Source organism: Salipiger marinus (assembly GCF_035481585.1).
Taxonomy (GTDB): Bacteria; Pseudomonadota; Alphaproteobacteria; order Rhodobacterales; family Rhodobacteraceae; genus Salipiger; species Salipiger marinus.
Genome location: NZ_JAYKSL010000016.1, coordinates 27,758 through 81,666, shown reverse-complemented (window position 1 = coordinate 81,666; position 53,909 = coordinate 27,758). Strand labels below are relative to the sequence as shown.

Sequence of the window (53,909 nt, the reverse complement as noted above, 5' to 3'; positions counted from 1 at the left end):
GCCCCGGCGGTTCGGGCTGCACGACGATGTCGAGCCGCCCGCCGGATTGCTGCGCGGCCAGCGGCGCCGCAAGCGCTGCGGCGATGAGGAATGTGATTGTCTTGAGATATGTCATGGAACGTCCCTGTTGTTTTTGTCTGCTTTGCTTTGAAAGTCAGGTGCGCGCCGCCCCCATGGGGGCGGGCACGGCGTCAGGCCCGGAAGTCGGGGGCGTGGCGTTCAAGGCGGCGCAGATGCGCGGCCCATTCCGGATCCGGCTTGCCGCGCAGTTCGATGCCGTCATAAGCGGACTGATACTGGCGCGCGGTGTGTTCGGCGACATCGGCGGGAATTTCCAGCGGCGTCAGCCCCATGCCAAGTGCTGCCACCTGCGCCTTGCACGACCGTTCAAGGTTCAGCGCCAGTTTCACCGCCTCGGCCACCGACCGGCCCAGCAGCAGCGTGCCGTGGTTGCGCAGCAGCATGACCTGCCGGTCACCCAGATCGGCGACGATGCGTTCCCGTTCCGCCAGATCCAGCGCGATGCCTTCGTAATCGTGAAAGGCGATGCGGTCATGGAACTGCGCCGACCACTGGTTGAGGCTGAGCAGGCCCTCGCGCACCGAGGACACCGCCACCCCGGCCACGGTATGGGTGTGCAGCACGCAGGCGGCATCGTGCCGGGCCATGTGCACGGCGGAATGGATGGTGAAGCCCGCCGCATTCACCCCCGCGCCATAGGGATCGTCGATCACCGCGCCGGAGCCGTCGATGGTCACGAGGTTGGAGGCGGTGACCTCGTCGAAACGCAGGCCATAGGGGTTCAGCAGGAACCGCTTTTCGCCGCCCGGACCGTCAGGCAGGCGGGCGGAGACATGGGTGTAGATGCCGTCATCCATCCCTTCGAGCGCAATCAGGCGATAGGCGGCAGCCAGATCGCGGCGGATGTCGTGAACAGCGGAGGAAGAGGCTCCGTCGGCCATGGCGGTCTCCTTGATCGGTGTCCGCGGCGGCCCGGAACGGTCGCCGGCGGGATCCTGTAAACCGAAGTAAGGCCGCGTGCGCCGCATCGGTCAAGCAAATTGTCGACAAAACTGCAATCCGCCGATAGGCTGGGGAAAATCGAGGCAGCCGTTTTCCCCATGATCCCCATTCCATCTTCTTCCGGTTTTCAGCCGCTTGACCGCGAAGGGCTGGTGCAGCGCGTCGCGCGTCTGCTGGGCAAGGCCATCATCACCGGCCAGCTGGCGCCGGGGGCGCGGCTGTCCGAATCGGTGGTGGCGCGCGATCTTGGCGTCAGCCGCGCGCCGGTGCGCGAGGCGGCGCGGCTCTTGGAAAATTCGGGGCTGGTGACCTATCACGCCAATCGCGGATTCTTTGTGCGCAAGATCTCGGCGGAAGAGCTGGATCATCTGTATGAACTGCGCATCGTCATCGAACTGGCCGCCGCGCGGCGGATGATCGACCAAGGCCAGCCGGAGCCGGTGGCGGCGCTGGCCGCACAGCTGCAGGCGCTGCACCGGGTCGCGGCGCCGGGGGTCGACATGCTGACGCAGGTGGAGGCGGACATGCAGTTTCACCGCCTGCTCTGTTCGGGCAGCGGCAATCCGAAGTTTCTGGCGGTGTTCGACCAGATCGCGGCGGAAACCGAGTTTTCCATCATGGTGATCGGGCAGCTTTACGACGATCCGCTGAAGATGGCCGAGACTCACGAGCCGATCCTGGACGCGCTTCAGGCCGGGGATGCCCCCCGCGCCGAGGCGGCGATCCGCTATCACATCGGTGTGGCGCGGGAGATGGTGACCCGGCAGTTCCGCGATCTGGAGACGGGCGCGGGATAGACCGGGGCAGGGGGCCTTGTCAGACTCTCAATTGAGATACATATTCCTCCGGTCAGGAAAGGAGTCCTCCGATGCCCGCGCAGACCTCGATGATCCATGTCCGTGTCGATGACCGGCTCAAGGCGCAGGCGACGGATGCGCTGGCCGGGGTCGGGCTGACCCTGTCCGACGCGGTGCGCATCCTGCTGACCCGTGTGGCCGCCGAAGGGGGGATGCCCGCCGGGCTGACTGCGGATCCGGATGTGTATGACGCATGGTTCCGGGCCAAGGTGCAGCAGGCGCTGGCCGATCCCGCCCCGTCCACGCCCCATGCGCAGGTGATGGACGCGGCGCGCGCCCTGATCGACGCCAAGCGCCGTGCCTGAACTTGCATGGAAGGCGCCGGCGGTGGCCGACCTTCTGGCCATTGTCGATTATATCTCTGACGACAATCCCGATGCGGCGCTGGCGCTGATGGCAGAAATCCATGCCAAGGTCGCGCGGCTGCCCGACCACCCCAAGCGCTGCCGCCCCGGTCGGGTCGAGGGCACGCGCGAACTGGTCATCCGCCCGAATTACCTTGTGGTCTATGCCGAAACACCGGAGGCGGTGACCATCCTGCGCGTGCTTCATGCCGCGCAGATGTGGCCCTGATCCGCCGCTCAGCCGCGGCAGGCTGACCAGATGAGGTCGCGCAGCCAGCGGTGCATGGCGGAGGCATTGGTATGCGCGGCCCAGACCAGAGAGACGTCGAACCGGCCCCGGAACGGGCTGGGGGCCAGCGTCAGGGTTTCGGCGTCGCGCGCGCCAAGGCGGCGCGGGATGGTGGCGACAAGGTCCGATCCGGCGATCAGCGTGCCAAGCCCCGCCGGGCTGGGCACGACGATGGTGGGGGTCAGCCGGTGGCCCGCCGCTTCCAGCTCGCGCAGGAAGGCGGACTGCCAGCCCGCGCCGTAATCGATCAGCACGTGGTTCAGCGACAGGTAGCGGTCGGCTTCCAGCGGGGTGCGGGCCAGCGGATGGCCCGGATCCATCAGGCAGGCATATTCCTCGCCATAAAGCCGCCGGGAATGAAAGCCGGATTCCGCCCGTTCGAACGGGCCGATCAGCACGTCCGCCTCGCGCCGCAGCAGCCGCAGATGCCCGTCGCTGAGCGAGCTGATGACCTTGACCGTCATCTTGGGCGCCACCTGCCGGATCGCCGCGACGATGCCGGGGATCAGCAGGACACGTTCGTAATAATTGCAGGCAATCGTGACGTTCTGCGTGGCCTGTCCCGGCGCAAAGGCATCGGGCTGCAGCATCTCGTCCAGCATGCCGAGCATCTGCAGGGATTTGGCGAGGATCTCTTCGCAGCGGTCGGTGGCCACCTGCCGCCCGCCTTCGCGCACGAAGAGCGGATCCTGAAAACAGGCGCGCAGCTTGCCGATGGTGTAGCTGACGGCGGACTGGTTGACGTTCAGCTTTTCGGCGGCGGCGGTGAAAGATCCCAGTTCATGCACCACGCGCAGCATGTCGAGCGCGGCAAAATCGATGCTGGCCGGGTTGGGCGGGCTGGCGGGCATCCTGTCTGGTCTCCGGGCGCCATCAGATTTTCTGATGGGATATAACCATTCCATCGTATTGATGCGCAAGCCCTGCATCTTTTAAGCCGGACCCGGAGGAGACTTTGGGAGGAGTTCATGGCGCTTGCACCGCTGGACACGGAGATTACGCTCGATCAGCTCAGTTCGGATCCCTATCCGATCTACCGGCGGCTGCGCGCCGAAAGCCCGGTGCTGCGGGTGGCGGCGACGGGACGCACCCTGCTGACCAAGGCGGCGCTGACCAAGGCGGTGAAGGACAACCCGGATCTGTTCAGCAGCGACGATCCGCAGACGCCGATGCGGCCCGCCTTCCGCGCCCATACGCTGATGCGCAAGGACGGTGCCGCGCATTTTGTGGAGCGCAAGGCGATCTCCAAGGCGCTGACGCCGAAGATGATCAAGTCGGACTGGGCGCCGCTATATGAAAAGCTGGCCGAAGAGTATGTCGGGCGGCTGCCGCGCGGCGAGACGGTGGATCTGTTCTCAGCCCTGTGCGGGCCGCTGGCGGCGCGGATCCTCGCGCATATCCTTGGCATTCCCGAGGCGAGCGATGCGCAGATGCAGCGCTGGTCGCAGGTGCTGATCGACGGCGCCGGGAATTTTGGCTGGAAGCCCGAGCTTTTTGCAATCTCGGATGCCGCGAACGACGAGATGGACGCGCTGTTTTCGGAACTGGAGGAGCGGCGCCGGACCGAGCCGGACGGGTCGGCCTATTCGGCGATGCTGACTGCCCCTGATCCGATCCCGATGAGCCAGATCCATGCCAATATCAAGATCGCCATCGGCGGCGGCATCAACGAGCCGCGCGACGCGCTGGCCACCATCGTCTATGGCCTGCTGACCAATCCCGACCAGCTGGCCGAGGTGCGGGCGCAGGAGGCATGGGACCGCGCCTTCGAGGAGGGCATCCGCTGGGTCGCGCCGATTCAGGTCAGCTCGCGGCGGGTGACCGAGGACACCGAACTGGGCGGTTTCGAGATCCCCAAGGGCGACACGGTGATGACGGTGCAGGCCTCTGCCAACCGTGACGAGGAACTTTACGAGGATGGCGAGTCGTTTTTCGTCTTCCGTGACAAGAACCCGCATCAGGCCTTTGGCAACGGGCCGCATCACTGCGCGGGCGCCCATGTGGCGCGGCGCACCGTGGGCAAGATCATCCTGCCGCTGCTGTTCGACCGCTTCCCCGACATGCGCCTGCCCGATCCGCAGGCGGTGATCTGGAAAGGCTTCGGCTTTCGCGGCCCGATCACGCTGCCGGTGGTGCTGGCCTGACCCGGCGCCCAAGATTTGAGGAGGAAAACAGATGATCAAGGTGACCTATGTCGCCCCGGACGGAACCGCGACCACCCTTGAGGCGGAGCCGGGCAGCAGCGTGATGCAGACCGCCGTGGCGAATGATCTGGACGGGATCGTGGGCGAATGCGGCGGCGCGATGATGTGCGCGACCTGCCATTGTTACGTGGATCCGGCGTGGCAGGACCGCACCGGCGCCCGTTCCTCCGACGAGGAGGAGATGCTGGAGGGCGCCGCCACCGAGGTGACCGCGGCTTCGCGCCTGTCCTGCCAGATCCGGCTGGACCCCGCGCTGGACGGGCTGGTGGTGCATCTGCCCGAGGAACAGCATTGAACGGGCAGTCGGTTGTCATCATCGGCGCGGGGCAGGGCGGGCTGCAGGCGGCGGTGAGCCTGCGCCAGAACGGCTATCAGGGCGCGGTGACGCTGGTGGGGGGCGAACCGGGCCTGCCCTATCAGCGCCCGCCGCTGTCCAAGGCCTATCTGCTGGACGGCAGGGCCGAGGCGCTGGTGCTGCGGCCCGAAAGTTTCTTTGCGTCAAAGCAGGTGACCTATCTGCCCGGGACATGGGCGGAGCAGATCGACCGTGCGGCCCGGCGCGTCCGGGTCAGGGGGCCGGAGGGGGCGCAGGAACTGCCCTATGACGACCTGATCCTTGCCACCGGCACGCGCAACCTGCGCCCGCCGATCGACGGGCTGGAACGGGCGCATGACCTGCGGACGCTGGCCGATGCGGCGGCCCTGTCTGCGGCACTGGTCCGACCACGGCAGATTGCGGTGATCGGCGGCGGCTTCATCGGGCTGGAATTTGCCGCCGTGGCCCGCAAGCTGGGTCATGCGGTCAGCGTGATCGAGGCGGCACCCCGGCTGATGTCCCGCGCCGTCTCTGCCGCCATGTCGCGGCATTTCGAGGAGTATCACCGGGCTCTTGGCGTGGTGCTGCATCTGGGCGTGCCTGCGGTTCATGTCGGGGCGCAGGCGCTGGGGCTGGCCGATGGCCGCGAGGTTGCGGCGGAGTTTGTGCTGCTGGCGGCGGGCGTGCGCCCGAATGTGGAACTGGCCGAGGCGGCGGGGCTTGCCACCGGCAATGGCGTGATCGTGGATGCGGCGCTGCGCTGTTCTGATCCGGCCATTTCCGCGCTTGGCGACTGCGCCTCATTCCCCGATCCGCGCAGCGGGCGCCTGCTGCGGCTGGAAAGCGTGCAGGCGGCCACCGACCATGCCCGGCTGATTGCCGCGCGGATCGCGCAGGGGGCTGGGGCGGAGTATGCCGCGCTGCCATGGTTCTGGTCCGATCAGGGCGACCAGAAGCTGCAGATCGCGGGCTATGCCGGACCGGAGGCGGAGGAGGAGACCGTCGCCGAAGGGATCGTGGCACGCTTTGACAGCCACGGGCTTGCGGCGGTGGAAACCGTCAACAACGCGCGGATCCACATGAAGGCGCGGCGGCTGCTGGCCTCGGGCGCACCCGTGGATCTGGCGGATCTGGGAGAGGTCATCGCCGCCTGAGCGCGGCAGGACCACGTGCGTCCGCAGGGCGGCGCGGTCCGAAGACAGAGGTTCAAACGGGAGGAGAACCATGAACATCACATCCGTCACCCTTGGGGCGGCCTTTGCCGTCACCCTGGCAGCCAGCGCGCAGGCGCAGGAGCTGAAATACGCCAACTGGGCGCCGCCCTTTCACACCATCACCGCCGCGCAGATCGAACCGCTGGCCGAGGCGCTTGACAGCGGCACCTCGGGGGCGGTGACGCTGCGTGCCTTTCACGGCGGCGAGCTGGGGGCGGGGCCTGCCGACCAGTTCGTGCGCATCGTGCAGGGCACGGCGGATCTGGGCTGGGGCCTGCCCGGCTATACCTCGTCGCAGTTTCCCAAGAGCCTGATCCTTGAACTGCCCGGCGCGCTGCCGCTGGACCAGCCCGGCTATGCGGCGCTGTGGCGCGCCTTTGGCGGCGAGCTGAAGGCGGAGTTTCCGATGACCGAGGTCATCGCGCTGTGGGGGGCCGAGCCCAACATCCTGATGATGAAGGATCGCGAGGTGCGCAGCCCCGAGGATCTGCGCGGGCTGAAGATCCGCGTGGCCGGATCCATCGCCGCCGAGGCCATGGAGGCGCTTGGCGCAACCCCGGTGCAGATCCCGATGACGCAGGTCTATAACGGCCTGCAGACCGGGCTGATCGACGGTCTGGTCAGCGGCGCCTCCGTGCTGTCGGATTTCAAGCTGAACGAGGTGGTGGGCAGCGTGACCACCGGGCCGAACCTTGGGCGGCTGACCTTCTTCACCGTGATGAACAAGGGGGTGTTCGACGGGCTGTCGGACGAGGCCAAGGCCGCGCTTGACACCATCCGCGGCGAGCCGGTGTCGCAGATGACCGAAGAGGCATGGGTCGCCACCGCCGCCGAGGCGCTGGATGCCGCGCGCGCCTCTGACAGCATCACGGTCAACGATCTGGACGCCGCAGAGAGCAAGGTGTTTGACGACGCGCTGACCGAAGTGACCGATGCCTATGTGGCGCAGGTCGGCGGTGAGGCGGCGCTGGCCGCGATCCGGGGCGAGTGATGCGCGCCATGCTGCACAAGACCGCGGACAGGCTCATCAGCCTGTCCGCGTTTCTGGGAACGCTGGGCCTGCTGCTGGTGGTGGGCGTGATCGTGGCCGATGTGGCGGGGCGCAATTTCGGCATGCCGCTTTACGGCGCGCAGGACATCGTGATCATGACCATGGTCATCATCGTCTTTGGCGGCATGGCGCTGTGTGGCCGCGACAATGGCCATATCGTCGTCGATATTTTCGAGCCGCATTTCTCGCCGCGGCTGAACCGGCTGATCGACGTAGCGGCGGCGCTGCTGGGGGTGACGGTGTTCGTGCTGATCGCCTATGCGGTGTTCCAGAGCGCGCAGCTGAGCCGGATGCTGAACCTTGCCACCAACCTGCTGCGGCTGCCGACGGCGTGGTTCCAGCTGGCGCTTTGCGCGCTGTCGCTGGTGGCGGCGCTGGCCATGCTGCTGCGCGCCGTGACCGCAGCGCTTGGTCCTCATTCCCCAGCCCCCATAGATCAGGATCCGTCATGAGCCCCCTTCTGGTTGGCAGCACCGGCTTCGTGCTGCTTCTGGCGCTGCTGCTGCTGCGCATCCCGGTGGCCTTTGCCATGTTCACCGTGGGCTTTCTGGGGATCTGGATCCTCAACGGGCTGCAGGCGGCCATTGGCCTGCTGTCTTCGGAAACCTTCGCGCTTGCCTCGAATTCCGAACTGATCGTGGTGCCGCTGTTCATCCTCATGGGCAATGTCGCCAGCGTCACCGGCATGAGCCGCAGGCTGTACGATGCGGCCTATGCCACCATCGGGCAGGTGCGCGGCGGGCTGGCGGCGGCCACGGTGATCGGCTGCGGCGGGTTTGCGGCGCTGTCGGGATCCTCTGTCGCCTCGGCGCTGACCATGGGGCGCACGGCGCTGGCCGAAATGGACCGGTTCAACTACGACCCCAGACTGTCGACCGGGGTGGTGGCCGCAGGGGGCACGCTGGGCATCCTGATCCCGCCCTCCACCGGGTTCGTGATCTATGCCATCCTGACCGAGCAGAGCATCGGGCGGCTGTTCATGGCGGGCATCCTGCCCGGCCTGCTGCTGCTGGGGCTGTTCCTGCTGACCGTGATGCTGCTTTGCACGCTTTATCCGAAGATGGGGCCAAAGGGTCCGGCCACCAGCACCGCCGAAAAGGGCCGCGCCTTTGTCGGGGCCATCCCGATCCTTGTGGTGATCCTGCTGACCATCGGCGGCATCTATACCGGGCTCTTTTCCCCGACCGAAGCGGCGGGGGTCGGCGCGGCGCTGGTCATCGGCATCGGCGCCGTCAGCGGCAGCCTGACCCTGCACAGCTTCTGGCAGGCGGCGCAAAGCAGCGTGGTCACCACCGCCTCGGTCATGCTGATCCTGATCGCGGCGCATCTGATCAACCCGTTCATCGCGCTGAGCCACCTTCCGGCAGAGGTAAGCCGCCTGCTGGTCACCTTCGATCTGGGCGCCTATGGCACGCTGATCGTGATCCTTGCGATCTATCTGGTGCTGGGCTGCTTTCTGGAAGGGCTCGCCATGCTGGTGCTGACCCTGCCGATCTTCATGCCGGTGATCCTGTCGCTGGGCATCGATCCGATCTGGTTCGGCGTGCTGGTGGTGCTGACGCTGGAAATGGGGCTGATCTCGCCGCCGGTGGGGATCAACGTCTTCATCGTCAAATCGGTGGCCAAGGACGTGCCGCTGGTGGACATCTTCTGGGGCGTGGTGCCGTTCTGGATCGCCATGCTGGTGACGCTGGCGCTGCTGGTGGCGGTGCCGCAGATCTCGCTCTGGCTGCCCGGCATGATGTAGGCAGCGCGGGGGTCTGCGGGTGATGCCGCAGACCCCCGGCGCCTGATCAGTCCTTGTCCACCTCGTCGTGCGGGGGGGTGCGCCACAGCGGCACGCGGGTGGTGACCGCCGCGCGCCCGATCATATGCGCGGCGATGGGGGCGGTCAGCAGCAGCAGCACCACGATGGCCACCGCGCGGATCCACACCTCGGCCGTGCCGAAATGTACCGCCGCCGCCACGGTGATCAGGCTGGAGGCCAGCGTGCCGATCTTGGTGGAGGCGTGCATCCGCATCAGCACGTCGGGCAGGCGCAGCAGTCCCAGCCCGCCTATCGCCGCGAAGAGCGCGCCGACAGCGATCAGAAGCGCGGTGATCATCTCAGTCATTGTTATCCTCCCCGGCAACATTGCGTTCGGCAAACCGGGCCAGCGCCACGGTGGCCAGAAAGGCCACCAGCGCCAGCACCAGCGACACGTCCAGCACCTGCGGCGTGTCGAAGCGGATCGCCGCCAGACCGCCAAAGGCCACCATCGCCATCGTCATCATGTCCAGCGCCACCACCCGGTCGGGCAGGCTGGGTCCGCGCCAGAGCCGGACAAAGGCCATGGCCAGCGCCAGCACGACCAGCGCAAGGCCGCCCGTCACCACAGCGTCAAGAAAGGCGGTCATGTAAAATCCTCCACGGCGTCGATGACCCAGCGTTCGATGCCCGATTTCAGGCTGGCGATCAGCGCCTCGGGATCCGAGGCGAACATCGCGTGGATCGTCAGGGTCTTGCGGTCCTCCGAGACATCAAGGCTGAGCGTTCCCGGGGTCAGCGAGATCAGGTTGGTCACCAGCAGGATACCCTCGTCGCTGCGCACGGTCAGCGGCATTTCGAGGATCGCGGGATGGGCATGGCTGCGCGGGCGCAGGATGTCCCGCGCCACCTCGATGGAGGAGATGAGCAGCTCCCACAGGAAGAGCGGCAGCAGCCGTCCCCATGCCAGCGCCCGCGCCGGGTAGCGGCTGGGGCCAAGCATCGGCTGGATCACGCAGATCACCACATAGCCCAGCAGGGCGCCGATCACGAAATTCGCCAGTGTCACGGTGCCCGTCAGCGCAATCCACGCGATGGCAAGAAGCACGTTCAGTCCAAAGCTGGTCATTGTTCCTCCCCCAGAACGGCGGACACATAGGCGGCCGGGTCCAGCAGGTCGGCGGCGGCGGCTTCGGCAAAGCGGGCGAAGGGATCGGGCGCCATGCCGATCACCATGGTGATGACGGCCAGACCCGCGATCGGCAGCAGCAGCCCGCGCCGGTCAGAGGCCGACAGCTGCGACAGGCTGGTGTCGCGCCCCTCGGGATGGGGGGACCAGAAGGCGGCGGCCCAGATCTTGGTCATCGAATAGATGGTCAGCAGACCCACGACCAGCGCCACGCCCGCGATCACCCAGCCTTCGACGCCGATGGCGGCCTTGACCAGCAGGAATTTCGCCCAGAAGCCCGAGAGCGGCGGAAAGCCCGCCAGCGAAAAGGCCGGGATGATGAACAGCAGCGCCAGCAGCGGGGCGGATTTGTAAAGCCCGCCGATGCGCGACAGTTCGGTGGATCCCGCCAGCCGCTGCACCGCGCCCGCGATCAGGAACAGGTTCGCCTTCACCACGATATGGTGCACGAGGTAGAAGACCGTGCCCACCAGCGCCAGCGGCGTCATCAGCGCAAGCCCCATCACCATGTAGCCGATCTGGCTGACGATGTGGAACGACAGGATCTTGCGGATGTCGCTTTGCGCGGCGGCCCCCAGAACCCCGGTGATCATGGTCAGCCCCGCCACCCACAGCAGGATCTGGTGGGTGTAGCCGATGTCATGATCGAAGATCAGGGTGAAGCAGCGGATCAGCGCATAGACCCCCACCTTGGTCAGCAGCCCCGCAAACACGGCAGAGACCGAAAAGGCCGGGGTGTGATAGGCGGCGGGCAGCCAGAAGAACAGCGGAAAGACCGCCGCCTTCATCCCGAAAGCCAGCAGGAACATCATCGCGATGACGCTGAGCAGGCCCGGATCCACGCCTTCGACCGCGCGCGACAGGTCGGCCATGTTGAGCGTGCCGGTGGCGCCGTAAAGCAGACCGACCCCGGCAAGGAACAGCACCGTGGCGATCAGGTTCAGCGCCACATATTTGACGCCGCCGTCGATCTGTTCGGGGCTGCCGCCCAGCACCAGCAGGCCGAAGGAGGCGATCAGCATCACCTCGAACCAGACATAAAGGTTGAAGAGGTCGCCGGTGACGAAGGCGCCGATGACGCCCGCGATCAGCACGTTGAAGATCGCGTGATAGCCCAGCTGTTCCAGCCGCGTGTCGATGTCAGCGAGCGCATAGACCGACACCGCCAGCGCGATGATCGCGGTGATCAGCACCATCACCGCCGACAGCCGGTCGGCCACCAGCGTGATCCCGAAAGGCGCGCCCCATCCGCCCATCTGGCCGGCGACCACGCCCTGCGCGTTCACCTCGACCAGCAGCAGGGTGGCCGCGACCAGCAGCAGGGCCGATCCCGCAATGGAAATCCAGCGCCCGGCGGCCCGCCCCTTGGCCAGATAGGCCGCGATGGCGGTCGCAAAGGGCAGCATCAGCGGCGCAACAAGAAGCCAGCTCATTTGGTAACCTTCGGTTCAGCCACCCGCATGTCGTCGCCCTCCAGCGTGCCCAGGGTGGTCCAGGCACGGAAGGTCAGCACCAGCGCAAAGGCAAATAGCCCGAAGCCGATCACGATGGCGGTCAGCACCAGCGCCTGCGGCAGCGCGTTGGCCACGGTGCCCGCCGGGGCATAGGCGCCTTCGGGGATCAGCGGCGGCGCACCGGGGGTCAGGCGGCCCGACACGAAGATCGCAAGGTTCGCGGCATTGGACAGCAGCACGAGCCCGAAGATGTAGCGCAGCAGTTCGCCGCTCAGCATCAGGTAGACCGCTGCCGCCGCAAGGCCGCCCACGGCAATCGCAAAGAAGGGTTCCATCAGATGTGCTCCTCCATCTCGAAGACGAGGGTCAGCACCGCGCCGAAAACGACGAGGTAGACGCCGATGTCGAACACCAGCACCGAGGACAGCGGCAGACCCTTGCCGCCGTCTTCTGCACCCAGAAACAGCCACTGCCCGGTCAGGAAGGCATCGCCGGTCAGCGCGGACATCAGCCCCGCCAGCAGCGCAGCACCCAGCCCGAGCATGGCCAGCACTTCCGGCGGCAGGCGCAGGGCCTCGCGCGCGCGGTCCGTGCCATTGGCCATGGCCTGCAGGATGAACCCGGTCGCCCCGGTCAGCCCGCCGATGAAGCCGCCGCCGGGTTCGTTATGCCCGCGCAGAAGCAGATAGATCGAGAAGACCAGAAGCAGCCCGGTCAGGTAGCGTGTCGCCACGCTGAGAATAAGGGAATTCAACGGGTCCGTCCTTTCGTACCGCGCAGAAGCGCGAGCGCCGAGAGTGCGGCGATGGCGACCACGGCGATCTCGCCGAAGGTGTCAATCGCGCGGAAGTCGACGAGGATGACATTGACGATGTTGCGGCCATGGGCGTCAGGATAGCTTGCGGCCTCGAAATAGCTGGTCAGGGACAGGTCCAGCGGCTGGCCCAGCACCGAAAGCAGCATCAGGCTGATGCTGGCGCCCACGGCGACCGAGATCACCGCCGCCCCGGGCCGGAAGCGCGGCGCGGGCAGGCGCGGCAGTTTCAGCAGCGCGACCGCCACCAGCACCACCACCAGCGTTTCCACCAGAAGCTGGGTGATCGCGACATCGGGCGCGCCATAGATCAGGAACACGAGCGAGATCGCGATGCCCGAGGTGCCCAGCCCGGCAATGGCGGTGATGCGCGAGCGGGTCAGCAGCACCAGCACGCCCCCCGCCAGCATCAGCGCCGCAACCGCCGCCGGGGCCCAGGAAAAGCCGTCAAGCGTGAAGGCGGGCAGCGGCAGGCCGCGCACCAGCATGGTCACCAGCAGGGCGCCCGCCACGGTGCCGAAGGTTGCCGCCAGATAGAAGCTGAGCCGTCCGGACTGGATCCGGGCCGCCTGCCATTCGGCAAAACCCTTCAGCCCGTCAAGGAAACGGTCCCAGCCCCGGTCAAGATCGGGCAGCATCCCCAGCGTGTGGGCGAGCCCGGCGCGCAGCGGCCTGTGCCCGGCATAAAGCGCAAGACCCAGCGCGAAGGTGGCAAGGCTGAGCAGCAGCGGCAGGTTGACCCCGTGCCACAGCGTCAGCTCCGCCGCATTGGCGGCATCGCCGGTCAGCGCGGCCACGGTGGGGGTGACCAGTGCCTGCTGCAGCGGCCCGGGGAAGATCCCGAAAAGCGTGCCCGCCACGCCCAGCACCACCGGGCCCGCCAGCATCCGCCACGACCGTTCCTTCGGTGCGCGGGGCAGGTCCGCGGCGCTGCCCAGCCAGAACGGGCGCAGCGCCACCACGCCTGCCACGGCGAACATCAGCGCATTGGCCAGCACCAGCGCGCCCGCTACCAGCACCGGCGCGTCGGCGGCCAGTGCACCGGCGTATTTCAGCTCCTTGCCGATGAAGCCAAGGAAGGGCGGCGCGCCTGCCATCGACAGCGCGGCCAGCGCCGCTGCACCTGCGGTCAGCGTCATGCTGCGCCCCAGCCCGCCAAGCTGCGCCACCTCGCGCGTGCCGGTGGCCGCGTCGATATTGCCCACCACCAGAAACAGCGCCGCCTTGTAAAGCGAATGCACGATCAGGAAGGTGGCGAAGGCGGTCATGGCATAGCCCGAGTCCTGCCCCAGAAGCAGGGTCAGCGTGCCAAGCGCCATCAGCGTGGTATAGGCCAGCGCCTGTTTCAGGTCGGTCTGCCGCAGCGACTGCAGGCTGGCAAAGACGGCGGTGGCGGCGCCAAGGATCGTCAGCGTCCAGATCCAGCCGGGCGTGCCGGACAGCGCCGGATGCATCCGGGCCAGCAGGTAGATCCCCGCCTTGACCATGGTGGCCGAGTGCAGGAAGGCCGAGACCGGGGTGGGCGCGGCCATGGCATTGGGCAGCCAGAAATGCACCGGCACCTGCGCCGATTTGGTCAGCGCCCCGGCAAAGACCAGCACCAGAATGCCCGTATAGGCGGCATGGTCGCGCAGTTCGTCCGCGGCAATGATCTCGGAAATGGAGGTGCTGCCCGCCGCGAAGCCCATCAGGATCAGCCCGGCCAGAAAGGCCAGACCGCCCGCGCCAGTGACAAACAGCGCCTGCAGCGCGTTGCGGCGGCTTTTCTCGGCCTCGTGCGAGAACCCGATCAGCAGGTAAGAGGTAAGCGTGGTCAGTTCCCAGAACACGAAGAGCAGGATCAGGTCATCGGCCAGCACCAGACCCAGCATCGCCAGCAGGAAAGAGGTGAGGAACAGCGCGAACCGGGCATATTGCGGATGCCCGGCAAGGTAGCTGTCGGAGTAAAGCAGCACCAAGGTGCCGATGCCGGAGATCAGCAGCGCAAAGGTCAGCGACAGCCCGTCCAGCAGGAAGGCCAGTTCGATCCCCTGCGAGGGGAACCATGGCATCGACCAGCGCAGCACCTCGCCCGCCGCGATGGCAGGGATCTGCGCCGCGAAGAACGCAAAAAGGGCTGCAGCCAGCAGGACCGGCAGAATGCCGATGAGGCCGTTATTCGTCTTGTCGGATACTGGTGCCATTACTGCGCCCGCATTTCAGGGGAGCCGGTCAGCGATACCGGCGGAACGAAGCCCTCGGGCTTCACGGTCAGAACGGAGCAGGCCACGCGCTTGAGGATGCTTTCGGCGGTGTTGCCGACCAGCAGGCCCGCAATGCCGGTGCGGCCCATTGTGCCCATCACCACGGTGTCGATGCCATCGGTTTCCACATGGTCAAGGATCACATCCGTGGGCGTGCCCTTGAGGTGCAGGACGCGCATCATTTCGCAGCTTCCGGCGAAATCTGCGGTCAGGCGCTGCAGCCGCCAGTCGCTCTGGCGCTGCGCATTGGCGACAAGCCGGTCGACCTCGGCCTCCGGCACGCGGGCGCGGCCATAGCGCAGCGCCGATTCCTCGGGCAGGCGCCACGCGTTGACCACATCAAGCCACGCCCCGTCCCGTCGGGCCAGAGCGGTGGCGAATTCGAGGATCTGCCAGTTCAGACGGTCGCGCCGTTCATCCTCGGGGTCGGGATCGACCGCGGCAAGGATGCGGCGGGCGCGGGGTTCGGCGGCGACGTTCAGCACCCAGACCGGGCAGCCGCATTTGCGCAGCAGCTGGATGTCGGGATCCGACAGCATCGGACGCGCCCGCGACCGCTGCGCGCCCTTGATGACCAGATCATGCCCGTCGCGCATCACCTGCCGGATGATCTGCACAAAAGGCGTGCCCAGCAGGACCAGCGTGGTCACCTGTATCTGCTGCTCGCGCAGCGGCTCGGCCAGATCCTCCAGCCGGGCGCGGTGCAGGGCAACGATGTCTTCCTCGATCTGGTGGGCACCGTCGGATCCGGCCCAGGCCCGGAACAGCCGCGACAGATCGCCGGGCGCGCTTTCGATCACGTCCACCAGCGTCACGCGCGCGGCATGCGACTGCGCCAGCCAGCACAGCCGTTCGAAGGCATGTTCGTAGGCACTGTCCTCGTCGCACACGACAAGGATATTGCGAAAGTCGCGCATCACCCGCTCCCTGTTTTGGCTTTTGTTAGAGCTAGAGCGGTAGGGCTTATTGATCCAATCGAATGAAGGCCCATTTTTGATAGAAACTATCTATAAGAGGCCCACATGCCCACGCTCAGACAGCTGCAATACCTCGTCGCGGTGGCAGATCATCTGCATTTCCGCCGCGCCGCCGAACAGTGCCACGTCACCCAGCCCACGCTTAGCGCGCAGCTGCGCGAACTCGAAGAACGGCTGGGCGCGCAGCTGGTGGAACGCACCCGCGCGCGCGTCGCGCTGACCCCGTCCGGTGCCGCCATCGTGGAGCGGGCGCGGCGGGTTCTGGGCGAGGTCGAGGAGATGCGGGTGATCGGGCGCACCGGGCAGGGGGTGCTGGCCTCCACGATCCGCGTCGGTGTGGTGCAGTCGACCGGATCCTACCTGCTGCCGCTGATCGTGCCGCAGCTGCATGCCGACTATCCGCAGCTTCGCTTCTACATCCGCGAGGGTCTGCCCGCGACCGTGCTGCGCGAGCTGGAGGACGGATCGCTTGACCTGCTGTTCTTTCCGCTGCCCGTGCGCCGCGCCGATTTCGAGACGCTGTCGCTGTTCCGCGAGCCGATCCATGTGGTGGCGCCGCATGACCACCGGCTTGCCGCCGAAAACGCCGTCGATCCGGCGATGCTGAAGGGAGAGACGATCCTCGCGCTGGAAGCCGCGCATAACCTTTATGACAAGGTACGCGACATCGGTCGGGATTATGGCGCCGAGATCTCGCATGATTACGAAGGCACCAGTCTGGACACGCTGCGGCAGATGGTGGCCATGGGCATGGGCATCTCGCTGATGCCCGCGCTTTACGTCCGATCCGAGGTGGAGCCGCAGGACATCGTGGTGGCGCGCCCCTTCCGCGGCACGGCGCCCGCGCGCACCATCGGCATGGTCTGGCGCCGCGGCTCGGCCCGGCACAAGGAATATCTGCTGCTGTCGCAGCTGATCTGCCGGATCCTGAAACAGCGGGTGGCCGAGATCACGGTGCTGGGCTGACCTGTCTGGCTAACGGTCACACGGCGGGCTGGCCCGGTCAGACCCTTGGGTCAAGCCGCCCCTCACCGGGCGCGCGGGCGGAGGTCGGGAGCCTGGTTTTTGAAGGTTGCCCGGAATCATGGAAGGATCGCTGGCCCTTGGTCTGGTGAAATCCGGACAGGGCGCTCTGCGGGACTGGCGCCCTGACTCGCATCAGCAGGATCTGGCGGTCCTCCAGCGGCACCGGAAACTCGCCACTTGGGCCTACCAGTGCCACCATATTGCTCGGGCAGTGCCACCACATCTTGAGCAGGCTCTTGCGAGAGGTCTGGTTTTCCGAAACCGGTGCGCGCGGCCTCAGCCGCGGTACGGGTGTGAAGAGGCTGCCCACATGCTGCCTGATACCTTCCGGCGACAGGAAAATGCCCGCCCCTTCCTCCGGACGCGCACAGACCGGGTGACCGGTCGAGACGGAGGCCGACCCCCTCACCACATGTCAGGCTTGTCTCATGGTCAGGCGCCGCGCCATGGCCATGACCGGCACATGGCCCCATGGGAACAGCCGCCGGATCAGAACATGGTTCGCCAAAGGCTTTTGCCAGAGCCATGCGGCGGATAGGTCTTGGCCACGGCGGCAGGCTTTGATGCGTGTGGTGTGACACTCTGAGGGCTCCGCCGGTTATTGCGCCTGCACCGCCTTGTTCAGATCGTCGATCATGCTCACCATATGGCCCGACACTTTTTCCTGAGAGGCGGCACAGCTGGAAATCGTCTGGATGGAATTTGCGGTACGGGCCATGGACGCCACGATATCCTCGAAGCTGCGCAGCGCTGATTGAGTTCTTTCGGTCCCCTGACCGACCCTTTCACCAGACACGATGATCAGCTTGCCGATTTCATGCGCGGCTTTCGAACTCCGCTCGGCAAGCTTGCGCACCTCGTCGGCCACGACCGAAAAACCGACGCCATGTTCCCCCGCGCGCGCCGCTTCAATCGCGGCATTGAAGGCCAGCAGGTTGGTCTGGTTGGCGATTTCGCTGATCACCCGGGTGATCTCCGAAATATCCGTCGAGGATTTCTCGATCAGTTTGATGGCCTCGATCGCGGCGCTGAGGAAGTCCAGCCCCTGACTGGCGGTCTGGGTGGTATTGTCAGAAGCACTCAGCGAAGCCTGAGTCGCTTCCCCGATCTGGGCAATCGATTTGGAGAGGGCTTCCACAACCTCATCCATCCGTTGCGCCTGCCGTTTGATTTCATGCTCCAGATGAACCTGCTGGGTTATGTCATAGGCATATTTCACCACGCCGATCGGCTGGTTCTGGCTGTCCAGCAACGGCGAGTAGGTCGCCTGCACCCAGACTTCCCGACCGAATTTGCCCATGCGCTTATAGCGGCCGGTCATGAATTTTCCTTCGCGCAGATCCGCCCAAAGGTCGCGATACTGTTCCGAGCGGATCATGTCCTGATCGCAGAACATGGAATGATGCTGGTTCTTGACCTCCCGCAGCGAGTATCCCATCACCCGCAGGAAATTGTCATTGGCCATCTGCACATAGCCTTCCATATCGAACTGAACCATGGCCTGACTGCGGTCGATGGCGCGCAGCTTGTTATGAAGGTCCATGTCGGCGCGTTTGCGTTCGGTGACATCCGTGGCATATTTGACCACTTTCACCGGGGTCCCGGATAGATCAAAAATCGGATTGTAGGTGGCCTGGATCCAGACTTCTCGTCCACTTTTGGTCAGGCGTTTGTATTCGCCCTGCATAAATTCGCCATTTCTCAAGGATTTCCAAAAATCCTCATATTCAGGGCTTTTGACATAGTCAGGCGCGCAGAAAATCCGATGCCGCTTTCCCTTGATTTCTGCTTCGCTATACCCCAGAAGATCAAGGAAATTCTGATTTGCCGCAAGGATTGTGCTGTCAACGGAAAATTCGATTACGGCTTGGCTGCGTTCGATCGCTGCCAGCTTGTTTTTGACTTCCGTCGATTCAATCAGATGGACGGTGATATCTTCGCCTATCATGATGATTTTGTAAACTTTGCCTTCACTGTCGAGCACCGGCACGTATCGCGTGCGCAGCCAGACTTCGCTGCCGTCCCGGCACACGATCGCGTAGACGCCAGAGATGGGCTCTCCCTTCCGCAGTTTCGGCCAGAAATCGCGATAGTCGAGGCTTTGGGTCACGGAGTCCGGACAGATGTCGCGGTGTTTCAGGCCAAGCAAGCTGTCCATGTCATAGCCGCTAAGCGCAAGAAAGGCATCGTTGGTGGCGGTGATCGCGCCTGAGGGGTCGAATTGAAGAAAGGGATTCCCGCGATGCAGCGCATCCTCCAGGGCCCGAAGTTCCGCGCATTGCAGGGTCATTTCGGTGACATCCTGAACGATGCTCAGCACCCGGTCGATTTCTCCGGCCTTGTCTCGGAGCGGCAGAAAAGACGCTGTCACCCAAAGCAGGGCGCCTGATTTGGTGCGACGCTTATAAGTGCCGGTGGCCATCAGTTTTGTGCCAAGCGCCCCCCAGAATTCGGACGCCGCTCCGGCCTTGACGTCTGTCGGCACCCACAGGACACTTTGATCCTCGCCGACCAGCTCGTCGGCGGCAAAGCCCGTGATGTCGCGATAGGTGCCGTTCACCGACAGAATCTTGCCATCTCCGGCATATTCAACCACCGCCATGGTGTGATCCACCATATCGGCCAGACAGCTGTCGCGGTCAGCCTGCAGCGACTGCTCGGTGCGGTCCAGCAGGTGCAGGATCACGCGGGTTTCGCCCGACGCCTCGTGGCAATGAAGAACGCTGACCACCGCTCCCAGTGCTTTGCCATTGCCCTTGCGCAGGTCCAGATTCAGGGTCACGCTTTCACCTGCCAGCGCTGTGCGCAGCTGCGTGGCATGAGCTTCGTCGAGGCAGAAGGTGTCGATCCGCGAGCCGGTCAACGCGGCGCTTTCCATGCCAAGCATTGCCAGAGCCGTGGCGTTCACACCGGTGACCTCGCCGATCTGGGTCACTTCGATCACGCCGTAATGTGCGTTGATGGCATCCAGGCAAGGCAGCGGTGCGACAATGGGAGATGGGGCCGACACCCGCTCGCCCACGAGCAGAAGTTCAAGCGGTTCAGTCTGCGGAATGGGCAGGCTGCGGCCCTGAAACATCCCACCTGAGCGGAGGCCAAGATGGAGGTCAACCGTGGCCTTGGGGTCTGGGTTCAGCGCGGCAGGAAGGTCAAAAATATCGGCCAGTGCGCAGGGCAGCTGGGGGTCGACCCCCAGTGCCGCCCGGGCCGCACTGGACAAGGCAAGCGCCGTACCATCCGATGGACGCAGCCGTATCGCAAATCCCGAGTCGAGGATGGCTTTGCCGAACTCCGTCAGAGGCAGGTCTTTGGTGAGGTCGCTCATGATCCGCGATGTCCTATGGTGATCCGGCCTGCGCCCTTTGGGCCATCGGCGCCGGGGAAGTTTTTCGTCTTGGCGATCCGCTGCGGCGTCCTGCGGGATCATGCTCAGGGCGGGCCTGACGCTGCCATGGCCGGCTTAGGCGCCGGATCGGATGAAAGGCGGGCTGCCCGCGCGGCCCGTCTTCCGGATCGCATTGCAGGGCCGGGTCAGGTGGCCTGCGGGTCGACGGTGAGGCCGATGGCCTCCGCATATTTCAGCCAGGTCTCGACCGAGGCCACAACGGCGCGGACCTCGATCGAAAGCAATTCGATCCCCACCAGAGAGACCCGCACAAAAGCATCCACAACGATGCCCTTGTCCAGGATGCGGTCCACCACCTCTGTCAGGCTGGTGGAGGCCAAAGTCTTTTCAACTGCCATGAAGTGTCCCTTTCCTCGTTACATTTGGTCCGCTTGGACCGGGGAATTCCCCCGACGAGTCATCGCCTCGAATTCATAATCCTGAGTGAATTTCCTAGGGCACCGAAGTTAAGATCATCTATGTATTTTAAGCAGAAGTGCGCAGCTGGGCCGCCTGCTGGCGTTCCTGGCGCGCAATCATCTCGGCCAGCACCATCGTCATGTCGCGCAGGGCCTCGGGCACCCCGTCCGCAGAGGTCTTCTGCAGATCGCCGAGTCGCTGTTCGATGCGGGCCAGCCGCGTTTCCAGCCCGTGCACCGGCTCCTGCGCTTCGAGTCGCCGCGCTGCGGCATCAAGCCTGTTGAAGATGCTGCCTAACCCGGTCAGAAAGCCTCCCAACGCCTGCCGCTCCGCCTCAAGCCGATGTGACTGTGCCCCGATCTGCGCGGAGATCCGGTCCACGCTGCGTCCGATCTCAACGCGCAGCGGGGTCAGGTCGGGAGAAGTCGGAGACGAGGCAAGCGCGTCAATCTGAACCTGAATCTGGTCGAGACGGGTGCAGATATCCTGCACCGGTCCGTCCTGCGGAAAAGTGGTCGAGTCCGGCGGGCGCGCGGCCAATTGATCCTGCAGCACGGTGACCGCCGCTTCCAGCCGCTGGACCGTAGCGCCAAGCGCCCGCTGCAGGGCGAACATGCCCTGTCGCTCTGCATCCCTCCGGTGGTCCAGACTGCCAAGAAGCGCCGCGATCCGGTCCACGCCATGGGCAAGTTCGTAACGTAGCGGGGTCAGATCCAGCGCCGGTTCTCCGGCGGGCGGGGGCGCCTCGGTCAGGATCTCCAGCCGGATGCGCATGTCCTCCAGCACCTCCGCCAGATGCGGGCTCTGGTCGGCCTCGGGCGGGGCCGCTGCTGCAAGCTGCGCAATCACCGTCTCGGTGGCGCGCTGCGCGTCGGTCTGCTGTGCCCGCAATGCGGCAAGACCCTCTGCGAGCCGGTCGAGCCCCAGGCTGACCGCATCTTCGGAGTCGCAAACCCGTGCAAGGATGTCGGGCAGGCTGCGGCCCATCGCGCCGAGGCCCTCATCAATCCGTCCGAGGATCCGTTCTGCCCGGGCGGGAAAATGTGTGTCTTCCCCCATGTCCTCCGGTGGCAGTGTCAGCAGATGCGCCACCTCCATTGTCGCAAGCTCCATGTCGTCAAGACGGCGACACAGCTCGCTTTCGCTGTCCGAGATCATCCGCATCAGCGTTGCCATCGCCCCATGCGGGGGCACAACGGGGCGGTAGGTCGGCTGGGGCAACTCGTCAGTTGGATCGGATGGCACGCAGAAAGCTCCTTTGTCAGAAGAAACCGCCGGAGACCGGCAGTTCCCGCGCCAGATCGAAATGCTGGATAAACTCGCCAGTGTCCGGTTTGCGCAGCATCTTTTCGGCCTCGCGACCGATGGGCTGACAGCGCGTCACCTCCTCCAGCTGCTCCACGGCGGCACCAAAAAGCTGTTCGCCCAGCCGGAACAGCAGCACGCAGGCCTTGTTCTCCTCGTAAAAGGCAAACTCTCCCAGAACGCTGGCGACCGAAAAAATCGGCACGACCCGGGCGCGATGGCTGAGCACGCCCATGTATCCGTCATGGCGTGTTTCGGCGTACAGCAGGCTTTCGGGCAGCCGCAGGATCTCGACAATGTCAATCAGCCGGCAGGCCATGCGCTGCTGTGCCGAACGGGACACGAGGTAGAGTTCCGCCGGCCCCAGCGCCTCCACAGCTCCCGGGTCGGACATGTCTTTTGCGGTGGTGGCGGCGAGTTGTTCCAAGGCCTGGTCCCGCAACACGCGTCCGCTGTCCATCACGAGGTAATGGCTGCCATCGGGCCGCATGTGGATGCCGCAAAAAAGGTTCTTCCGGGTTGAGATCACCGACGGCACATCCAGAAGTTCGTCGTTGCGAATATGCACGATGTCAAAAAACCGGTCGATTTCAAAGGCGACATACCCGCCCGCAGGCACCCGCATCGCCACCGAAGCCGAGCGTTCGGGCCTGCAGAAATTGGCGCCAAGGCCGAGAACCTGCAGACTGTCGAGAATTGGAATATCCGCGCCGTGAAGCTGGATCACCCCGTCACAGGGTCCATGTGCAATGGGGCTGTCACGCAGCGTGTGCATCGGAATCGTGGCGTGGATGTCCTCCACCGGGAAGGCGATGCCATGGCCGTTATAGCTGCACAGCAGGCAGGCGGAACGACCGCCCTGAGCCGCCTGCCGTCCGCCGACGGGTCGGGCGCGCTGGTGGGCGAAAGGCAGTTGCGGCTGGTCAAACAGGATACGCGGATCGAGAATCCCCACGACCAAGCCATCATGTACGAAGCTGCGCCCCCCGGCGAGGAGGGCGGCGCTTCCGACAACCCCCATCTCGGCCAGATGCTGGTCATCAAGGGAGGTCATGCCTTGCAGCGAGTCGACCACAAGGCCGATCATGCGCTGCTGGCTATCGTCCATCAGGATGATGACCACCCGTTCGGACAGGGGCTGTTCAGAGTAAAGGCCCAGAATGGCACCGATATCGGTCAGCGGGATGGTGTCCTGTCGCAGCACCATCGCCCCGAGCAGACCGGGCAGGTCCATCGCCAAGGGGCTGACGTTTCCGGGAAAAGGCACAGCTTCACGGATATGCAGAACCTCGATGGCCACCAATGTGCCGGCAATTCCCACAAGCCCATAGGTTTCAGCGTGAGCAGTGGTGCGGCGGCCGGACGCAGCACCTGCTGCAGTCGGGTCGTCGGCATGAACGGCCTCTGCCTCTGCAGCCGAGGCGACGGTACCGGGGGATTCGTCAAGCGACACTGGTGACAGGCTCCGATCAGGTTTCTATGCATCCTAGAAGTGGCAGCCTAACGTCGGATTAAGGGGACTCAGACGCTGCGTCCCAACGGCCCGAGATCAAGCGACAGATCGCCGGGCTGCAGCCCGAACTGCGCAGCCAGCCGGTGCAATGCCTCCTCCGCCCGCATCAGGGTAAGGCCAAGCCGCTCTTCTTCTTCGGGGGTCAGGCTGCCCGCGTCCATTCTGCGCACCGCCTGCAGTTCCATCAGTTTGCGCAGGAATTCCATCAATCCGAGCACGAGGCGGGCCATGTCCTGTTCCACCCGCTCCGGGTCGATCTCCAGGCGGGAAATTTCCGCCAGCGGCGAGGGCCAGTCTTGGGTCGGGTCGGGCGCGGTCACGTCGGCTCCGTCAGGCGGGCGGTGAGGGCTGCGGCGTAGCCAAAGGCGGGCCATGGTCCCGAGACCCGGCAGTCGACGCCCTCGGGGCAGGCGGCATGCAGCGTTCTGGCATGGGAGTGCATGAGAACCGGCGGCAGCAGCACCGTCGCCTCCACCGGAGCGCCCGGAGAGGTGGGCAGCAGATGTGCGCCGGGCAGGAGATCCCGCAGGCAGTCCTGCATCGCGCGCAGGCGGGCATGCTGCAGCGTCCGTTCCCGCAGCCAGTCCCGTCCCGAACTGGACGGCGGACCCGACCCGGTGGTGTCAGGCTGCAGGGTCACCAGCATTTCCCCCTGACCGGCGAGGTCGTCAAGCGCCGCACCTAAGGCTGCGATGCGGGGCCTGATCCAGTCGCAGGCTGCGGCCAGTTTTGGCGCCTGCCGCGGTGAGAAGGGAAGAAAGGCGCCGAGCTGCTCCTGTGCGGCAAGACAGCGATCCAGCCGGTCCGTGTCGGTTCCGTCCGGCTGCCAGAGCAGGGCCAGCGGGCCCGTCTGAACGTGATCGAACTCGCCCGCCTCTTCCGCCCGGCAGAGACCTACGGCAATCATGCCTCGCCCCGGAGCAGACGGTCCGGCGTGGTGAGCACTGCCTTGAGGCCCAGATAGACCAGATCGATCCCCGCGACGGTGAGCCAGAGCTCGCCTTCGATCACGCAGCCCCGGTCCAGCACGCGATCCACAAGATCGACCAGCGTCCGGTCGCTGCCGGACAGGGCATGGCGGGGAGATAAAAGCTGAGGGTCAGGCATCCGTCATATCCTCCATGGGCAGGTTCGCAAAGCTGTACGGCGGGAAAGGACCGGTCAGGCGCGCGCTCATTCTCGATGCGGCAGACCAGTCCGGGAGCGAGGTCTGCAGCAGCGTCGCCGCCACCGGGTCCATCAGCAGCGACAGCGACAGAAGCCGTGGGGCCATGACCGGACGCAGGTCGCAGTCTTTCGCCACGGCACTGGCATGGCTGCGCAGATGCCGCAGGTCTGTGGCGCGCGCCTCTGCCTCAAAGCTGCGGGTGTCGCGCAACTGCTTGCGGGCGCGCAGGAAATCCCGCCCGTTCGCAGGCTGCGGCAGGGGCTGGACCGGGGTCAGAGGCGCCTCCTCGACCACGAGCGCATACTCGGCCAGTCCCGACATCTTGCGCAGCTTCAGTTCCAGATTGGGGAGTTGCGGCGTGATCGCCGCCTGCAGTGCTGCGCCGTCAGAAAAGCATGTGCCCAGCCGAACCGGCAGGACCGGCCCGGTCATGAGGTAAAGCCCAAGCAACAAATCATGGGCCAACACGGCATGCAGCCCGTCCGGTTCCCCGGGCGGAGTGGTCAGGTCGGACACCAGTGCAGATACCGGACCCAGGGGCACCTGTCGGTGCGGTGGTGCCTCTGCTGGGGTGTCGGCAGGGAAAATCACGCCATGCAGGCAAAGCGGGGTCATGCTGGCCTCGCCCATGGCAGAATCGGGGGCGGCAGGCTTGACGGGTGCACCGGTGTCGCGCATCCGTCGCGCCGAACCTCCAGCAGATGAAGCGGTGGCAGCGGCCCTTCGGCGAGGTCCAGCGCCGCGATCCGTGACAGCAGCGCCACGGCGTCAGGGTCTGCGCCCCGCATCAGGGCCGTCCGCCGCGCGGTGGAAAGCGCGCGCAGGGCGGAAAGGGTGGGCACTGAGCCAGGCGACATCCCCAAAGCCTGCGCCGCCAGCTGGAGTTCGGACCACGGCAACGCGCGCAGGGTCGCGAGCGCAAAAGACATCGCCGGGCTGGGCCCCACCAGTTTTAGCCGCAGTCCCTCCGGCCACATGGCGTCAATCCGGGCCAGCGCCAGATCCAGCTGGCTTTCCGAGGCCCCGTCGATAAGGAGCACCCGGTTCAGCAGCATCTCGGGTCCGCTGACCGGGAGGATGATCCTGTCCAGCACCAGCGGGTCCAGCGCTGCCTCAATCTCGGCAACCAGTGTCTGTGACAGCAGTTCGGGGGGCAGGTCTGGCGCGGTCGCTCGGCGTTCCGCAAAATATGCGCTCAGCCCGGATTGGTCCGCGCAGATGGTCAGCTGAAACTGCACCCTCCCCTCAAGACGGTCGAGCCATGCCGTCAGTTCCCGCTCCCACGGGGCCAGATCGGCGGGACGCAGGCGGATCCCGGGCGGGACCACCAGCACCGGACCGTATGGCATCATAGCCTCGATCAGGGCCTGTCGTTCTGCGGCGCGGCGCAGGACGGCGCGGCGCCGATGCCGCAAGGCAAAGCCTGTCAGCACCGGGGCAGGGCCTTCCACGAGAGCCAGCGCACCGAAGGGTTTTTCCACAAAGCCTTCGGGAAGGGGCATGCGTGGGCGGCGCAGCAGAGCGAGAGGCTCGGTCATTTTATAAGCTCCGCCGCCTGGGCCAGCCGCTGCAGGAGAACATGCTCCGCCGCGTCATATTCTGCCTCGTCGATCAGGCCCTGATCGACCGCCTGCTCCAGATCATCCAGGGCTCGACGGAGGCGCGCCGGATCGTAATGTTCGGCCTCTGCGGCGATTGCCACCTGCTTTGTCACCCAGATTGCCCCGGCGAGCGGTGCCGTGACAGGGGCCGTGATCAGCTTGCGCAGCAGGCCCATCACACGACCTCCCTGTCCATGTCGGCATCGGCCAGTGAAAAGGACACGAAGTTGAACGGCGGGGTCGGGTGAACCAGCCGGATCTCTGGGGCGGCATCGGCAAAGCCACAGCAGGACGCCGCCTCCTCGACCGCGCGGGTAAAGGCGGCCACCTCCGTCTCCGGCACCAGAAACGCGGCACGCAGAACCTGAACATCGTCTTCAGGCGCCTGCAGGACATGATCGCGGGCGAGGGGTCGCAGGGTTTTCAGAAGCGCCTTCTGCGCCAGGCCGCGGCGCAGATCCAGCGTTTCCGCCACGCGACGGCCAAACGCGATCTGGTCCAGCTGGGAGCCTCCGGCGTGGCTGACAAGCCGGTCGCGCTGCTGACGCAGGCCGTCATCTTGGGCCAGCGTGCTGGCCAGCGCCGCCTCGCGCGGAAAGGCGACGCGCAAACCAATCTCGGCATGGCCTTCGAGTCTCTCGAAGGTTGCAGAGATTTCGTCTGCGGCGGCGGTGATGAGGTGATCGATCCGGGCGGCGTCGTGACTGACATGACCAAAGCGAAACGGCAGCAGCGGACCATGAGCCATCAAATCTTCCAGAACACGGGCATGGTCTTTGAGAAAACGGCGACGCTGCGGCATGGGTGTCCCGTCGCTCGGCCCATATGCGAGAGACCACTCCCCGATTCTCCGCGCCTCGACGGATCCGGACAGAGCGTCAACCGGCTGTCCGGCGAGCGCCGCGTCAAGATCAGGGCGGCGAAGCAGGCCATAAAGGTAAACCGAGGTCATGCTTCTTCTCCCGTCCGCGGCGCCCGCAGGGTGAGCGTCTCGGCACGGAAGGTCATTTCCATCTGCTCCCGCGCGAGATCCTCCGGCAGCTGGATCGACAGGCGGTGGCGAGGCGTGTCAACGGTCAGCTGTCCGGGGTGGCTGTCGATGCGAATGCTGGCAAGACTTGCGCCGGGAAGGTGAGCTGTCAGGGTCCAGTCGGCTGTGGTCTGGCGCACCTCATGCTCCGGTGCCGGGCGCGACTTGGCGCTGGCGGCCTCCTGAAACTCCGCGAGGCCGCCGACACGGATGTGATGATCCACATGAACCGTGTCGGCGGCCAGATCCGCAATCGGGCGCAGCCTGTCCGCAATCTCGCGGACTCCGTCAGATAGGCTGCTCAGCAGCCCCCCAAGCCGAAGATCGATCTCGGTCAGCCGAGCCTGGGCGCCTGCCTCGGGATCGGGCGGTGTGTCGCTCTGTGGCTGATCTTTATGATCTGTCATATGAGTCCTCCAGCGATCTGGCCTTGATCCAGGCGGCGCTCCAGCGCCGCAATTCGTTCGATCAGCAACTGGTTTTCCTGCTCCAGCCGATGAGCCTCGGCAGAGAGCCGTGGATCGCTTTCCCACCAGTTGATGCCAAGCTCTTTGGCCTTGTCGACGGTGGCAATCAGGAGCCTCAGCCGGATGGACAGAAGCTCGATCCCCACCAGAGAAACTGAAACATCGCCCGCGATGACGATGCCCTTGTCGAGAATCCGTTCAAGAATGTCGGCAAGCCCGTCCGGCTGCAAAGCGTTGCGCTGGGTCATGGCTCACGCTCCTCGCGGTGATACCGGCGCAGACGACGGAAACTGAGCAGTTCGCCCTCTGCATCCAGCATCAGTTCGTAGGCTGCCAGAAGGTCATTGTCGCCAAGGCGGGCAGGGCTTTCGATGACCTCGATCACCACACGCCATCCGGGGCCCTCGCGCTCTGCAGAGGCTATTCCGTCAAAGGGTTGCATGGTGATGTCGGGCAGTGCGGCGCGGGCCAGGGCCACGGCGGGGGACAGGGAGAGGGGACTTGGCTGCACACGTGCCGAAGAGGCGGGCACGGCCCAATCTCCCTGCTCCGCAGTTTTTCTGGGAGCGGTCATGGCCAGGGCTCCCCTTCCGGCTCGGCCAGTCGCGACAGCAGCTGATCTGCGCGCCGGGTGTTGGTGCGCAACTCCTCTGCAGCCAACTGGCCACGCCGCTTCAGCTCCATCAGGCCGCGATGCAGCCGGTCACGCTGAAACTCGACCTTGACCAGCTCTACGGCGGCTTCGGTGCGGGTGCGCGGAGGGCGGCGGCAGACAGAATTGGGACGCCGAGGATGGGCGGTAGGGGGACGTTTCATGAAGCCACCTTCATCTCTTGCACGTCGTCTTCGGTCGGCAGAGCCCGCAAGGCCTGCTTCAGCGCGGCCTCGAACCCCTCGGAACCGCCGCGACCATAGCGGCTGCGCAGGACGTCCACACAGATTTGGACAAAATTCGGATCCCGCGCGCTGATCTTCGTCTGCTGCGCGGCCACCAGCCGCCCCAGCAGAAGCGCGGTGCGAATAGACGCCGCCGCACCGGCATCTCCGCGCCGCAGGTCGCGCACCAACTGCACCAACCTGTCCGCCATCTCCTTCGGCAGACCCGTGCGCGCGGCGACAATGCCGCGTTCGGTGTCCGCTGGAATGTCATCCAGATCGAAGGTTACAACCCTGTCGATCAGCGCGTCGGGGGCATGTTCGATGCCGACATAATCACGCGGGTTGGAGGTCAGGATCATGCGGAATTCTGGATGCGCGGGCATATGCTGTCGCCCGGCCCGGGCGTCGTGAAAAACCAGAACCCCTTCCTCAAGCACCGACAGCAGCACCGAATTGGCCTGGGGCGAGGCCCGGGTGAATTCGTCATAAATCAAGGTATGACCGTGGCGCATCGCCTCCGTGAGGATCGCGTCTTTCCAGTCGGACCGTTCCTGCGTTTCGGTGCGACGGACGCGGCTGATGTAGCTGTCAACGGTCTGACGTGCGGTGCGCCCGATCTCGCGACCCACCATGTCCTCGCGTGTCAGCCATTTGTCCCCGGTCAGAAAAGAGACGGGGCGGCCCAGTCGAGCCGCGATGCGCAGCGCAAGCGTCGTCTTGCCCATGCCCGCGGGACCACGCAGATGGACCGGCACCCGCACCGCCAGATAGGCCAAGGCCCGGCTTTGCAGCGACAACAACTCCTCATCCTCGAAGAAGCTGTCGGGGGCCATAGGTGACGTGTCTTCAGGATAAAGCGAATGTGCCAAGCGCGGCTCCTGTTTCTGCGGGGACAACGCATCGGCCTCCCGTCGCACCCGGCATAGCATCCACAAGATGAATGTCTGCTTAACCGCCGAGAGGCATTTCCATCTGATTGGACCAGTCTGTGACTTTGCCAAGCGAGTTCCGTGGCAGACTGGCGCCAAACGTGTAACTGACGGGCCGGGCGGCGGGCGCGTGCTCCGCGTCCATCAGACTGCGCAGGGTGTCTTCCAAGACAAGGGGGTCGAGGCCAGGACAGGGCACGACAAACGCCTTGATCCGCTCGCCCTCTGGCCGGACATAAGCCTGTGCCACGTGCGGATGACGTTCCAGAGTCGCGGCTACGGCGGCCATGGACACGTTGTGTCCACCGATCTGGATGGCGTGGTCGCAACGGCCAAGCACACGGAACTGCTCTGCCTGCCAGATCAGGTGGTCCTGCAGGTCCAGCCTCTGACCATTCCGGGTTGGGGGATCACCAGCATCGAGGTGCGGCAGCAGCCGGAACAGCGCCCCCGCGCTCCGCCGGGTCCCGACACCGCCGGTTTCGGAAGAGCCGTAGATCTCGGTAACGCTGGCCAGACCGGCGCGGCGCGCCAAAGTCCAGAGACTGTCAGGCGCAGGCGCCGTGGAAGATAGGGCATGGGCGGACAACGGCTTGCCGGAACAGAACGGTAAAGCCCGAGCAAAAAGATGTGGCGTAGCGATCACAAGATCGCCCGCATCAAGGTGCCGCGACAGGGCACCGGGGCCCTTGTCAGACAGATCCAGGACGCTGACCTTCAGACGGGAGGGCAGCAGCACCGTAAAAAGAAAGCCATAAATGTGCTGCGGAGGCACCAGGGCCACGATCCGGCCGGGGCGGTCAACAAGGCTGTGTGCAATATGCACATCTATTTCAGTCAACAAGTCTTCAAGAGGGTGGAATAGTAACTTAGGCGCGCCGGTGCTGCCCGAGGTAAAAAAACCCATAGCGGCAGCAGTCGGCAGCAGACGAAAATGTTCTTCCAGTAGGTCAGCCCAAATATCCAGTTGCGGCTGGATGTACATGTAGTCTTCAACACCAGTTGATTGTAGAGAAAACCGGGTGTTGAAAACTGAAACAAGGTCGATGCGAGCAAGGCTGTCGAAGCCAAGGCCGTCCTCGTCCAGCCGCATCGTAGCACCCCACTGTGCGGGGTGCAGGCGTCGGGCGCGATCCGGGAAAAGGCGGAGCAGAGTCTCGAAGATCACCGCCTTGCATAGTCTCAAGGCTTGGCCATGGTGGATCATCGGCGCCCCCTCTTCTCACATTTCAGCATCAATCTCATGAAGAAATTCGCCCACCAGACTGGCAAAGTGGGCACGCGCTTCGGAGATTTCAGCACGAAGCTGCATCGCGCAGGCTGCGAACTCCGCCGCACTTGCGCTTGGAGAGGGGATAAAGCGCTCCGCCTTCACGTCCTGTGCGGCGTCGTACTTCTCCAGCGCAGTCATTGCAGCGTCCAGGTTATCGAACTCCCACGCTCGACAGTAATCGGTTTCGTCTTCCGATTGATAGAAACGCTTCACAGTCAGAACAAAACCCTGCGTGCTTCGGAAAAGATTGAATTCATACCACCACGCCATGTCCGGAGCAAAGCTCATTGCCATTCCAAGTTCGGCGCCCGTGAAGATGAGCGGTCGTGCCCCAATTCGTTTGATGCGGTATTGCATTTCAGCAGAAGCGCGCTGTGTCGGGACCGACGTTTCGTAAAAGGGGACAACCTGCTCAGTCAACTTCGCTTCGGTCATATATTGCATTGCAACTCCTCTCGCCGGACACACGTCGGCTGATCAGGTTCGGGTGACAGGACCGGAGGCCTAAAGCGCACCGGCAGGGACAGGGGCCGCAGCCTCCCACGATAGATTTGAACCAACACGGGCCATTATTGCCGCAATCTCGCTCGGATCAGCAATGAATGCCGCCAGATAGCGAGGCCGGGCATCGCTATGCGAAGCAACCACCTGCATAGCGATGCGATCATCGCTAGCGAGGTAAAAGCGCACGCAATCCCCTATTTGCCCAAGTAGAGGCATAGAAAGCAAAAAAAGGCCTTCGAAGCAAAGCGGCCTTAGCCCGTCACGCCGCAACCGGAAGCTATCAGGTTGCGGGCGCGGGGCGCGACTTTGCCGGGTCGCAGCGAAATCATGTGCAGCAGTGACAGTCTCCGGTAGAATTACCCCGCTGCGAAGCCGTTTTAGCTCGGGATCAATCCGGATCCGGTATCGCGTGCCCTCGCCCGGCATCTCCATTTCCGCGGATCATACCCGCTTCACGAACAGCCAGCAGGACTGACCATCGGGTTGAGATTTCATGTGGATCTTCACGTTCGCATCCGTGCCCTTGTAGCCGAATTTGTAGTCGAACATGACGTTCACCTGACCCGTACGATGGAATTTGATGAACTCGCCATGGAAGCGCTTGCCCTTAGCGCAAGGAGCAATCTGGTTGAAGAAGTCCATCCCCACCACCTGATCAGGGACGCGGTTCGCGATCAGGCCTTCGGCTTTGTTGTACTTCAGAATCTTGCCCATCCGATCCAGAAGAACCGCCCCAAAGGGGAGGTACTCGGCGCGCTGGGGCTCGCGGCTCAGGATATTGTCGATGTCCTGGCTTCCGAAAGGTATGATTTCCATTGTGTCGATCCTCGCTCGTTCACGCCGTGCCGTCGGACATTTCAACCCCTTCCTCGTTCTGGAGGAAGCTGTTGTTGCGGGTTAGGGACATATCATGGAGCCTCCGCAGGGCGTGGCCATCAAATTCGGCCGACACTTTCCTGCGCGCCTCCTCGCTGGCCCATCGGTAGTCCATTGCTCCCATGCTCACGACGCATTGGGGAAGGACTTCAAAGCGAAATTTCATGTCGACCTTATGTGCGTCGACATCCATCTCCGTAGCTTCGCCAAATTCGACGAGCGCAGACAGTTCTTCAACGCGACTTTGCGATTCAAGCCGTGCCGTATCCTGAATAATTTCCGACGCAGCGGCCAGAACCCATTCCGGATAGTTTCCGCGGATGACCAATCCAAGCTTGTCGTAGTGGAATTCGAAGCGGTCACCGCTTTCCTTCAGGTATCCTATTGTTTCCATACTCGGAACGCTCCTTTCAGCCGCATTGAAAGACTGCCCTTATTGAACTCTTCCGTACCGACCACGTATCCGATATTTTGCGAATCGCATATATTGGAAAATCTTAACTGGTTAGCTAAGTCCTTATTTTTTGACTCCTTCGCGCTTGGTAGCCAATTGTTAGGGATTTGGCGCGACGATGTCAGGGTTCGACTCTTTGATCACAAGGATGAAGGCTGCTGATGTCGCTTGCACCCGCTGCGCTTGGACCAGACGTGTTGCATTCGGGGACAGTCACCCTGACGCGCAAAAGTAAACGGCCACTGCGCTTTGTCGGGACCCGGCTGTGCCATACGACTGGCGTGGAACAGGACGCGGTTTCACTCTGGGCCCGGCAGGACGGGCGGCTTGCCGTTTCTCTTTGTGTTGCCGGGCGCGAGGATGCGGTGGTGGCGCGCACTCTGGACGAAGCAGGACTTTGGCTCGAGAGACAGTGCATGTGGGGTGGCTGGTCTGATCCTCCTCATAGCGCTCTGGATCTGTTGATTTTTCTCGAGACCTGCCTTGCTGACCGACAGTGGCACGATCGGCTCGCACATCTGGCGCAAGGGGCGCTCGCCAAATGGCCGGACAGCCTGAAGCAGTCGGGAGGAGAGATATGACCGAGCGTGAAAATTATCGGGAATGGGCGCGGTCCGTGCGGTCTGAAGCCCGGCAAGGCATCAGAAGCCTGCGGGCGGAACGGCTTGCGCGACGGGATTCGCTGACAGGCGCTGGCCCTGCAGCCTTGCCACCTTCTGTAGAAGAGCTGCCGCTTTCCATCTCCAGCAAGGCCGCGAGCCTCACCGAACGGGCATCGCTTCCGCCTGTTGCCGAGGGTGAGCCTATGGTGCCCGCGCAAGATGAGGCTTTCCCCTCAGAAATACTGGGGGATACGGGGGCGGATGAACCACAGGACAGTACATCCGGGCAGGAGAGTGCTGACGATTCTCTTGATCTCTTGGCGGAACTGCCGCCGCCAGAGGTGCCTGATCCGGATACATCGACAGAGCTGGCGCTTGGCCAAGGGACGACTCAAGATAGTCTGGACGAGCCGGAGGCTCAGGAAGCGACGGCCGAACTGGCCCTTCAGACAACGCCGGATACACTTGGAAGGCAAACGGAGGCTTCCCTTGAACTCCTTGAACAGAGCTTTAAGTTGCCAGAAGCTGCCGATCCAGAGTCCAAGCCTCTGCGAGGCATCGGGCCGTCTGAACTGGAGTGGCAGGAAGATGCGCTCCGCGACAGCTCGCTTGCCGCTCTTCCGGGGGCGGGGATCGGGCTGATCTGGCTTTTGCACGTTAACGGCGTGAGCAGTTTGCAGGACTTGGCGCAGGCGGATGCAGAAACGCTGGGCAAGGCCTTGGGTCTGGTCGGCCGTCTGGTCAATGTGCAGGACTGGATTGACTTTGCTGCCACTCAGCTTGCAGCGGATGCATCATGAGGCGGCGGCGCCATCCATCCGCATATGAAGTGGGCGCCGCGGGTGGGCCACGGCGCCCCGCTGGGTCAGGCCTCCGCAGCCTCGTTCACCACGGATTCCGCCAGCTTGGTCAGCTTGGCATCTGTTGCCAGCTCTTCCTGCAGAGTCTGGTCCAGAAGCTTTGCAGCGTCTTTCATGCCAAGCTGCAGCGCCCAGCTTTTCAGGGTGCCGTAGCGACTGATTTCGTAATGTTCGACAGCCTGAGCGGCAGCAAGAAGGCCCGCGTCCAACGCAGGGCTGTCCTTGAATTCCTCCATGATTTCCTGACCTTCGGCAATGATGCCTTCGATCGCGTCACAGGTCTTGCCCTGCGCGCGTTTGCCGATCAGCTCAAACACGTCCTGCAGGCGCTCATATTGGCCTTGAGTTTCCTGTTCATGGGTTTCAAACGCGCTTTTCAGGTCGGGATTGTTGGCCGCGCGCGCCATTTTCCGGAGCGCGGTCGTGATCTTCCGCTCAGCGTAATAGATGTCTTTGAGCGTTTCGTGAAACAGCGTGTCGAGGGTCTTGTTGGCCACAATCGGTCTCCTTGTTGTGGAACGGTCCCGCGAGGCGCCGGCGCTGCGGCGACAGGGGCAGGCCTTTTAACAGGTGGTCCGGACCTTTGTTCCCGGTGGAGCCAATGTCGGCCCTGCGTAAAAAGGCCCCGCCGGAGCAGAGCCGGGGGGCCTTTTTCTGATCGCCGACTTAGACTTCGCGAGAGGTCAGCTTTTGCCGGTCGGCCTCTTCTTCTGCGGCGCCACGGACGCGGGCTGCAGCGTCGCGGGTCTCATCAGACAGCGTGCGGGCGGCATCTGCGGCGTCACTGCGTTTTTCGTCCGCAATCTTGCCTGCCTCGTCGAGCGCGGCCTTGCCAACCTGCTTGGCCTTTTCCCGCTCTTCTTCGAAGATCCGCTCGGCTTCATGGACCAGCCGGTCGGATTCTTCTCCCATCAGGGCATCTTCGGTCCGGGTGCGCGGCAGCGCGCTGGCAAGTGCCGCCCCTACCGCAATGGCAAGTGCGCCAGCCACCAGCGGCTGCTCTTCAAGAAACCGACTGGCATTGTCGCGACCGGCGCGCCAGTTGTCCCGCAGGACGGGCGCCGCGCGGTCCCGTGCCGTCACGGCGGCATGCCGAGCCGAAGCGATCCGCTGACGCGCAGTGTCCCCCAGATGTTCGGTGCCGTGATAGAGCCGGTCACGCATCTGCGACGCGCGATGCGCAACGTCATGCCCGGCCTGTGACATGCCTCGCGCTGCCTTGGCCCGGGTGCTTTCCTCGTCAGAGGTGCCACCGTCATAGCGGTCAGTCGCATCAAGCCATGCGGGGTAAGACGGATCGCGGCCCGTGGTCGCCGGATGCACCGGCGGGGTGCCGTAAAGCGCGCGCGGATCGGGGCGGTCCACCCCATCCTGCAGCGGGTCATAAGCTGCCGGGGCAGCAGGGCGGTCATCATGCGAGCGGCCAAAGATCAGCCAGGCCAGCCCGATGCCGGTGACGGCCAGCGCCACGGGGTTCTGCTGCACGGACCGGGTGACGGCGGTGCCCATTTCGCTGCCATGGCTGCGAAAGGCTTGGGTCACCTCGCGCACCACGGCTTCCGGCGTGAAGCGGGACTGGATCTCGCGCAGCGAATCCGAGAGGTCGGAGCGATGGCGCTCCACGTCGCGTTCAATGTCTTGCGGGCTGCGGGTGTCGCTGGGCATCTCAGGCTCCTTTTACGGCGCGCGCGTCGCGCTTGACGTTTTCGGCGGTGCGGCTGGGGGCAAGACTGGACATCTTGAGATCATTGAGCCCCTTGGACAGCAGCGCCCAAGCGATCCCGGCAAAAGCCACGCCCACGATCAGGGCGGCCCAGCCCGGGTCCAGACCCAGTTCGGCGAGCCCGGCGGACAGCGCTGCGGCCAGCACGTTGAGCGCCGTCATCAGCAGCACCACGGCGGCAACGATCATCCCCAGGGCCACACCAGCGCGGCGCAGGTTCTGGTCGACCTCGGATCTGGCAAGGTGCAGCTCCGCCCGGATCAGGGCGCTCAGCTGGTCAACGATGGTGCTCAGCAGGGAGGTGGTGCTTTCGGTCTTGTGCGGTTCCATGGTTCAGCGGTCCTCCTGCGGGGGGGTGACGGGCGGCGTCATCACGGGGGTGGCGGGGGTGCTTTGCACGGCGGGGGTGGCAAGCGGATCCGACGGGGCGGGCCGGTCCATCGGGGCAGATCCGGTCGGTGTCGCCTCGGGGGCGGAGGCGCGGACCATGCGCACGGCGGCGAAGCCCAAGAGGGCGGCGCCCCCCAGAAAGGCTGCCGGGTTGCGACGGCCAAAGGCGCTGACCTCGCCCACGATCTCCGTGACATCCCGTCCGCGCAGCGCGTCGGAAAAGCCTGCCAGCTGCTCGGCGAGCGAGCCGAAGATCTGCGCCTGCGGCGAGCCCTTGCGCAATTCGCCCGAGGCGGTGCGCAGCGCGTCGCCTACCGAGGAGACATCCTCGGCAACGCTGTCCTTGACGTGTTCGGCCCGGTCGCGGACCTGATCGGTGGCATCGGCCTGCAGCGACTGCGCTTTGCGCGCGGCGTCATCGCGCAGGCGGCGTGCCTCGTCGCTGGCTCCGGACGTGTGCTCGGTTGTGGTCATGGGGGTGTCCTCCTGTGTCATGCGACGAAATTGAGGATTGCCAGAACAATGACGACGAGCCCGACAATGTAGATGATGGAATGCATTTCTGCGCCTTCCTTGTTTGGGTGGCTGTTCGGGACACCAACCAGAGAGGAGCAGCGAATGTTCCTGCTGATGTGCAGGTTTTGTGAAATGACGACCCTGCACAGCGCCGTTTGGCCGACAGACAGGGCTGTCGGGCTGTTCCGGGCGGGACTGTGGGGAGGAAAGGGCCGCAGCCGGCAAAAACCGCCCGAAGGCGGCGCAGCAGTGCGGCCGGATCATCCCCGCCCCGCGCGCAAGGGCGGGGCGGGGGGTGTCTTAGTCGCGGGGCAGGCGGTAGACCGACACCATGTCGCCCACTTCGGGCTTCAGGATCGAATTCCCGCCCGAGATGAAGGCCACGTATTGCAGGCCCTCGTGCTCGTAGATCGCGGGGTTCGACACGGAGGGCGCCTCGGTCAGATCCTGCCACAGCTTTTCACCGGTCTGCAGGTCATAGGCGCGCACCATGCTGTCCATGGTCGCCCCGATGAAGATCAGGCCGCTGGCGGTCAGGGCGGGACCGCCGATGGTGGGCGAGCCCCAGGCCTCGGGCATGTAGAAGCCATAGCGCTGCGACATGCCGAAGGGGCGGCGCCAGAGCGTTTCGCCGGTGGTCATGTCGATGGCCATCATCTCGCCGAAGGGCGGCTTCCAGCAGGGCATGCCCCAGCGGTTCAGCGCGGTCTGCAGCGACATGCCGAAGGGCGCGCCGGTCTGCGGGTGAAACCCGCTTTCGCCCGGCCCGGCTTCGCCCTGGATCGCGTCATATTCCTCGCGCGGGTGAAGCTGGATGTGCTGCACCACGTGGCTGAGGTTCACGACCGCGATCTGGTTTTCGGGATCAAAGCCCACGCCGCCCCATTGCACGACACCCGCGCTGTTGGGATAGGCGCCCGCGCCCGCGCCTTCGGTGGTGGGCGGCTGATACATGCCTTCGTAAACCATTTCATCCCAAAGCCGCGAACATTCCCCGAAAGAGGCGATATCGGCCAGCGGCCAGACATCGGGCAGGCGCGATTGGTCGATCAGCGGCGGCGGGTTGGTGGGGAAGGGCTGGGTGGGGGCATAGACCTCGCCCTCGATGTCGCCGGCGGGCACGGCGCGTTCCTCGATCGGCCAGATATCCTCGCCGGTCTCGCGGTTCACCGCAAACAGGAAACCCATCTTGGTCGGCTGCAGCAGCGCCGGGATGTCTTCGCCCTCCACGGTGATGTCCATGAGCGTGGGCGCGGCGTTGATGTCGTAATCCCAGATGTCGTGATGCACCCATTGCCGCGACCAGATCACCTCGCCGGTGTTCACGTCCAGCGCGGTGGTGGAGGTGGCATAGGGGATCTCTTCGGTCCGGTTGCCACCCCAGTAATTGGGCGAGGGCGAGGCGACGGGCAGATAGACGATGCCGCGCTCCTCGTCCGCGCTCATCGCGGTCCAGACATTGGCGGTGCCGGTCTGCTGGCGGATCTCTTCGGGGATGGTGTCAAAGGTCCATTCCAGCGCGCCGGTGCGGGCATTGACCGAAAACACCGATCCCGGCGGCGCTTCGGCCCAGTCCCAGTCATTGCCCGCCCAGCCGATGATGACGTGATCGCCGACGATGGTGGGCGGCTGCAGCAGCGACAGCGGCCAGCGGTCGTTCACGGTGTTCCACTGGTTCACGTCCAGAATGCCGTTTTCGGCAAAGCCCGCGCAGGGTTCGCCGGTGTCGGCGTCGATGGCGAAGAGCCGCGCGTCCATGGTGCCCAGATAGACGATCTTCTGGCAGGCCTCGCCTTCCACCGGCTCTTCGGCTTCCCAATAGGCCACGCCGCGGTTCTTGAGCGCGGGCTGGGTCAGCGCCTCCAGCCGCGACTGGCTGTCAAAGGACCAGACCTCTTCGCCGGTCGCGGGATCAAGCGCGAGCACGCGGTAGAACGGCGTGCCGATATAAAGCAGGCCGTTGGCATAGATGGGGGTGGCCGACCAGACGGTCGCGGGCAGATCGCCGGATCCGTCGGACACGTCGCCGGTATGCACCCGCCATGCCAGTTCCAGATCGCCGACATTTTCCGGGGTGATCTGGGTCAGGGGCGAATATTTTGCCGCCGAAAGCTGGCCGTGGAACCCGGTCCAATCGGTGCCAGAGGGCGGGATGCGCGCGTCGGACGGGAAATTCCGGGCGGCCTGCTGGTCTGCCGCAGGGGCGTCGGGGGCCTCTCCGCTTTCCGGCTCGGCTTCGGTTTCCATCTCGGCTGCGGGGGTCTCGGGGGCTCCCTCCTCAGCGGCGGGGGCCTCTGCCGCGTCGGGCGTGTCCGTCTCGGCGGCAGGGGCCTCGGCCTCCGGCGTCTGCGCCGGTGTCTCGGGGCTTTCGGCCTCGGGGGAGTCGATGGCGGGGGGCGTCATGTTTTCTTGCGCCAGCGCGGGGGCGGCCAGCAGCGCCAAGAGCGCCGTGGTGCAGGTCAGGGTCCGGGTCATGCGCGGGTCTCCTCGGGGCCGGAAAGGGCGGTCAGCCAGCCAAGACCGGCTATGGCAAGGGCGGTGACCATGCCCCATTGATGCAGCAGCACCGCCGCCAGCAGGGTCAGCGCCAGCGCCAGCCCCAGCAGGGTCATCAGGATGACGCGCAGGGTCCGCGCCCTTGCCTGTGTCATCAGGGCTGCCCCCAGAAACAGGCACAGCGCGCCGAAACTGGCGGCAAGCGGGCCCCAGACTCCGGTGACGCCCGTCATGGGGGCAAAATAGCCGTATAGCCCGAAGCCAAGCGCCACGAGGGCGGCCAGCATGAGCAGGGTCAGGCTGGAACGATAGCTCATTGTCCTGTCCGTTCTGTTGAGTGCGTGAACTGCGGACCGGACAGGATGCCGGACCGCTCCCCCATAGGAGTAGGGCGCGGAGCGGTCAGGGCAACCATCGGCAGAGCGGTCTGTCAGTCGCCGCCTTCGAACATGCGGTCCCGGGCGGCGATGATATGGCGGCGCATCGCGGCGGCGGCGGCCTCGGGATCGGCGGCGCGGATCGCCTCGATCAGGGCGCGGTGCTCTGCCTCGACCTTGGCCTGCCGGTCGGGGGCGCCCTGCAGCGTCAGCGACCGCGACAGCGTCATGCCAAAGGCGATCTGCGTGGCGAGCGATTCCAGCACGGTGACATAAAACGGATTGCCGCTGGCCCGCGCCACGGCCAGATGCAGCTGGTGGTCGGCCTCCACCCCCAGCTGCTGCTGCCGGTAGCTGCCCGCAAGCTGCGCCTGCGCCGCCTCCATCGCGGCCAGATCGGCCTCGGTCCGGCGGCGTGCGGCCCATGCGGCGGCGGCACTTTCCACATCGGCGCGGAATTCATAACAGCGCCGGATGTCGGTGATCGATCCCAGCGGCACGAAATCCATCACCGCCCGGTCGGGCCTGCGCGTGACATAATTGCCCGAGCCCCGGCGCGAGGTGATGATGCCATCCTCGCGCAGCCGGGCCAGCGCCATGCGCAGCACAGGGCGCGACACGCCGCAGGTCTGCGCCAGCACTTCCTCCGGGGGCAGGCGGGACTGCAGGGGATAGGTGCCCGCCACGATATCGGCCAGAAGCCGGTCGTGAACCTGATCGGCGCGCGAGGGATCGCGGCGGGTGTCCTGCATGCCTGCCTCCGGATGCGGTCAGATTGCGACGCCTGCCGCAGTATAGATGGATTCCATCAGCCGCAGCGTGCGCAGATTGTCCAGCCTGTCGGTGGGGAAGGGCGCCCCGGTGCGCAGCCCCTCGACAAAGGAGGTGACGGCACCGGTGAAACAGGCCTGATAATTGGCCTGAAGGTCGTGCAGCGACACGTTGTCGGGTTCCGACAGCCGGGTGATGCGGTCGCGGTCATAGACGATGGTATCCGCCTCGCCCAGCAGTTCCAGCCGGTCGGTGGGCAGCGGCGGATAGCCGGGGGCAGAGATGTTGGCGTCGATCTGCACCAGCGCGCCGCTGTCCGCGCGCAGCGTCACCAGCGCCACATCCTCGCCCGCCAGATCGGGATTGATCCGGTCCAGCGTGGCCGACATCACCTGCATTTCGCCAAGGATCGACCGCAGCGCGTCAAGGTGATGGATCAGCACCTCGAACACCAGCAGCCGCTTGAACTCCTTGAGATAGGGCTGGCGGCCCAGCAGGAACGGCACCTTGCCCGGATAGTCGAACAGCGAGGAGGACCGCACCGTCAGCCGCGCATGGCGCAGCGGGCCCACCTGACCTTCGGCGACGCGGCGGGCCAGTTCGGCGTAATGCGGGCGGAAGCGGTAGTTTTCATGCACCATGAAGCGCACGCGGTCGCCCACCTCGGCGATCAGCGCCTCGGCCTCGGCCACGGTGGGGGTCATCGGCTTCTGGCACATGACATGGATGCCGCGATCGGCGGCCATCTTCACCAGCGGCGCGTGGCTGCCCACCGGGGTGATGATGTCCACCGCGTCGGGCTTCACCGCCTCCAGCATCTCTTCGGTATCGGCATAGACTGCGGGGATGCCGAATTCCTCGGCCTTGGCGCGGGCGCGGGCGGGATCGGGGTCGCAGATGGCGGCCAGCGTCACATCCTGCTGCGCCTTCCAGCCCTTGAGGTGGAATTCGCTGATGGCGCCGGCTCCGGCGATGGCAACGGTAAGGGTCATCATCCTGTCCTTCGGGTGAGAGTCGGCGCCTGTCTACGTCCGGTTCGCGGATTTTACAACTATTGACTCATTCGGGCCGGGAAATTACTGCTTTGCCCAGATTCACCCTCCGGAGCCCTGCCATGCGCACCACCGTCACCCCCGCCGATCTTGCCGCCGCCGTCATGGCGGTGCCGCCGCTGGCCCGCCACGCCGACGGCACCTTCAACGATGCCGCCAATGGCGCGCTGATCCGCCATCTGGAAGCGGGCGGCGTCAGCACCATCCTTTATGGCGGCAACGCGCTGGCCCATCACTGGCCGGTCTCGGTCTATGCCGACTGGCTGGACCGGCTGGAGGCGCTGGTGGAGGCGGATACATGGCTGCTGCCCTCGGTCGGGCCCGATGCGGGCAAGATGATGGATCAGGCGGCGGTTCTGGCCGACCGCGATTTCCCGGTGGCGCTGCTGGTGCCGATGAGCCCGCCGCTGACCCATGACGGCATGGGCGACGCGCTGCGCGCCTTTTACGATGCCTGCGGGGTGCAGCTGCTGGTCTATATCAAGACCGATGGCTACATGCCCGCCGATCTTCTGGGCGCGCTGGTCGCCGAAGGTGTGGTGTTCGGCGTCAAATATGCCGTGCCGCGCGCCGAAGGGGCGGCGGATCCCTATCTTGACGCGCTGATCGCCGCGATCGGGGCAGAGCGCATCATCTCGGGCTTTGGCGAACCGCCCGCCGTGCCGCATCTGCTGGATCAGGGGCTGGCGGGCTTCACCGCAGGCTGCGTCTGCATTGCGCCTGCCATCTCCACCGCCATTCTTGCCGCGCTGAAGGCGGGCGACCGGGCCGAGGCCACCCGCCTGCTGGAGCCGATCCTGCCGCTGGAGGTGCTGCGCAACGGCATCAACGAAATCCGCGTGCTGCATGCGGCGGTGGCGCTGTCGGGGTTGGCGCAGACCGGGCCGATCCTGCGGCCGAGTTCCGACATCCCCGATGACCGCCGCGCCGATGTGGCCGAGGCCGCGCGCGCCCTTCTGGCGGCGGAACGGGCGTTCCGCGCCGCCTGAGCTTGGGCGCCTCCTCCGCCAGACTGCGAGGGTCCGCCGACAGGCGGGCCCTTTTGTCATGGGGTGCGCACATCCGCTTGACTGTCCGCGCTGCAGGGGAAAGAAACGCGCCTAGGATCCGCCCCGCCGCGATCCGGCCCGCTTGTTGCGTTTCGAGGCCGGAAGACCAGAGCCCCAAGGGCCAATCGGCCGTCTTTCCGGAAGGAGAACCCCCCATGAAGTTCCGTTTTCCCATCGTCATCATCGACGAAGACTTCCGCTCCGAAAATTCCTCGGGGCTGGGCATCCGCGCCATGGCGCAGGCCATCGAGGAGGAAGGTTTCGAGGTGCTGGGCGTCACCAGCTACGGGGATCTGTCGCAATTCGCGCAGCAGCAAAGCCGCGCCTCGGCCTTTGTGCTGTCCATCGACGACGAGGAATTCAGCCCCGGCCCCGAACTTGATCCGGCGGTGCTGAACCTGCGCAACTTCATCGACGAGGTGCGCTGGAAAAACGCCGATGTGCCGATCTACCTTTACGGCGAGACCAAGACGAGCCGCCACCTGCCCAACGAGATCCTGCGCGAGCTGCACGGCTTCATCCACATGTTCGAGGATACGCCGGAATTTGTCGCCCGCCACATCATCCGCGAGGCAAAAAGCTATCTGGAGGGCATCCAGCCGCCGTTCTTCAAGGCGCTGCTGGATTACGCCGAGGATGGATCCTATTCGTGGCACTGCCCCGGCCATTCGGGGGGCGTGGCCTTTCTGAAATCGCCCATCGGCCAGATGTATCACCAGTTCTACGGTGAAAACATGCTGCGCGCCGATGTCTGCAACGCGGTCGAGGAACTGGGCCAGCTTCTGGACCATAACGGCGCCATCGGCGCCTCCGAACGCAATGCCGCGCGCATCTTCAACGCCGATCACTGCTATTTCGTCACCAACGGCACCTCGACCTCCAACAAGATGGTCTGGCATCACACCGTGGCGCCCGGCGATGTGGTGGTGGTGGACCGCAATTGCCACAAGTCGATCCTGCACAGCATCATCATGACCGGCGCGATCCCGGTTTTCCTGAAGCCCACGCGCAACCATTTCGGCATCATCGGTCCGATTCCGTTTTCGGAATTCTCGCCCGAGGCGATCAAGGCCAAGATCCGCGCCAACCCTCTGCTGGAAGGCGTGGATGCCGACACGGTCAAGCCGCGCATCATGACGCTGACCCAGTCGACCTATGACGGCGTGCTCTACAACACCGAAACCATCAAGGGCCTGCTGGACGGCTATGTCGAGAACCTGCATTTCGACGAGGCCTGGCTGCCCCATGCCGCCTTCCATCCGTTTTACGGCACCTATCACGCCATGGGGCGCAAGCGCGAACGCACGCAGCATTCGGTGACCTATGCCACGCAGTCGATCCACAAGCTGCTGGCCGGGATCAGTCAGGCGAGCCATGTGCTGGTGCAGGACAGCGTTGAGACCAAGCTGGACCGGCATCTGTTCAACGAAGCCTATCTGATGCACACCTCCACCAGCCCGCAATATTCGATCATCGCCAGCTGCGACGTGGCCGCCGCGATGATGGAACCGCCGGGCGGCACCGCACTGGTGGAAGAAAGCATCGAACAGTCGCTGGATTTCCGCCGGGCCATGCGCAAGGTCGACGAGGAATTCGGCAATGACTGGTGGTTCCGCGTCTGGGGCCCCGACGATCTGGCCGAAGAGGGCATCGGCCGCACCAAGGACTGGGTGCTGAAAAAGACCGATGCCGAAGGGGTGCAGGCCTCGGGCGAAGACAGCTGGCACGGTTTTGGCGACATGGCCCCCGGCTTCAACATGCTGGACCCGATCAAGGCAACGCTGATCACGCCGGGGCTCAATCTGGATGGCCGGTTCGAGGAGGAGGGCATCCCCGCCTCCATCGTCACCAAATATCTGGCCGAGCATGGCGTGGTGGTGGAAAAGACCGGGCTTTACAGCTTCTTCATCATGTTCACCATCGGCATCACCAAGGGCCGCTGGAACACGCTGCTGACCGCGCTGCAGCAGTTCAAGGATGACTACGCCAAGAACCATCCGATGTGGAAGATCATGCCGGATTTCTGCGCCAAGCAGCCGCGCTATGAACAGATGGGCCTGCGCGATCTCTGCCAGCATGTGCATGCGCTTTACGCCAAATACGACGTGGCGATCCTGTCGACGGAAATGTATCTCAGCGATCTGACCCCGGCCATGGCCCCCGCCGAGGCGTTTTCCCATATCGCGCGGCGCACCACGCAGCGCGTGCCGATCGACGAGCTGGAAGGCCGGATCACCACCAGCCTTGTCACGCCCTATCCGCCGGGCATCCCGCTGCTGATCCCGGGCGAGGTGTTCAACCGCAAGATCGTGGAATATCTGAAGTTCAACCGCGAGTTCGCCAGCGAATGCCCGGGGTTCGAGACCGACATTCACGGTCTGGTGCAGGAGACCGAAGCCGACGGCAAAGTGCATTACTACGCCGACTGCGTCGCGGTTTAAGGCAGCTCAGGCGGGGCGGCGCGGGTCAGACCAGCGTCGCCTCCCAGATGCCGCGCTGGACCAGTTCGCGCGCCACGTCCAGCGTCACCTGTTCCACCGACCGGCAGGCCCGCGTCATCACCCGCGCGGGGTTGGACACCAGATAGACGGGGCGGGTCATGCGCGGCTCCACGATGGGGGCGCGCAGCAGTTCGCCGCGCCGGACAAAATCCTGCGCCGCCACCGGGGCGAAGATGGTATAGCCTGACCCGCGCGCCACCAGTTCCTTGATCTGGGTCATCGCGTCCATTTCGATCACCACGTTCAGGCTGACGCCGTTGCGCTGGCAGTAACCCTCGATGGTCTGGCGCAGCCCGTTCGAGGTCAGGATCATGTCCAGCCGCTGCAGGTCGCGCAGCGCCACCGGCGTGCCGGGCGGCGTGTCCAGCGGCCAAGCATCCGGGGCCGAATAGAAATACAGCGCCTCGTCCATCACATGCGTCGCGCGCAGCGGCCCCGCATCGCTGAGGTCATAGAGAAAGCCGATATCGACGGTGCCATCGTCGATCCAGTGCTTGATATACCCGCTCATCGCCTCGACGGCGCGCAGCCGCACCTCGGGCAGTTCCAGCCGCACGGTCTCGGCCAGAGGCACCGACATGACCATGGAACAGGAGGGCGGCATGCCGAACCCCACACGTCCCCGGATCACCCCGCCCAGTTCCCGCATGTCGGCCATGCAGCGGTCCAGACTGTCGCAGATGCGGCGCGCGTGTTCGACCAGCACATGGCCTTCCTGCGTCAGCAGCGTGCCGCGCGGCGAGCGGTCCACCAGCTTGACGCCCAGTTCCTCCTCCATGCGCTGCACATGCTGGGACAGCGACGGCTGCGCCACGCCGATGGCCTGCGCCGCCGCGGAAATCGACGGGGCATCGGCGATGGCAAGGAAATAACGCAGCTGCCGGATGTCCACCATATCCGCCCCGCCCTGTCAGTCGAACTCGATCACCTGCCGGATGGCGGTGCCGTCGTCCAGCTGGTCCATGGCGCGGTTGATGTCCGCCAGCTTCAGCCGGTGCGTCAGCATCTTTTCCACCGGCAGCTTGCCGCGCGCATAAAGCGCGAACATCCGCGGCAGATCGCGCTGCGGCACGCAGGATCCGATATAGCTGCCCTTCAGCACCCGTTCTTCGGCCACCAGCTGCAGCGCGTTCAGCGCCATGCGCGCGTCCGGATGGGGCAGGCCCGCGGTGACGGTGGTGCCGCCCCGGCAGGTGCAGCCCCATGCCGTTTCCAGCGCCGTGACCGACCCCGCCAGTTCGATCGCCACATCGACGCCGCCGCCGGTCAGATCGCGCACCGCCTCCACCGTATGGGCATCGGCCTTGACGGTATGGGTGGCGCCCATGTCGCGGGCCGCCTGCATCTTGGAGTCGAAGCGGTCGATGGCGATGACCTGTCCCGCGCCCGCCGCCACGGCCCCCAGCACCGCCGACAGCCCGACTCCGCCCAGCCCGAACACCGCAACCCGCGACCCCGGCGGCACGCGCGCGGTGTTGAACACCGCCCCCGCGCCGGTCAGCATCGCGCAGGAAAACAGCGCCGAGACATGCGGCGGCAGATCGGCCTCGACCTTGACCAGCGACTGCCGCGCCAGCACGGCATGGGTGGCAAAGGCCGACACGCCGACATGATGGTGCACCGGCGCGCCCTCCCGCGACAGGCGGCGGTGGCCGGTCATCAGCTCGCCGCGGCCATGATGCGCGGCGGCCCGGGTGCAAAGCGCGGGGCGGCCCTCGGCGCAGGGCAGGCAGGTGCCACAGCCCGGCGCGAAGATGCAGACGACGTGATCGCCGGGCGCCAGATCCGTGACCCCCGCGCCCACCTCCTCGACATGGCCCGATGCCTCGTGGCCCAGCACCATGGGCACGGGGCGGGGCCGGGTGCCGTTGATGACCGACAGATCGGAATGGCAGACCCCCGCCGCCGCCACGCGGATCAGCACCTCTCCGGGGCCGGGAGGCGCCAGATCCACCTCGCCCACCCGCAGCGCCTGCGCCGCCTCGAATCCCTTCGGGATCCCGCCGCGCTCCAGCACGGCAGCCGTGATCTTCATGCGCTCCTCCCTGTCAGCCCACGCTCTCCTCAGCGCTCAGGCTAGACGCATCCCTGCGCGGCGAAACCGGAACCCTTGCTGCGATAGCACAAACCTATGGCCGGAATCGTCGAAGGATATTGGCCCGGTTTGGCCCCGCCGCATAGGCTTTTGAAGTCTCAAGCTCTGGGAGGAAGCTATGGGTACTTTCCAAAACCGTGCAAGATTGCGGCTGCTGGCCGGGACGCTGGCGGCCATGGCGGCGGGTCCGCTGCTGGCGCATGACACGTCCGGCAGCCCGCCGGACTGGGCGCAGACCCGCTGGGGCGAGGGCGACGAACTGGGCGCCGCCAACCACATGACACCAGAGCGGGTGAAACAGGCCGCAGGGCTGGTGACCGAAGGCAAGGTCTACAGCCTTGGCATGATCGTGGGGGCGGACACGCCCGCCTTTCCGCCGCGCAGCCTGTCGCTGACCATCCTGCAGCCCGGGCAGAACGGCAATTCCGGGCTGGGCGACAACACCTTCACCTATAATGACGACATCTTTATGGGCTGGCTGGGGATCGGTCCGCAGATCGACGGTCTGGGCCATTCCGGCGAGGATCACCTTTATTACGGGGGCCGGAGCTATGACGACTTTGCCCCGGCCTCGGGTCTGACCGAACTGGGGCTGGACAAGCTGCCGGGTCTGGTGGGCCGGGGGGTGATGCTGGACATGGCCGCCTATTTCGGCACCGACATGGTCGAAGGCGGAACGCCCTATACCGCAGACGACATCCGCGCCGCCGCAGAGGCGCAGGGGGTGGACCTGCGCGAAGGCGATGTGGTGCTGTTCAACTCCAACTGGATGAACCTGCTGGACGGCGACAGCCCCGATCCCCAGACCTTCGGCGCCATCGAGCCGGGGCTGGGGGTCAGCGGTGCCGAATATCTGGCGGAAATCGGCGTGATGGCCGTAGGGGCCGACACATGGGGCATGGAGGTGGTGCCCGCCGAAACCGAAGGTCAGGCGTTCCGCGCCCACCAGATCCTGCAGACCCATAACGGCATCTACATCCTTGAAAACATGGACACCCGCGCACTGGCCGCCGACGGGGTGCATGAATTCCTGTTCGTGCTGGGGCAGGCGCGGGTGAAAGGCGCGGTGCAGATGATCATCAACCCGATCGCCATTCGCTGACCGGGTGCCCAAGGGCCAGATCACCGGCCAGATCCCGGGCCGTTCCCGGACCGGATCACCGGCCACTTCACAGGGAGGAGAGACAATGAAAAAGCTATTCGTCACCACGGCGCTCTGCGCGGCGCTGCCGTTCGGCGCCTTCGCGCAGGACAAGCCGGACACGCTGAAGGTGGGGATGACCACGTTCCTGACCGGATCCGCCTCGGTTTTCGGGGTGCCCGCGCGGGATGCCATGGATCTGATGGTGGCCAGCCTCAACGAGGCGGGCGGCATCAACGGCGTGCCTGTCGAGGTCATCTATATCGACGAGGGCGCGGGGGCAGAGGCGCTGACCTCGGAATTCCGCCGCGTGTCGGGCGAGGCCGAGGTGATGCTTTCGGCCATTTCCTCTGGCAACTGCCAGACGCTGGCGCCGCTGGCCGAGGATCTGCAGGTGCCGAACCTGATGTGGGACTGCGGCACGCAGCGCATCTTTGAAGAAAACGACTACAAATACGTCTTCCGCACGCAGGCCAACGCCACCGCAGAGATGATGGCGGCAGTGGTCTATCTGCTGAAGATGAAACCGGATTTCCAGACCATCGCCGTGGTCAATCAGGATTATGCCTGGGGCCGCGACAGCTGGGACATCTTTTCCACCGCGCTCAAGGCCATGAAGCCCGAGGTCGAGGTGCTGGGCGAATTCTTCCCGAAATTCGGCTCGCCCGACTTCTCCACCGAAATCTCGCGGCTGCAGGCGCTGCGTCCGGACGTGATCCTGTCCACCTCTTGGGGCGGCGATCTGGACACGTTCGTGCAGCAGGCATTCCAGCGCGGGCTGATGAACAGCTCCACCTTCGTGCTGCCCCTCGCCGAAAGCTCGCTGGAACGGCTGGGCAGCAGCCTGCCCGCCGGGCATGTGGTGGGGGCGCGCGGGGATCACTATTTCCTGCATCCCGAACGCCGCGATGACGAGGATTTCAAGACCTTCGTCAGCGACTTCAAGGAAAGCACCGGCAGCATTCCGATCTATTCGGTGTTCCATGCCGCGCAGGCGCTGGAGGCGATGAAAGCCGCCTATACCCGCGCGATCGAGGAAAACGGCACCGACTGGCCGACCGAAGACCAGCTGCTTGCCGCGTTCGAGGGGCTGGAGTTTCAGGCCTATGGCCGCCCCATCACCCTGCGCGAGGACAATCAGGGCATCGAAGCGCAGCTGATGGGCATGAGCGTGCAGTCTGGCGATTACCCCTTCGCCACGCTGGAGGACATCATGATCTTTGACGGCGCACAGCTGCTGCCGCCGGTGGGGGAAACCTCGATCGAGTGGATCAAGGGGCTTGATGCCTCTTTCCCCGACAGCGTCGAGGCGGCGTCCTACGACAACTGACCACGACCCGGCGGAGGGGTCTCCCCTCCGCCCGGCGCCATGGAACGGAACCCCCATGAACCTCACCATCTTCCTGCTCGCGCTGTTTGACGGCATCTCCTATGCGGCGCTGGTGTTCATCGTCGCGCTGGGGCTGACGCTGATCTTTGGCGTCATGCGCATTCTCAACGTCGCGCATGGCTCGCTTTACGCCATCGGCGCCTATGCCACCGCGTCGCTGACCAGTTACGTGCTGGCGCTTGGCTTTGCCCCGGTGCTGGCCTTTCCGCTGATGCTGGTGTCGGCGGTGCTGGTGGGCGTCCTGCTGGGGGGGCCCATCGAATGGCTGCTGCTGCGCCGCATCTACAACAAGCCCGAGGTGCTGCAGCTTCTGGTCACCTTCGCCGTGTTCATGATCCTGGAGGACGTGCAGCGGCTGGTCTGGGGCACGCAGCCCTATTTTCAGGCGAGCGCCCTGCAGGCGCTTGGCAATGTCACGGTGTTTGGCGTCACCTATACCGTCTACCAGCTGATCCTGCTGCCGGTTCTGGCGGTGACGCTGCTGCTGGGGCTGCGGTTCTTCCTGCGGCACACGGTGATCGGCAAGCTGATCCTCGCCACCACCGAAGACCGCGAGGCGGCGCAGTCCATCGGCATCGATGCCGACCGGGTGTTCCTGTTCACCTTCGTGGTGGGGGCGGTGCTGGCGGGTCTGGGCGGGGCGCTTGCCTCGCCCACCACCTCGATCCTGCCGGGGATGGGCGCGGACATGATCGTGCTGTCCTTCGCCGTGATCGCCACCGCCGGGCTGGGCCAGATCGAAGGTGCGGCCATCACCGCGCTGCTGATCGGGCTGGGGCGGTCCTTTGCCGTCTATGTCTGGCCCGAGGTGGCGGTGCTGGTGCCCTATCTCATCATGGTTCTGGTCCTGCTGGTGCGCCCCGAAGGGCTGTTCGGCAGCCCGGTCGCCCGCAAGATCTGAGGAGCCGAGATGACCGGTCATTCCACATCCTCCCCCCGTCCCGCGCCCGGCTCCCGTGGGCTGCCGCTGCGGTCCCTGCTGACGGCGCTTGGCGTGCTGGCCCTTGCCGTCATTCCCGTCATGGCGCCCGGCCTGCAGCTTCTGGTCAACCTCGCGCTGGCCAAGGGGCTGGCGGTGCTGGGGGTCACGGTGCTGCTGCGCGCCGGACAGGTGTCTTTCGGGCACGCGCTGTTCTTTGGCGTCTCCGCCTATGCCGGGGCGTTCTGTGTCGCAGCGCTTCCCGGGGCCGATCTGGTGCTGGTGCTGGTCGCAGGCGTCATCGGCGCGGCGCTGGCCGGGCTGCTGGTCGGGCTGTTCGTGGTGCGCTACCGCGGCATCTTCTTCGGGATGCTGAACCTCGCCTTTTCGATGATCTTCTGGTCGATCCTCGAAAAATTCTACCACGTCACCGGCGGGGCGGACGGCATCCGGCTGGACCGGCCCACCGTGCTGGGCATGGAACTGGGGCGCGGCGCCTTTGAACTGGTGCTGTTCTATCTGGCCATCGCGCTGGTGCTGGGTCTGGGCTGGTTCACGCTGCGCTGGTTCGCCTCGCCGGTGGGGCAGCTGTTCCAGACCATCAAGACCAACGAGACGCGGCTGGAATATCTGGGCCTGTCGCCCCGGCGGGTGCTGCTGTCGGGCTATCTGCTGTCGGCGGTGCTGTGCGGGGTCGGCGGGTCGCTCATGGGCATGACGCAGGGCGTGGTCACGCCGGAATATGTCTGGTGGGTGCGCTCGGCGGAAATGGTGTTCATCGCGGTGCTGGGCGGGGCCGGATCGGTGCGCGGCGCCTTCGTGGGCGCGCTGATCTACGAAATGGTGCGGGTCTATGCCTCGGCCTTTGCGGGGGACATCTGGCAGATGCTGCTGGGAGCGTTCCTGCTGGTCATCATCCTGTTCGCGCCGGGCGGCATCATGGGCATCCTTGACGGGCTGATGCGCCGCGCCACCCCCGCCCGCGCCCCCGCCCGCACCAAGGAGGCAGGCCAATGACCACGCCGCTGCTGGAAACCCGCAACCTGACCATCCGCTTTGGCGGGGTGATTGCCGCCAATGACGTGTCCATGCGCATCGAGGCGGGGCGCAACCTTGCCATCATCGGGCCGAACGGCGCCGGCAAGACCACCTTTCTCAACATCTGCACCGGCTGGATCAAGCCGCGCGAGGGGCAGGTGCTGTTCGAGGGGCAGGACATCACGCCGCTGCCCCCGCGCAAGATCGTGGCGCGCGGCGTCGCCCGCGCCTTCCAGATCCCGCAGCTGTTCACCGAACACACCGCGCTGGAAAACCTGCTGATCGCCGCCGCCGCGCGCGAGGGGCTGCGCAACCCGCTGCAGAACCTGCACCAGATCCGCCAGCGCGACGAGATGATGCATCTGCTGGAAATGGTGAACTGCGCCGATGTCGCGCATCGCGTGGTGGTGGAACTGTCCGAAGGCCAGCGCAAGCTGATCGACATCGCGGTGGCGCTGGCGCTGAAGCCGCGGTTGCTCTTGATGGACGAACCCACCTCGGGCGTGGCCTCGTCGCAGAAACACGAGGTCATGGAAATTCTCGTCGGCGCGCTGGCGCAGGCGGGGGTCACGTCGGTCTTTGTCGAGCATGACATGGGCATCGTCAGCCGCCACGCCGACGAAGTGGCGGTCTGGAACACCGGTCGCGTGCAGCTGCGCGGCACCCCGGCGGAAATTCTGGAGCATCCGGACGTGATCCGCGACGTGATCGGAGAGGAGATCGCCTGATGCTGGAATTCCGCAATGTCACCGCCTCCATCGGCATCATCCAGATCCTGCGCGGTCTCGATTTCCGCATCGCCCCGGCGGAAACGCTGGCGCTGATCGGGCGCAACGGCGCGGGCAAGACCACGCTGCTGCGCACGATCATGGGCTTTACCCGCGTCACCGGAGAGATCCGGTTCGGCGACACCCGGCTGGACAGCATGGCCCCGCCCAAACGCCCCGGTCTGGGCATCGGTTATTCCCCCGAGGACCGGCGGCTGTTTTCGGCCTTCACCGTCGAGGAGAACATCCTGCTGCCCGCGCAGGCCGCCCGGCTGGGCGCGGCCGAGACGCAGAAGCGGCTGGACCGGATTTATGACATCCTGCCGGAACTGCGCGACATGGCGGGCCGTCCGGCGGGCAACGTGTCGGGCGGGCAGGGCAAGATGGTGGCGCTGGGGCGCGCGCTGATGTCGGGCACGCGGCTGGTGATGCTGGACGAGCCGTTTCAGGGGCTGGCCCCGGCGCTGGCCCAGCGATACGCCGCAGCGCTGCGCGCGCTGCGCGACGCGGATCGCAGCGTCACGCTGATCATCACCGAATCCAACCCCTCGCTGCTGCGCGGCTTTGCCAGCCGCACGCTGGTGATCGAACGCGGCGAGGTGGCCGAAGGCACGCTCGACCCGGATCGCAGGACGGCATGACATCCCGGCACGGACAGACCAGAACGAAAGGACAGCACATGCGGCTCAAGGACAAGATCACACTGGTGACCGGCGCGGCTTCGGGCTTTGGCCGTGGCATTGCCGAAACCTTCCGGCGCGAAGGGGCGCAGGTCGCGGTGGTGGACCTGAACGGCGAGGGGGCCGCAGCGGTCGCGGCGGATCTGGGAGAGGGCGCCATCGCGATCCCCTGCGACGTGGCGCAGGGCGATCAGGTGCAGGCGGCGGTGCGGCAGGTGATCGACCGCTATGGACGGCTGGACGTGGTGGTGAACAACGCGGGCTGGACCAATCCCAACCAGCCGCTGATGGAAACGGACGAGGCCACCTTCCGCAAGATCTATGACATCAACGTGCTGTCGATCTTTCACATGACCAAGGCCTGCGTGCCGGTCTGGCGGCAGCAGGGCGGCGGCGTCATGCTGAATGTCGGATCCACCGCCGGCATCCGCCCGCGCCCCGGCCTGACATGGTACAACTCCTCCAAGGGGGCGGTGAACCTGATGACCCGCTCGCTGGCGGTGGAGCTGGCGCCGGACCGCATCCGCGTCTGCGGCATCGCGCCGGTGATGGGCGTGACCGGCCTGCTGGAGCAGTTCATGGGCGTGCCCGACACGCCCGAAAACCGCGAAAGGTTCATCGCCACCATTCCGCTGGGCCGCCTGTCCGAACCGCGCGACATCGCCAATGCCGCGCTGTATCTCGCCTCGGACGAGGCGGATTTTATCACCGGGGTCATCCTCGAGGTGGATGGCGGGCGCACCATCTGACGCCCGCGCAGCATTGGGACGATCCACATGGTCGATCAGCGGTCCTTGAACGCCGAAACGCAGGCCATGGGCACCCGCTCCAGCGCCGAACTGGGGCCGGTGACGGCGGCGGTGCTGGCGCATCTGGCGGCAGGGCAGGTGCGGCGGGTGCTGGACATCGGCTGCGGTCAGGGCGGGCTGGCGGCGGCGCTGGTGCGGCGCGGCTATGCGGTGACCGGCATCGATCCGCAGGCCGGGGCGG

General features: G+C 65.3%; 63 protein-coding genes (1 of these 63 cut by a window edge). 22 read left to right on the top strand and 41 right to left on the bottom strand.

Going from position 1 to position 53,909, the window contains the following annotated elements:
- Together VK682_RS19200 and VK682_RS19195 are read right to left on the bottom strand one after the other, a co-directional pair.
- Positions 1–115 carry the start of an ABC transporter substrate-binding protein gene (locus VK682_RS19200; RefSeq protein WP_324782396.1) on the bottom strand. Its footprint begins 1,433 nt before the window's first position, so 115 of the gene's 1,548 nt are visible here — the first part of the coding sequence; its start codon is at positions 113–115; its stop codon lies off the left edge, out of view.
- A 76-nt stretch (positions 116–191) separates the two neighbouring features.
- Positions 192–962, bottom strand: coding sequence for a class II aldolase/adducin family protein (locus VK682_RS19195; protein WP_324782395.1), 771 nt, complete (start codon positions 960–962; stop codon positions 192–194).
- A 159-nt stretch (positions 963–1,121) separates the two neighbouring features.
- On the opposite strand from VK682_RS19195, the gene VK682_RS19190 reads away from it, so the two are divergent.
- The 3 genes from VK682_RS19190 to VK682_RS19180 all read left to right on the top strand — a co-directional run bounded on the left by VK682_RS19190 (position 1,122) and on the right by VK682_RS19180 (position 2,453).
- A complete protein-coding gene (locus tag VK682_RS19190) occupies positions 1,122–1,820 on the top strand; it encodes a GntR family transcriptional regulator (protein WP_089850971.1) in 699 nt (232 codons plus the stop codon).
- Positions 1,821–1,891: 71 nt separating this feature from the next.
- Positions 1,892–2,185, top strand: a complete 294-nt coding sequence (locus VK682_RS19185) for a type II toxin-antitoxin system RelB/DinJ family antitoxin (RefSeq protein ID WP_324782394.1) — start codon at positions 1,892–1,894, stop codon at positions 2,183–2,185.
- A complete protein-coding gene (locus VK682_RS19180; RefSeq protein ID WP_324782393.1) occupies positions 2,178–2,453 on the top strand; it encodes a type II toxin-antitoxin system RelE/ParE family toxin in 276 nt (91 codons plus the stop codon). The genes VK682_RS19185 and VK682_RS19180 overlap by 8 nt, the downstream gene beginning before the upstream one ends.
- A gap of 8 nt (positions 2,454–2,461) precedes the next feature.
- Here VK682_RS19180 and VK682_RS19175 read toward each other — a convergent pair whose 3' ends face one another.
- Positions 2,462–3,364: a LysR family transcriptional regulator gene (locus tag VK682_RS19175; protein WP_324782392.1), complete on the bottom strand. Its 903-nt coding sequence runs from the start codon at positions 3,362–3,364 to the stop codon at positions 2,462–2,464.
- Positions 3,365–3,481: 117 nt separating this feature from the next.
- Between VK682_RS19175 and VK682_RS19170 the strand changes: the two genes are divergently transcribed.
- The 6 genes from VK682_RS19170 to VK682_RS19145 all read left to right on the top strand — a co-directional run bounded on the left by VK682_RS19170 (position 3,482) and on the right by VK682_RS19145 (position 9,045).
- Positions 3,482–4,657: a cytochrome P450 gene (locus tag VK682_RS19170; protein ID WP_324782391.1), complete on the top strand. Its 1,176-nt coding sequence runs from the start codon at positions 3,482–3,484 to the stop codon at positions 4,655–4,657.
- 31 nt (positions 4,658–4,688) lie between these two features.
- Complete coding sequence (locus tag VK682_RS19165) at positions 4,689–5,012, top strand: 2Fe-2S iron-sulfur cluster-binding protein (protein WP_324782390.1); 324 nt, start codon at positions 4,689–4,691, stop codon at positions 5,010–5,012.
- Positions 5,009–6,187, top strand: coding sequence for an NAD(P)/FAD-dependent oxidoreductase (locus VK682_RS19160; RefSeq protein ID WP_324782389.1), 1,179 nt, complete (start codon positions 5,009–5,011; stop codon positions 6,185–6,187). The genes VK682_RS19165 and VK682_RS19160 overlap by 4 nt, the downstream gene beginning before the upstream one ends.
- Positions 6,188–6,257: 70 nt before the next feature.
- Positions 6,258–7,238 (top strand): TRAP transporter substrate-binding protein, encoded by a 981-nt coding sequence (locus VK682_RS19155; RefSeq protein ID WP_324782388.1) that lies wholly within the window; start codon positions 6,258–6,260, stop codon positions 7,236–7,238.
- Positions 7,239–7,246: 8 nt separating this feature from the next.
- A complete protein-coding gene (locus VK682_RS19150; protein WP_324782387.1) occupies positions 7,247–7,750 on the top strand; it encodes a TRAP transporter small permease in 504 nt (167 codons plus the stop codon).
- Positions 7,747–9,045, top strand: coding sequence for a TRAP transporter large permease (locus tag VK682_RS19145; protein ID WP_324782386.1), 1,299 nt, complete (start codon positions 7,747–7,749; stop codon positions 9,043–9,045). Before VK682_RS19150 ends, VK682_RS19145 begins: the two co-directional genes overlap by 4 nt.
- A gap of 46 nt (positions 9,046–9,091) precedes the next feature.
- On the opposite strand, the gene mnhG is transcribed toward VK682_RS19145, so the two are convergent.
- From mnhG to VK682_RS19105, 8 genes are read right to left on the bottom strand one after another with little or no spacing between them, the layout of a single operon-like run.
- Positions 9,092–9,412: a monovalent cation/H(+) antiporter subunit G gene (gene mnhG / locus VK682_RS19140; RefSeq protein ID WP_089850991.1), complete on the bottom strand. Its 321-nt coding sequence runs from the start codon at positions 9,410–9,412 to the stop codon at positions 9,092–9,094.
- Positions 9,405–9,695, bottom strand: coding sequence for an MrpF/PhaF family protein (locus VK682_RS19135; protein ID WP_089850993.1), 291 nt, complete (start codon positions 9,693–9,695; stop codon positions 9,405–9,407). Before VK682_RS19135 ends, mnhG begins: the two co-directional genes overlap by 8 nt.
- Entirely contained in the window at positions 9,692–10,174 is a 483-nt protein-coding gene (locus tag VK682_RS19130; protein ID WP_089850995.1) for a Na+/H+ antiporter subunit E, read from the bottom strand. The genes VK682_RS19135 and VK682_RS19130 overlap by 4 nt, the downstream gene beginning before the upstream one ends.
- Positions 10,171–11,667, bottom strand: a complete 1,497-nt coding sequence (locus VK682_RS19125; protein WP_089850997.1) for a Na+/H+ antiporter subunit D — start codon at positions 11,665–11,667, stop codon at positions 10,171–10,173. The genes VK682_RS19130 and VK682_RS19125 overlap by 4 nt, the downstream gene beginning before the upstream one ends.
- On the bottom strand, positions 11,664–12,023 hold the full coding sequence (locus VK682_RS19120; RefSeq protein WP_089850999.1) for a Na+/H+ antiporter subunit C: 360 nt from the start codon (positions 12,021–12,023) through the stop codon (positions 11,664–11,666). Before VK682_RS19120 ends, VK682_RS19125 begins: the two co-directional genes overlap by 4 nt.
- Entirely contained in the window at positions 12,023–12,442 is a 420-nt protein-coding gene (locus tag VK682_RS19115) for an MnhB domain-containing protein (RefSeq protein ID WP_089851001.1), read from the bottom strand. Before VK682_RS19115 ends, VK682_RS19120 begins: the two co-directional genes overlap by 1 nt.
- Positions 12,439–14,685 (bottom strand): hydrogen gas-evolving membrane-bound hydrogenase subunit E, encoded by a 2,247-nt coding sequence (gene mbhE / locus VK682_RS19110; RefSeq protein WP_324782385.1) that lies wholly within the window; start codon positions 14,683–14,685, stop codon positions 12,439–12,441. Before mbhE ends, VK682_RS19115 begins: the two co-directional genes overlap by 4 nt.
- Positions 14,685–15,662: a universal stress protein gene (locus VK682_RS19105; RefSeq protein WP_324782384.1), complete on the bottom strand. Its 978-nt coding sequence runs from the start codon at positions 15,660–15,662 to the stop codon at positions 14,685–14,687. The genes mbhE and VK682_RS19105 overlap by 1 nt, the downstream gene beginning before the upstream one ends.
- A gap of 105 nt (positions 15,663–15,767) precedes the next feature.
- On the opposite strand from VK682_RS19105, the gene VK682_RS19100 reads away from it, so the two are divergent.
- Positions 15,768–16,688, top strand: a complete 921-nt coding sequence (locus VK682_RS19100) for a LysR substrate-binding domain-containing protein (RefSeq protein WP_089851007.1) — start codon at positions 15,768–15,770, stop codon at positions 16,686–16,688.
- A gap of 658 nt (positions 16,689–17,346) precedes the next feature.
- On the opposite strand, the gene VK682_RS19095 is transcribed toward VK682_RS19100, so the two are convergent.
- From VK682_RS19095 to VK682_RS19000, 20 genes are all read right to left on the bottom strand, one after another.
- On the bottom strand, positions 17,347–20,073 hold the full coding sequence (locus VK682_RS19095) for a methyl-accepting chemotaxis protein (RefSeq protein WP_324782383.1): 2,727 nt from the start codon (positions 20,071–20,073) through the stop codon (positions 17,347–17,349).
- A 206-nt stretch (positions 20,074–20,279) separates the two neighbouring features.
- Complete coding sequence (gene gvpA, locus VK682_RS19090; RefSeq protein ID WP_089851011.1) at positions 20,280–20,492, bottom strand: gas vesicle structural protein GvpA; 213 nt, start codon at positions 20,490–20,492, stop codon at positions 20,280–20,282.
- A 127-nt stretch (positions 20,493–20,619) separates the two neighbouring features.
- Positions 20,620–21,798: a hypothetical protein gene (locus tag VK682_RS19085; RefSeq protein ID WP_324782382.1), complete on the bottom strand. Its 1,179-nt coding sequence runs from the start codon at positions 21,796–21,798 to the stop codon at positions 20,620–20,622.
- A 16-nt stretch (positions 21,799–21,814) separates the two neighbouring features.
- On the bottom strand, positions 21,815–23,311 hold the full coding sequence (locus VK682_RS19080) for a chemotaxis protein CheW (protein WP_324782381.1): 1,497 nt from the start codon (positions 23,309–23,311) through the stop codon (positions 21,815–21,817).
- Between the two features lie 68 nt (positions 23,312–23,379).
- Complete coding sequence (locus tag VK682_RS19075) at positions 23,380–23,691, bottom strand: gas vesicle protein K (RefSeq protein WP_324782380.1); 312 nt, start codon at positions 23,689–23,691, stop codon at positions 23,380–23,382.
- Positions 23,688–24,278 carry a hypothetical protein gene (locus VK682_RS19070; protein ID WP_324782379.1) on the bottom strand — a complete coding sequence of 197 codons (591 nt, stop codon included), beginning with the start codon at positions 24,276–24,278 and terminating at the stop codon, positions 23,688–23,690. The genes VK682_RS19075 and VK682_RS19070 overlap by 4 nt, the downstream gene beginning before the upstream one ends.
- Complete coding sequence (locus VK682_RS19065) at positions 24,275–24,478, bottom strand: gas vesicle protein (RefSeq protein ID WP_089851020.1); 204 nt, start codon at positions 24,476–24,478, stop codon at positions 24,275–24,277. The genes VK682_RS19070 and VK682_RS19065 overlap by 4 nt, the downstream gene beginning before the upstream one ends.
- A complete protein-coding gene (locus VK682_RS19060; protein ID WP_324782377.1) occupies positions 24,471–25,169 on the bottom strand; it encodes a GvpL/GvpF family gas vesicle protein in 699 nt (232 codons plus the stop codon). Before VK682_RS19060 ends, VK682_RS19065 begins: the two co-directional genes overlap by 8 nt.
- Positions 25,151–26,077 carry a GvpL/GvpF family gas vesicle protein gene (locus tag VK682_RS19055; protein ID WP_324782376.1) on the bottom strand — a complete coding sequence of 309 codons (927 nt, stop codon included), beginning with the start codon at positions 26,075–26,077 and terminating at the stop codon, positions 25,151–25,153. Before VK682_RS19055 ends, VK682_RS19060 begins: the two co-directional genes overlap by 19 nt.
- A complete protein-coding gene (locus tag VK682_RS19050) occupies positions 26,074–26,316 on the bottom strand; it encodes a gas vesicle protein GvpG (protein WP_324782375.1) in 243 nt (80 codons plus the stop codon). The genes VK682_RS19055 and VK682_RS19050 overlap by 4 nt, the downstream gene beginning before the upstream one ends.
- Complete coding sequence (locus VK682_RS19045; protein ID WP_324782374.1) at positions 26,316–27,092, bottom strand: GvpL/GvpF family gas vesicle protein; 777 nt, start codon at positions 27,090–27,092, stop codon at positions 26,316–26,318. Before VK682_RS19045 ends, VK682_RS19050 begins: the two co-directional genes overlap by 1 nt.
- Positions 27,089–27,577, bottom strand: a complete 489-nt coding sequence (locus tag VK682_RS19040; RefSeq protein ID WP_324782373.1) for an Hsp20/alpha crystallin family protein — start codon at positions 27,575–27,577, stop codon at positions 27,089–27,091. Before VK682_RS19040 ends, VK682_RS19045 begins: the two co-directional genes overlap by 4 nt.
- Positions 27,574–27,885: a gas vesicle protein GvpJ gene (gvpJ, locus tag VK682_RS27440; protein ID WP_089851032.1), complete on the bottom strand. Its 312-nt coding sequence runs from the start codon at positions 27,883–27,885 to the stop codon at positions 27,574–27,576. The genes VK682_RS19040 and gvpJ overlap by 4 nt, the downstream gene beginning before the upstream one ends.
- Positions 27,882–28,211, bottom strand: coding sequence for a gas vesicle protein GvpO (gene gvpO / locus VK682_RS19030; RefSeq protein ID WP_324782372.1), 330 nt, complete (start codon positions 28,209–28,211; stop codon positions 27,882–27,884). The genes gvpJ and gvpO overlap by 4 nt, the downstream gene beginning before the upstream one ends.
- Positions 28,208–28,453 (bottom strand): hypothetical protein, encoded by a 246-nt coding sequence (locus VK682_RS19025; RefSeq protein WP_324782371.1) that lies wholly within the window; start codon positions 28,451–28,453, stop codon positions 28,208–28,210. The genes gvpO and VK682_RS19025 overlap by 4 nt, the downstream gene beginning before the upstream one ends.
- Positions 28,450–29,385, bottom strand: coding sequence for a gas vesicle protein GvpN (gene gvpN, locus VK682_RS19020; protein ID WP_324782370.1), 936 nt, complete (start codon positions 29,383–29,385; stop codon positions 28,450–28,452). Before gvpN ends, VK682_RS19025 begins: the two co-directional genes overlap by 4 nt.
- A 79-nt stretch (positions 29,386–29,464) precedes the next feature.
- A complete protein-coding gene (locus VK682_RS19015; RefSeq protein ID WP_324782369.1) occupies positions 29,465–30,652 on the bottom strand; it encodes an AMP-binding protein in 1,188 nt (395 codons plus the stop codon).
- Positions 30,653–30,667: 15 nt separating this feature from the next.
- Positions 30,668–31,162 (bottom strand): hypothetical protein, encoded by a 495-nt coding sequence (locus VK682_RS19010; protein ID WP_324782368.1) that lies wholly within the window; start codon positions 31,160–31,162, stop codon positions 30,668–30,670.
- A 501-nt stretch (positions 31,163–31,663) separates the two neighbouring features.
- The gene (gene pyp / locus VK682_RS19005; RefSeq protein WP_324782367.1) at positions 31,664–32,038 is read right to left on the bottom strand and encodes a photoactive yellow protein; all 375 of its coding nucleotides are present in this window, start codon (positions 32,036–32,038) and stop codon (positions 31,664–31,666) included.
- Between the two features lie 19 nt (positions 32,039–32,057).
- Positions 32,058–32,492 (bottom strand): hypothetical protein, encoded by a 435-nt coding sequence (locus tag VK682_RS19000; RefSeq protein ID WP_324782366.1) that lies wholly within the window; start codon positions 32,490–32,492, stop codon positions 32,058–32,060.
- A 221-nt stretch (positions 32,493–32,713) separates the two neighbouring features.
- Between VK682_RS19000 and VK682_RS18995 the strand changes: the two genes are divergently transcribed.
- Both VK682_RS18995 and VK682_RS18990 read left to right on the top strand, forming a co-directional pair.
- Positions 32,714–33,133 (top strand): hypothetical protein, encoded by a 420-nt coding sequence (locus tag VK682_RS18995; RefSeq protein WP_324782365.1) that lies wholly within the window; start codon positions 32,714–32,716, stop codon positions 33,131–33,133.
- Positions 33,130–33,954, top strand: a complete 825-nt coding sequence (locus VK682_RS18990) for a hypothetical protein (protein ID WP_324782364.1) — start codon at positions 33,130–33,132, stop codon at positions 33,952–33,954. The genes VK682_RS18995 and VK682_RS18990 overlap by 4 nt, the downstream gene beginning before the upstream one ends.
- Before the next feature lie 65 nt (positions 33,955–34,019).
- On the opposite strand, the gene VK682_RS18985 is transcribed toward VK682_RS18990, so the two are convergent.
- The 8 genes from VK682_RS18985 to VK682_RS18950 form a co-directional block, all read right to left on the bottom strand.
- On the bottom strand, positions 34,020–34,511 hold the full coding sequence (locus VK682_RS18985; protein WP_089851891.1) for a YciE/YciF ferroxidase family protein: 492 nt from the start codon (positions 34,509–34,511) through the stop codon (positions 34,020–34,022).
- 169 nt (positions 34,512–34,680) lie between these two features.
- The gene (locus VK682_RS18980) at positions 34,681–35,679 is read right to left on the bottom strand and encodes a DUF3618 domain-containing protein (RefSeq protein ID WP_324782363.1); all 999 of its coding nucleotides are present in this window, start codon (positions 35,677–35,679) and stop codon (positions 34,681–34,683) included.
- 1 nt (position 35,680) lies between these two features.
- Complete coding sequence (locus VK682_RS18975) at positions 35,681–36,067, bottom strand: phage holin family protein (RefSeq protein ID WP_089851888.1); 387 nt, start codon at positions 36,065–36,067, stop codon at positions 35,681–35,683.
- A 3-nt stretch (positions 36,068–36,070) separates the two neighbouring features.
- Entirely contained in the window at positions 36,071–36,601 is a 531-nt protein-coding gene (locus VK682_RS18970) for a hypothetical protein (protein WP_324782362.1), read from the bottom strand.
- A gap of 342 nt (positions 36,602–36,943) precedes the next feature.
- Positions 36,944–39,118 carry a pyrroloquinoline quinone-dependent dehydrogenase gene (locus tag VK682_RS18965; RefSeq protein WP_324782361.1) on the bottom strand — a complete coding sequence of 725 codons (2,175 nt, stop codon included), beginning with the start codon at positions 39,116–39,118 and terminating at the stop codon, positions 36,944–36,946.
- Positions 39,115–39,456, bottom strand: coding sequence for a hypothetical protein (locus VK682_RS18960; protein WP_089851883.1), 342 nt, complete (start codon positions 39,454–39,456; stop codon positions 39,115–39,117). Before VK682_RS18960 ends, VK682_RS18965 begins: the two co-directional genes overlap by 4 nt.
- Before the next feature lie 113 nt (positions 39,457–39,569).
- Complete coding sequence (locus VK682_RS18955) at positions 39,570–40,268, bottom strand: FadR/GntR family transcriptional regulator (protein ID WP_089851881.1); 699 nt, start codon at positions 40,266–40,268, stop codon at positions 39,570–39,572.
- A gap of 18 nt (positions 40,269–40,286) precedes the next feature.
- The gene (locus VK682_RS18950) at positions 40,287–41,279 is read right to left on the bottom strand and encodes a Gfo/Idh/MocA family protein (RefSeq protein WP_324782360.1); all 993 of its coding nucleotides are present in this window, start codon (positions 41,277–41,279) and stop codon (positions 40,287–40,289) included.
- A 122-nt stretch (positions 41,280–41,401) separates the two neighbouring features.
- On the opposite strand from VK682_RS18950, the gene VK682_RS18945 reads away from it, so the two are divergent.
- Both VK682_RS18945 and VK682_RS18940 read left to right on the top strand, forming a co-directional pair.
- A complete protein-coding gene (locus VK682_RS18945) occupies positions 41,402–42,328 on the top strand; it encodes a dihydrodipicolinate synthase family protein (protein WP_324782359.1) in 927 nt (308 codons plus the stop codon).
- 215 nt (positions 42,329–42,543) lie between these two features.
- Entirely contained in the window at positions 42,544–44,829 is a 2,286-nt protein-coding gene (locus VK682_RS18940; protein WP_089851875.1) for an arginine/lysine/ornithine decarboxylase, read from the top strand.
- Between the two features lie 25 nt (positions 44,830–44,854).
- Here VK682_RS18940 and VK682_RS18935 read toward each other — a convergent pair whose 3' ends face one another.
- Positions 44,855–45,784, bottom strand: coding sequence for a LysR family transcriptional regulator (locus VK682_RS18935; RefSeq protein ID WP_089851873.1), 930 nt, complete (start codon positions 45,782–45,784; stop codon positions 44,855–44,857).
- Between the two features lie 15 nt (positions 45,785–45,799).
- A complete protein-coding gene (locus VK682_RS18930) occupies positions 45,800–46,924 on the bottom strand; it encodes a zinc-dependent alcohol dehydrogenase family protein (RefSeq protein WP_324782358.1) in 1,125 nt (374 codons plus the stop codon).
- 178 nt (positions 46,925–47,102) lie between these two features.
- On the opposite strand from VK682_RS18930, the gene VK682_RS18925 reads away from it, so the two are divergent.
- The 8 genes from VK682_RS18925 to VK682_RS18890 form a co-directional block, all read left to right on the top strand.
- Complete coding sequence (locus tag VK682_RS18925; protein WP_324782357.1) at positions 47,103–48,086, top strand: cyclase family protein; 984 nt, start codon at positions 47,103–47,105, stop codon at positions 48,084–48,086.
- An 85-nt stretch (positions 48,087–48,171) separates the two neighbouring features.
- Positions 48,172–49,455: an ABC transporter substrate-binding protein gene (locus VK682_RS18920; protein WP_324782356.1), complete on the top strand. Its 1,284-nt coding sequence runs from the start codon at positions 48,172–48,174 to the stop codon at positions 49,453–49,455.
- 55 nt (positions 49,456–49,510) lie between these two features.
- Positions 49,511–50,416 (top strand): branched-chain amino acid ABC transporter permease, encoded by a 906-nt coding sequence (locus VK682_RS18915; RefSeq protein ID WP_089851866.1) that lies wholly within the window; start codon positions 49,511–49,513, stop codon positions 50,414–50,416.
- A gap of 9 nt (positions 50,417–50,425) precedes the next feature.
- Complete coding sequence (locus VK682_RS18910) at positions 50,426–51,451, top strand: branched-chain amino acid ABC transporter permease (RefSeq protein ID WP_089851864.1); 1,026 nt, start codon at positions 50,426–50,428, stop codon at positions 51,449–51,451.
- Positions 51,448–52,200, top strand: coding sequence for an ABC transporter ATP-binding protein (locus tag VK682_RS18905; protein ID WP_324782355.1), 753 nt, complete (start codon positions 51,448–51,450; stop codon positions 52,198–52,200). The genes VK682_RS18910 and VK682_RS18905 overlap by 4 nt, the downstream gene beginning before the upstream one ends.
- A complete protein-coding gene (locus tag VK682_RS18900; protein ID WP_324782354.1) occupies positions 52,200–52,880 on the top strand; it encodes an ABC transporter ATP-binding protein in 681 nt (226 codons plus the stop codon). The genes VK682_RS18905 and VK682_RS18900 overlap by 1 nt, the downstream gene beginning before the upstream one ends.
- 38 nt (positions 52,881–52,918) lie before the next feature.
- The gene (locus tag VK682_RS18895; protein ID WP_324782353.1) at positions 52,919–53,668 is read left to right on the top strand and encodes an SDR family oxidoreductase; all 750 of its coding nucleotides are present in this window, start codon (positions 52,919–52,921) and stop codon (positions 53,666–53,668) included.
- 27 nt (positions 53,669–53,695) lie between these two features.
- The coding region (locus VK682_RS18890) for a class I SAM-dependent methyltransferase (RefSeq protein WP_324782352.1) at positions 53,696–53,909 on the top strand (214 nt) is incomplete at its 3' end.

Excerpts from the sequence above, each read along its gene's own strand:
- VK682_RS18995 (WP_324782365.1), top strand. The coding sequence starts at position 32,714 with ATGTCGCTTGCACCCGCTGCGCTTGGACCAGACGTGTTGCATTCGGGG.
- VK682_RS19095 (WP_324782383.1), bottom strand. The coding sequence starts at position 20,073 with ATGAGCGACCTCACCAAAGACCTGCCTCTGACGGAGTTCGGCAAAGCC.
- VK682_RS18930 (WP_324782358.1), bottom strand. The coding sequence starts at position 46,924 with ATGAAGATCACGGCTGCCGTGCTGGAGCGCGGCGGGATCCCGAAGGGA.
- VK682_RS18900 (WP_324782354.1), top strand. The coding sequence starts at position 52,200 with ATGCTGGAATTCCGCAATGTCACCGCCTCCATCGGCATCATCCAGATC.
- VK682_RS19060 (WP_324782377.1), bottom strand. The coding sequence starts at position 25,169 with ATGGGCGAGGCCAGCATGACCCCGCTTTGCCTGCATGGCGTGATTTTC.
- VK682_RS19025 (WP_324782371.1), bottom strand. The coding sequence starts at position 28,453 with ATGAAACGTCCCCCTACCGCCCATCCTCGGCGTCCCAATTCTGTCTGC.
- pyp (WP_324782367.1), bottom strand. The coding sequence starts at position 32,038 with ATGGAAATCATACCTTTCGGAAGCCAGGACATCGACAATATCCTGAGC.
- VK682_RS18960 (WP_089851883.1), bottom strand. The coding sequence starts at position 39,456 with ATGAGCTATCGTTCCAGCCTGACCCTGCTCATGCTGGCCGCCCTCGTG.
- VK682_RS18910 (WP_089851864.1), top strand. The coding sequence starts at position 50,426 with ATGACCGGTCATTCCACATCCTCCCCCCGTCCCGCGCCCGGCTCCCGT.
- VK682_RS19010 (WP_324782368.1), bottom strand. The coding sequence starts at position 31,162 with ATGCAATATATGACCGAAGCGAAGTTGACTGAGCAGGTTGTCCCCTTT.
- VK682_RS19040 (WP_324782373.1), bottom strand. The coding sequence starts at position 27,577 with ATGACAGATCATAAAGATCAGCCACAGAGCGACACACCGCCCGATCCC.
- VK682_RS18905 (WP_324782355.1), top strand. The coding sequence starts at position 51,448 with ATGACCACGCCGCTGCTGGAAACCCGCAACCTGACCATCCGCTTTGGC.
- VK682_RS18955 (WP_089851881.1), bottom strand. The coding sequence starts at position 40,268 with ATGCAGGACACCCGCCGCGATCCCTCGCGCGCCGATCAGGTTCACGAC.
- mbhE (WP_324782385.1), bottom strand. The coding sequence starts at position 14,685 with ATGGCACCAGTATCCGACAAGACGAATAACGGCCTCATCGGCATTCTG.
- VK682_RS19190 (WP_089850971.1), top strand. The coding sequence starts at position 1,122 with ATGATCCCCATTCCATCTTCTTCCGGTTTTCAGCCGCTTGACCGCGAA.
- VK682_RS19015 (WP_324782369.1), bottom strand. The coding sequence starts at position 30,652 with ATGATCCACCATGGCCAAGCCTTGAGACTATGCAAGGCGGTGATCTTC.
- VK682_RS18920 (WP_324782356.1), top strand. The coding sequence starts at position 48,172 with ATGAAAAAGCTATTCGTCACCACGGCGCTCTGCGCGGCGCTGCCGTTC.
- VK682_RS18970 (WP_324782362.1), bottom strand. The coding sequence starts at position 36,601 with ATGACCACAACCGAGCACACGTCCGGAGCCAGCGACGAGGCACGCCGC.
- VK682_RS19145 (WP_324782386.1), top strand. The coding sequence starts at position 7,747 with ATGAGCCCCCTTCTGGTTGGCAGCACCGGCTTCGTGCTGCTTCTGGCG.
- VK682_RS19125 (WP_089850997.1), bottom strand. The coding sequence starts at position 11,667 with ATGAGCTGGCTTCTTGTTGCGCCGCTGATGCTGCCCTTTGCGACCGCC.
- gvpJ (WP_089851032.1), bottom strand. The coding sequence starts at position 27,885 with ATGACCCAGCGCAACGCTTTGCAGCCGGACGGGCTTGCCGACATTCTT.
- VK682_RS19185 (WP_324782394.1), top strand. The coding sequence starts at position 1,892 with ATGCCCGCGCAGACCTCGATGATCCATGTCCGTGTCGATGACCGGCTC.
- VK682_RS19155 (WP_324782388.1), top strand. The coding sequence starts at position 6,258 with ATGAACATCACATCCGTCACCCTTGGGGCGGCCTTTGCCGTCACCCTG.
- VK682_RS19065 (WP_089851020.1), bottom strand. The coding sequence starts at position 24,478 with ATGCCTGACCCTCAGCTTTTATCTCCCCGCCATGCCCTGTCCGGCAGC.
- VK682_RS18990 (WP_324782364.1), top strand. The coding sequence starts at position 33,130 with ATGACCGAGCGTGAAAATTATCGGGAATGGGCGCGGTCCGTGCGGTCT.
- VK682_RS19150 (WP_324782387.1), top strand. The coding sequence starts at position 7,247 with ATGCTGCACAAGACCGCGGACAGGCTCATCAGCCTGTCCGCGTTTCTG.
- VK682_RS19120 (WP_089850999.1), bottom strand. The coding sequence starts at position 12,023 with ATGGAACCCTTCTTTGCGATTGCCGTGGGCGGCCTTGCGGCGGCAGCG.
- VK682_RS19000 (WP_324782366.1), bottom strand. The coding sequence starts at position 32,492 with ATGGAAACAATAGGATACCTGAAGGAAAGCGGTGACCGCTTCGAATTC.
- VK682_RS19100 (WP_089851007.1), top strand. The coding sequence starts at position 15,768 with ATGCCCACGCTCAGACAGCTGCAATACCTCGTCGCGGTGGCAGATCAT.
- VK682_RS18940 (WP_089851875.1), top strand. The coding sequence starts at position 42,544 with ATGAAGTTCCGTTTTCCCATCGTCATCATCGACGAAGACTTCCGCTCC.
- gvpO (WP_324782372.1), bottom strand. The coding sequence starts at position 28,211 with ATGACCGCTCCCAGAAAAACTGCGGAGCAGGGAGATTGGGCCGTGCCC.
- VK682_RS18895 (WP_324782353.1), top strand. The coding sequence starts at position 52,919 with ATGCGGCTCAAGGACAAGATCACACTGGTGACCGGCGCGGCTTCGGGC.
- VK682_RS19050 (WP_324782375.1), bottom strand. The coding sequence starts at position 26,316 with ATGGGCCTGCTGCGCAAGCTGATCACGGCCCCTGTCACGGCACCGCTC.
- VK682_RS19130 (WP_089850995.1), bottom strand. The coding sequence starts at position 10,174 with ATGACCAGCTTTGGACTGAACGTGCTTCTTGCCATCGCGTGGATTGCG.
- gvpA (WP_089851011.1), bottom strand. The coding sequence starts at position 20,492 with ATGGCAGTTGAAAAGACTTTGGCCTCCACCAGCCTGACAGAGGTGGTG.
- VK682_RS19165 (WP_324782390.1), top strand. The coding sequence starts at position 4,689 with ATGATCAAGGTGACCTATGTCGCCCCGGACGGAACCGCGACCACCCTT.
- VK682_RS19175 (WP_324782392.1), bottom strand. The coding sequence starts at position 3,364 with ATGCCCGCCAGCCCGCCCAACCCGGCCAGCATCGATTTTGCCGCGCTC.
- mnhG (WP_089850991.1), bottom strand. The coding sequence starts at position 9,412 with ATGACTGAGATGATCACCGCGCTTCTGATCGCTGTCGGCGCGCTCTTC.
- VK682_RS19070 (WP_324782379.1), bottom strand. The coding sequence starts at position 24,278 with ATGATTGCCGTAGGTCTCTGCCGGGCGGAAGAGGCGGGCGAGTTCGAT.
- VK682_RS19105 (WP_324782384.1), bottom strand. The coding sequence starts at position 15,662 with ATGCGCGACTTTCGCAATATCCTTGTCGTGTGCGACGAGGACAGTGCC.
- VK682_RS18980 (WP_324782363.1), bottom strand. The coding sequence starts at position 35,679 with ATGCCCAGCGACACCCGCAGCCCGCAAGACATTGAACGCGACGTGGAG.
- VK682_RS18915 (WP_089851866.1), top strand. The coding sequence starts at position 49,511 with ATGAACCTCACCATCTTCCTGCTCGCGCTGTTTGACGGCATCTCCTAT.
- VK682_RS19045 (WP_324782374.1), bottom strand. The coding sequence starts at position 27,092 with ATGACCTCGGTTTACCTTTATGGCCTGCTTCGCCGCCCTGATCTTGAC.
- VK682_RS18925 (WP_324782357.1), top strand. The coding sequence starts at position 47,103 with ATGGGTACTTTCCAAAACCGTGCAAGATTGCGGCTGCTGGCCGGGACG.
- VK682_RS18935 (WP_089851873.1), bottom strand. The coding sequence starts at position 45,784 with ATGGTGGACATCCGGCAGCTGCGTTATTTCCTTGCCATCGCCGATGCC.
- VK682_RS18950 (WP_324782360.1), bottom strand. The coding sequence starts at position 41,279 with ATGACCCTTACCGTTGCCATCGCCGGAGCCGGCGCCATCAGCGAATTC.
- VK682_RS19170 (WP_324782391.1), top strand. The coding sequence starts at position 3,482 with ATGGCGCTTGCACCGCTGGACACGGAGATTACGCTCGATCAGCTCAGT.
- VK682_RS18965 (WP_324782361.1), bottom strand. The coding sequence starts at position 39,118 with ATGACCCGGACCCTGACCTGCACCACGGCGCTCTTGGCGCTGCTGGCC.
- VK682_RS19195 (WP_324782395.1), bottom strand. The coding sequence starts at position 962 with ATGGCCGACGGAGCCTCTTCCTCCGCTGTTCACGACATCCGCCGCGAT.
- VK682_RS18945 (WP_324782359.1), top strand. The coding sequence starts at position 41,402 with ATGCGCACCACCGTCACCCCCGCCGATCTTGCCGCCGCCGTCATGGCG.
- VK682_RS18975 (WP_089851888.1), bottom strand. The coding sequence starts at position 36,067 with ATGGAACCGCACAAGACCGAAAGCACCACCTCCCTGCTGAGCACCATC.
- VK682_RS19135 (WP_089850993.1), bottom strand. The coding sequence starts at position 9,695 with ATGACCGCCTTTCTTGACGCTGTGGTGACGGGCGGCCTTGCGCTGGTC.
- VK682_RS19055 (WP_324782376.1), bottom strand. The coding sequence starts at position 26,077 with ATGACCGAGCCTCTCGCTCTGCTGCGCCGCCCACGCATGCCCCTTCCC.